Origin of the sequence: Gardnerella sp. DNF00747 (assembly GCF_049262675.1) — a bacterium.
GTDB classification, from domain to species: domain Bacteria; phylum Actinomycetota; class Actinomycetes; order Actinomycetales; family Bifidobacteriaceae; genus Bifidobacterium; species Bifidobacterium swidsinskii.
Window position 1 is genome coordinate 1,153,431 of the sequence record NZ_CP058394.1, and the last position, 57,671, is coordinate 1,211,101.

At 40.7% G+C, this 57,671-nt stretch carries 50 protein-coding genes and 1 tRNA gene (1 of these 51 only partly in view); 18 read left to right on the forward strand and 33 right to left on the reverse strand.

Features of this window, described 5'->3' with window-relative positions; genetic code table 11:
* Both HXT32_RS04465 and HXT32_RS04470 read right to left on the reverse strand, forming a co-directional pair.
* Positions 1-750 carry the 5' portion of a hypothetical protein gene (locus HXT32_RS04465; protein ID WP_004122116.1) on the reverse strand. It extends 147 nt beyond the left edge of the window, so only the first 750 of its 897 coding nucleotides appear in the window; the start codon lies at positions 748-750; its stop codon lies beyond the left edge, outside the window.
* 92 nt (positions 751-842) lie between these two features.
* Positions 843-2,789 carry a type I restriction enzyme endonuclease domain-containing protein gene (locus HXT32_RS04470; RefSeq protein WP_225791482.1) on the reverse strand — a complete coding sequence of 649 codons (1,947 nt, stop codon included), beginning with the start codon at positions 2,787-2,789 and terminating at the stop codon, positions 843-845.
* A gap of 581 nt (positions 2,790-3,370) precedes the next feature.
* On the opposite strand from HXT32_RS04470, the gene HXT32_RS04475 reads away from it, so the two are divergent.
* The 3 genes from HXT32_RS04475 (at position 3,371) to msr(D) (ending at position 6,727) form a co-directional block, all read left to right on the forward strand.
* The gene (locus tag HXT32_RS04475) at positions 3,371-3,541 is read left to right on the forward strand and encodes a hypothetical protein (protein ID WP_000873143.1); all 171 of its coding nucleotides are present in this window, start codon (positions 3,371-3,373) and stop codon (positions 3,539-3,541) included.
* Between the two features lie 385 nt (positions 3,542-3,926).
* A complete protein-coding gene (gene mef(A) / locus HXT32_RS04480; RefSeq protein WP_000417519.1) occupies positions 3,927-5,144 on the forward strand; it encodes a macrolide efflux MFS transporter Mef(A) in 1,218 nt (405 codons plus the stop codon).
* 119 nt (positions 5,145-5,263) lie between these two features.
* Positions 5,264-6,727: an ABC-F type ribosomal protection protein Msr(D) gene (gene msr(D) / locus HXT32_RS04485; protein ID WP_000420313.1), complete on the forward strand. Its 1,464-nt coding sequence runs from the start codon at positions 5,264-5,266 to the stop codon at positions 6,725-6,727.
* 117 nt (positions 6,728-6,844) lie between these two features.
* Here msr(D) and HXT32_RS04490 read toward each other — a convergent pair whose 3' ends face one another.
* Together HXT32_RS04490 and HXT32_RS04495 are read right to left on the reverse strand one after the other, a co-directional pair.
* Entirely contained in the window at positions 6,845-7,135 is a 291-nt protein-coding gene (locus HXT32_RS04490; RefSeq protein ID WP_004121959.1) for a DUF5960 family protein, read from the reverse strand.
* Positions 7,135-7,347: a helix-turn-helix domain-containing protein gene (locus HXT32_RS04495; RefSeq protein ID WP_004121956.1), complete on the reverse strand. Its 213-nt coding sequence runs from the start codon at positions 7,345-7,347 to the stop codon at positions 7,135-7,137. Before HXT32_RS04495 ends, HXT32_RS04490 begins: the two co-directional genes overlap by 1 nt.
* A gap of 311 nt (positions 7,348-7,658) precedes the next feature.
* Here HXT32_RS04495 and HXT32_RS04500 point away from each other — a divergent pair, with 311 nt between their 5' ends.
* The 4 genes from HXT32_RS04500 to HXT32_RS04515 all read left to right on the forward strand — a co-directional run bounded on the left by HXT32_RS04500 (position 7,659) and on the right by HXT32_RS04515 (position 13,259).
* Positions 7,659-9,983 carry a phage/plasmid primase, P4 family gene (locus HXT32_RS04500; RefSeq protein ID WP_004121944.1) on the forward strand — a complete coding sequence of 775 codons (2,325 nt, stop codon included), beginning with the start codon at positions 7,659-7,661 and terminating at the stop codon, positions 9,981-9,983.
* Positions 9,984-10,401: 418 nt separating this feature from the next.
* Positions 10,402-11,349 (forward strand): phage major capsid protein, encoded by a 948-nt coding sequence (locus HXT32_RS04505; protein ID WP_004121942.1) that lies wholly within the window; start codon positions 10,402-10,404, stop codon positions 11,347-11,349.
* An 18-nt stretch (positions 11,350-11,367) separates the two neighbouring features.
* On the forward strand, positions 11,368-11,535 hold the full coding sequence (locus HXT32_RS04510) for a hypothetical protein (RefSeq protein WP_004121940.1): 168 nt from the start codon (positions 11,368-11,370) through the stop codon (positions 11,533-11,535).
* Positions 11,536-11,606: 71 nt separating this feature from the next.
* Entirely contained in the window at positions 11,607-13,259 is a 1,653-nt protein-coding gene (locus tag HXT32_RS04515) for a recombinase family protein (RefSeq protein WP_050567752.1), read from the forward strand.
* 399 nt (positions 13,260-13,658) lie between these two features.
* Here HXT32_RS04515 and abc-f read toward each other — a convergent pair whose 3' ends face one another.
* The 15 genes from abc-f to HXT32_RS04590 all read right to left on the reverse strand — a co-directional run bounded on the left by abc-f (position 13,659) and on the right by HXT32_RS04590 (position 32,129).
* Entirely contained in the window at positions 13,659-15,098 is a 1,440-nt protein-coding gene (abc-f, locus tag HXT32_RS04520; RefSeq protein WP_064622080.1) for a ribosomal protection-like ABC-F family protein, read from the reverse strand.
* A 367-nt stretch (positions 15,099-15,465) separates the two neighbouring features.
* Complete coding sequence (locus HXT32_RS04525; RefSeq protein ID WP_197479840.1) at positions 15,466-15,759, reverse strand: hypothetical protein; 294 nt, start codon at positions 15,757-15,759, stop codon at positions 15,466-15,468.
* A 99-nt stretch (positions 15,760-15,858) separates the two neighbouring features.
* The gene (locus HXT32_RS04530) at positions 15,859-16,917 is read right to left on the reverse strand and encodes a hypothetical protein (RefSeq protein WP_064622082.1); all 1,059 of its coding nucleotides are present in this window, start codon (positions 16,915-16,917) and stop codon (positions 15,859-15,861) included.
* A 41-nt stretch (positions 16,918-16,958) separates the two neighbouring features.
* Positions 16,959-17,225 (reverse strand): hypothetical protein, encoded by a 267-nt coding sequence (locus HXT32_RS04535; RefSeq protein ID WP_064622084.1) that lies wholly within the window; start codon positions 17,223-17,225, stop codon positions 16,959-16,961.
* Positions 17,226-17,371: 146 nt separating this feature from the next.
* On the reverse strand, positions 17,372-18,553 hold the full coding sequence (locus tag HXT32_RS04540) for a restriction endonuclease subunit S (RefSeq protein ID WP_422118919.1): 1,182 nt from the start codon (positions 18,551-18,553) through the stop codon (positions 17,372-17,374).
* Entirely contained in the window at positions 18,546-20,573 is a 2,028-nt protein-coding gene (locus HXT32_RS04545) for an HsdM family class I SAM-dependent methyltransferase (protein ID WP_116994855.1), read from the reverse strand. The genes HXT32_RS04540 and HXT32_RS04545 overlap by 8 nt, the downstream gene beginning before the upstream one ends.
* Positions 20,574-20,618: 45 nt before the next feature.
* Complete coding sequence (locus tag HXT32_RS04550) at positions 20,619-22,034, reverse strand: class I SAM-dependent RNA methyltransferase (RefSeq protein WP_064622105.1); 1,416 nt, start codon at positions 22,032-22,034, stop codon at positions 20,619-20,621.
* Positions 22,035-22,101: 67 nt separating this feature from the next.
* Positions 22,102-22,950, reverse strand: coding sequence for a DUF3159 domain-containing protein (locus HXT32_RS04555; RefSeq protein ID WP_231875306.1), 849 nt, complete (start codon positions 22,948-22,950; stop codon positions 22,102-22,104).
* 24 nt (positions 22,951-22,974) lie between these two features.
* The gene (locus HXT32_RS04560) at positions 22,975-23,739 is read right to left on the reverse strand and encodes a DUF3710 domain-containing protein (RefSeq protein WP_004105066.1); all 765 of its coding nucleotides are present in this window, start codon (positions 23,737-23,739) and stop codon (positions 22,975-22,977) included.
* Positions 23,740-23,918: 179 nt separating this feature from the next.
* Positions 23,919-24,785 carry an exodeoxyribonuclease III gene (locus HXT32_RS04565; protein ID WP_064621767.1) on the reverse strand — a complete coding sequence of 289 codons (867 nt, stop codon included), beginning with the start codon at positions 24,783-24,785 and terminating at the stop codon, positions 23,919-23,921.
* A 179-nt stretch (positions 24,786-24,964) separates the two neighbouring features.
* Complete coding sequence (locus HXT32_RS04570) at positions 24,965-26,989, reverse strand: dipeptide ABC transporter ATP-binding protein (RefSeq protein WP_004105069.1); 2,025 nt, start codon at positions 26,987-26,989, stop codon at positions 24,965-24,967.
* 24 nt (positions 26,990-27,013) lie between these two features.
* Entirely contained in the window at positions 27,014-28,006 is a 993-nt protein-coding gene (locus tag HXT32_RS04575) for an ABC transporter permease (RefSeq protein ID WP_064621766.1), read from the reverse strand.
* A 12-nt stretch (positions 28,007-28,018) separates the two neighbouring features.
* Positions 28,019-28,945 (reverse strand): ABC transporter permease, encoded by a 927-nt coding sequence (locus HXT32_RS04580; RefSeq protein WP_004105077.1) that lies wholly within the window; start codon positions 28,943-28,945, stop codon positions 28,019-28,021.
* Between the two features lie 201 nt (positions 28,946-29,146).
* The gene (locus HXT32_RS04585; protein ID WP_064621765.1) at positions 29,147-30,775 is read right to left on the reverse strand and encodes a peptide ABC transporter substrate-binding protein; all 1,629 of its coding nucleotides are present in this window, start codon (positions 30,773-30,775) and stop codon (positions 29,147-29,149) included.
* A 385-nt stretch (positions 30,776-31,160) separates the two neighbouring features.
* Positions 31,161-32,129, reverse strand: coding sequence for a tyrosine recombinase XerC (locus HXT32_RS04590; protein ID WP_004110385.1), 969 nt, complete (start codon positions 32,127-32,129; stop codon positions 31,161-31,163).
* An 85-nt stretch (positions 32,130-32,214) separates the two neighbouring features.
* On the opposite strand from HXT32_RS04590, the gene HXT32_RS04595 reads away from it, so the two are divergent.
* On the forward strand, positions 32,215-32,508 hold the full coding sequence (locus HXT32_RS04595; protein WP_012913969.1) for a DUF6725 family protein: 294 nt from the start codon (positions 32,215-32,217) through the stop codon (positions 32,506-32,508).
* A 23-nt stretch (positions 32,509-32,531) separates the two neighbouring features.
* On the opposite strand, the gene HXT32_RS04600 is transcribed toward HXT32_RS04595, so the two are convergent.
* The 10 genes from HXT32_RS04600 to asnB form a co-directional block, all read right to left on the reverse strand.
* Positions 32,532-33,617, reverse strand: coding sequence for a prephenate dehydrogenase (locus tag HXT32_RS04600; RefSeq protein ID WP_422118920.1), 1,086 nt, complete (start codon positions 33,615-33,617; stop codon positions 32,532-32,534).
* Positions 33,611-34,609 carry a prephenate dehydratase domain-containing protein gene (locus tag HXT32_RS04605; protein ID WP_422118921.1) on the reverse strand — a complete coding sequence of 333 codons (999 nt, stop codon included), beginning with the start codon at positions 34,607-34,609 and terminating at the stop codon, positions 33,611-33,613. Before HXT32_RS04605 ends, HXT32_RS04600 begins: the two co-directional genes overlap by 7 nt.
* 83 nt (positions 34,610-34,692) lie before the next feature.
* Complete coding sequence (locus HXT32_RS04610) at positions 34,693-35,100, reverse strand: hypothetical protein (RefSeq protein WP_004110392.1); 408 nt, start codon at positions 35,098-35,100, stop codon at positions 34,693-34,695.
* Positions 35,101-35,145: 45 nt separating this feature from the next.
* Positions 35,146-37,068 (reverse strand): translational GTPase TypA, encoded by a 1,923-nt coding sequence (gene typA, locus HXT32_RS04615; RefSeq protein ID WP_004110395.1) that lies wholly within the window; start codon positions 37,066-37,068, stop codon positions 35,146-35,148.
* A 192-nt stretch (positions 37,069-37,260) separates the two neighbouring features.
* Positions 37,261-38,100, reverse strand: a complete 840-nt coding sequence (locus tag HXT32_RS04620; protein ID WP_076002697.1) for a ParA family protein — start codon at positions 38,098-38,100, stop codon at positions 37,261-37,263.
* A 48-nt stretch (positions 38,101-38,148) separates the two neighbouring features.
* Complete coding sequence (xerD, locus tag HXT32_RS04625; protein WP_102703467.1) at positions 38,149-39,108, reverse strand: site-specific tyrosine recombinase XerD; 960 nt, start codon at positions 39,106-39,108, stop codon at positions 38,149-38,151.
* A gap of 94 nt (positions 39,109-39,202) precedes the next feature.
* The gene (rplT, locus tag HXT32_RS04630; protein WP_004105106.1) at positions 39,203-39,586 is read right to left on the reverse strand and encodes a 50S ribosomal protein L20; all 384 of its coding nucleotides are present in this window, start codon (positions 39,584-39,586) and stop codon (positions 39,203-39,205) included.
* Positions 39,587-39,653: 67 nt separating this feature from the next.
* On the reverse strand, positions 39,654-39,848 hold the full coding sequence (gene rpmI, locus HXT32_RS04635; protein WP_004128670.1) for a 50S ribosomal protein L35: 195 nt from the start codon (positions 39,846-39,848) through the stop codon (positions 39,654-39,656).
* Positions 39,829-40,590: a translation initiation factor IF-3 gene (gene infC, locus HXT32_RS04640; RefSeq protein WP_257994343.1), complete on the reverse strand. Its 762-nt coding sequence runs from the start codon at positions 40,588-40,590 to the stop codon at positions 39,829-39,831. The genes rpmI and infC overlap by 20 nt, the downstream gene beginning before the upstream one ends.
* Before the next feature lie 229 nt (positions 40,591-40,819).
* Positions 40,820-42,706, reverse strand: coding sequence for an asparagine synthase (glutamine-hydrolyzing) (gene asnB, locus HXT32_RS04645; RefSeq protein WP_102703416.1), 1,887 nt, complete (start codon positions 42,704-42,706; stop codon positions 40,820-40,822).
* Positions 42,707-43,005: 299 nt separating this feature from the next.
* Between asnB and HXT32_RS04650 the strand changes: the two genes are divergently transcribed.
* The 4 genes from HXT32_RS04650 to HXT32_RS04665 all read left to right on the forward strand — a co-directional run bounded on the left by HXT32_RS04650 (position 43,006) and on the right by HXT32_RS04665 (position 46,110).
* The gene (locus HXT32_RS04650; RefSeq protein WP_033888660.1) at positions 43,006-43,803 is read left to right on the forward strand and encodes a thiamine diphosphokinase; all 798 of its coding nucleotides are present in this window, start codon (positions 43,006-43,008) and stop codon (positions 43,801-43,803) included.
* Positions 43,804-44,173: 370 nt separating this feature from the next.
* Positions 44,174-45,229, forward strand: a complete 1,056-nt coding sequence (gene gap / locus HXT32_RS04655) for a type I glyceraldehyde-3-phosphate dehydrogenase (RefSeq protein ID WP_004573912.1) — start codon at positions 44,174-44,176, stop codon at positions 45,227-45,229.
* Positions 45,230-45,397: 168 nt separating this feature from the next.
* Entirely contained in the window at positions 45,398-45,898 is a 501-nt protein-coding gene (gene ybaK, locus HXT32_RS04660) for a Cys-tRNA(Pro) deacylase (RefSeq protein ID WP_004105119.1), read from the forward strand.
* 137 nt (positions 45,899-46,035) lie between these two features.
* Positions 46,036-46,110 carry a 50S ribosomal protein bL37 gene (locus tag HXT32_RS04665; protein WP_369803150.1) on the forward strand — a complete coding sequence of 25 codons (75 nt, stop codon included), beginning with the start codon at positions 46,036-46,038 and terminating at the stop codon, positions 46,108-46,110.
* Between the two features lie 68 nt (positions 46,111-46,178).
* On the opposite strand, the gene HXT32_RS04670 is transcribed toward HXT32_RS04665, so the two are convergent.
* Entirely contained in the window at positions 46,179-46,727 is a 549-nt protein-coding gene (locus HXT32_RS04670; RefSeq protein ID WP_033888659.1) for a sigma-70 family RNA polymerase sigma factor, read from the reverse strand.
* Positions 46,728-47,005: 278 nt separating this feature from the next.
* Here HXT32_RS04670 and HXT32_RS04675 point away from each other — a divergent pair, with 278 nt between their 5' ends.
* The 4 genes from HXT32_RS04675 (at position 47,006) to HXT32_RS04690 (ending at position 51,747) form a co-directional block, all read left to right on the forward strand.
* Positions 47,006-47,785: an exonuclease domain-containing protein gene (locus HXT32_RS04675; RefSeq protein WP_033888658.1), complete on the forward strand. Its 780-nt coding sequence runs from the start codon at positions 47,006-47,008 to the stop codon at positions 47,783-47,785.
* 25 nt (positions 47,786-47,810) lie between these two features.
* Positions 47,811-49,607, forward strand: coding sequence for a UDP-N-acetylmuramoyl-L-alanyl-D-glutamate--2,6-diaminopimelate ligase (locus tag HXT32_RS04680; protein ID WP_033888613.1), 1,797 nt, complete (start codon positions 47,811-47,813; stop codon positions 49,605-49,607).
* A gap of 134 nt (positions 49,608-49,741) precedes the next feature.
* Positions 49,742-50,983 (forward strand): carboxylate--amine ligase, encoded by a 1,242-nt coding sequence (locus HXT32_RS04685; protein WP_080551026.1) that lies wholly within the window; start codon positions 49,742-49,744, stop codon positions 50,981-50,983.
* A 35-nt stretch (positions 50,984-51,018) separates the two neighbouring features.
* A complete protein-coding gene (locus HXT32_RS04690; RefSeq protein ID WP_004110435.1) occupies positions 51,019-51,747 on the forward strand; it encodes an aspartate/glutamate racemase family protein in 729 nt (242 codons plus the stop codon).
* Positions 51,748-51,764: 17 nt separating this feature from the next.
* On the opposite strand, the gene HXT32_RS04695 is transcribed toward HXT32_RS04690, so the two are convergent.
* Entirely contained in the window at positions 51,765-53,222 is a 1,458-nt protein-coding gene (locus tag HXT32_RS04695) for a bifunctional folylpolyglutamate synthase/dihydrofolate synthase (RefSeq protein ID WP_004110438.1), read from the reverse strand.
* 281 nt (positions 53,223-53,503) lie between these two features.
* Between HXT32_RS04695 and HXT32_RS04700 the strand changes: the two genes are divergently transcribed.
* Positions 53,504-55,099: an aminopeptidase P family protein gene (locus tag HXT32_RS04700; RefSeq protein WP_004110442.1), complete on the forward strand. Its 1,596-nt coding sequence runs from the start codon at positions 53,504-53,506 to the stop codon at positions 55,097-55,099.
* Between the two features lie 285 nt (positions 55,100-55,384).
* On the forward strand, positions 55,385-56,287 hold the full coding sequence (locus tag HXT32_RS04705) for a carbohydrate kinase family protein (protein ID WP_004110445.1): 903 nt from the start codon (positions 55,385-55,387) through the stop codon (positions 56,285-56,287).
* An 80-nt stretch (positions 56,288-56,367) separates the two neighbouring features.
* On the opposite strand, the gene HXT32_RS04710 is transcribed toward HXT32_RS04705, so the two are convergent.
* Positions 56,368-56,441 (reverse strand) — tRNA-Ile (locus HXT32_RS04710).
* A 287-nt stretch (positions 56,442-56,728) separates the two neighbouring features.
* A complete protein-coding gene (locus HXT32_RS04715) occupies positions 56,729-57,409 on the reverse strand; it encodes an ECF transporter S component (RefSeq protein ID WP_064621671.1) in 681 nt (226 codons plus the stop codon).
* Positions 57,410-57,671: the final 262 nt, after the last annotated feature.

The window sequence follows — 57,671 nt, forward strand, 5'->3', positions numbered from 1 at the left end:
TAATTCTGTTGCGGTTTCTATATCCTCTTTTGATAAATCAGATTCACTAATACTTTTTTCAACGGCATCAACTACATCCTTAACTTTATCATAGGAAAATGTAACTGTATTCTCACTTCCAGACACTATCTGTACATTATCGGATGGCGAATTGATCACACTTGTATTCCCGTAATAATTATTCACGGTTTGCGGCATGTTCACTGCGGATTCTTTTTCAGTCTCAGAGAAAACCATATTTTCCCCTACAATACCTTCCGATTCTAATTTCAATGTCCATTCTAAAATAGTATTTTTGACTTTTTCTTCAATGTCTTTAACTGCAGTTGTAGGTACATGTAATGCATAATCCATTGGAAGTAGCGAATCAGCCATTTTATCAAACAATGCAAGTTGTTCGCCTGAAAAATCTAAAGTTAATACATTTCCTGAGGACTGACATAAAGAAATGATTTCAGAAATTGAATTTACTAACTTTCTTTCACAAATCTTTTTTTCGTATTCATTATCCTGTATTGAGGTTGGAATCCAACCGCGATAAGGATTGAAAGTTTTTAAACTTCCACGAACCTTTCTATACTCAGGGCAAGATTCTGGGTCAGGATAACCATTTAATTCGTGTTGAATCCATTGATCAAAATCAGCAAGCTTTAATTTTGATGCAATCAAATGTGCTTTGCGTAATATATTAACAACATCGCAATTTGATGACACAATTTCATTCTGTAATTCTAAAACAATACTTCCCATGTTATTCACCATCCTTCTTTCTACCATATAGGGCACTATTCTCAGCAAACATCATAGTTCTTCACATAGAAGCAATAAGGAAAAGGAATAATCTAACTTTCTGAAGTTGTTTCAGAATGCTCCTCAAAATTTTCTACCTGCTCCATCACCTTTGTGAACACTTCAGGACTATACTGTGGCGGATAGCCGTTCTTAACCAAACAAATCTTTATCTTCAATTTTAACTGATTACGCACATTCTGATTGTTGAGCCAGTCCACAAATGAAGACTCGGTATCTATTATTTCCTTAACTTTTTTAGCAAGTGTCTTGCATTTATCGTTTATCACAACACCGTTAACTTCTTTGTCAATGCCATATTCAAACTTATACTGGTCACGAAGAGCAATCAAAATATCATAGAATGCCTTTTCTTCAAAGGTTAATCCTATTTTACGGAAACTCTCACGATTTTCGTTCATCTGACGAAGTATCACTAAAGCTTGTTCAGTTGCAGCCTTAATAATATCTTCTGAGGCAGCTTCCTGTGTTGCCCCGGCTTCTTCAGCAGTAAGGTGCTTACGTCTTTCATGGTACTCATCAATAGTCTTTTCAATCATTTCTTGGAAAGATTTCGCTGCTAATTGGTTAACCCTGCCATATTCCTTTATTTGCTTACGGAGCATTTTGATAAGTAATTCTAACTTTGTAGCAGGCATTTCTACATCTGATAATTTTTCAAAGTATTCAGGAGAGAAGATATCTTCTTCCTCGCCACTTTCAAGAACACTTTCTACCTTATTGTATTTTAATGCCTCTTCAACCATCTTTGATACCACAAGATTCATAGTTTCAGCATCAACATCGCTGGTTCCACTCATTTTACGAACGAAGCCTGCTATAGCCATAAAGCACTGTGCAAGCGCAGATTCTTCTTCGCCCAGATTTCCAGAAGGTTGGCAAATATCAAAAGCACTTCTCATTCTCTTAACAGACTTTAAGAAATATGTCTTAAATGAGACCTGATTAGTTTTTCCGTTTCCTTCTGTCTGCAAGACCTGTGCTGATGTAAAGACATACTCAGCCGCTTTGGAAAGTAATTTATATCTTTCAACAGGGTCACATTTCGTATTAAGGAATGGAGCTAAGTCATAATCTGTAAACAGTGCTTTAAGTATTTCAATCTCCTCCCTGAATGCAGAGGTAGCCTGCTCAACGTCATCCGATGTGGGAGCAACTGATGTATCACCACCGTAAACCTTCATGGCCTCACGCATATTATCGCGAATGCCAATATAGTCGATAACCATACCATATTCTTTGCCGGGATATTTTCTGTTTACACGACTGATAGTTTGAATCAGCAAGTGCTTCTTCAAAGGCTTATCGTTATATAAATATGTAAGTGACGGAACATCAAATCCCGTAATCCACATATCAACTACGATAACAATATGGAAATTAGACTTTTCCTGTTTAAAGGCTGCATCCAGTTCTTCGCAACGTTTATCATTTTTAACTCCACCAAGATAGTTATACATCTCAGCTTCATCATTACTTCCAACACTCGATACCATAGCCATAAATGGCATAGGCTTTAATTCTTTAAGTTCTTCATCTGTTGCAGTAACTCCGTCAGGAGTTTTCTTTTCTTCAAACCATTCCGGATATTTATCCTTGAATTTCAAAAGAAGTGAATATGCAATTTTTCTGCTAGAGCAGACAATCATTGCTTTCTGAATTCTATCTGGGTCACTATCACAAGATGAAATATAATGGTCATGAATATCTATAGCAAGCCTCTCCAAGCGAGAAGGCTCGCCAAGGATAACTTCCATAGAACTCATTGCACGTTTACTGGCTTCAATATCATCATACGTTGCACCATCATCGGCACACTTTTTATAGTAATTTTCAATTTCTTTAGCTTTGGTCTTATCAAGTAACACCTTGGCAATACGAGGATGATACTTAATAGAAACAGTTAGTCCATCTGCGACCGCCTGATCCATAGTGTATCTATCAATTTCCTGACCAAAGGTCTGATATGTTTCGGCAATAGGAGTTCCTGTGAAACCTACAAACGTAGCATGTTGAGGCGGTAAGTTTGCTAGTCAAGGAGTAAAACGACGAAGATTAGCATTTACTTCCGCCCATGCGATAGCTGTCCGTGATTGACAAGTGCTAGCACGCAGACAGAACGGAGATAGCGAACCGCTGAGTGTGTCGCTCTGCTCGTAAAAGCTTAGAAACCTTTGAACGAAAGGGATAATGAAAGCCTTGATTGCAAGGCTTTTTGCTTTATGGTGGGTAAGTATCAGAGTGAGAAAATTTTTGGAATGAGTAGAAGTGATAGCTAGAAATTATCAGTTTCTATTTCCATTTACCCTGTGGGTACGTGTTTGTTTCCATTGACAAGGAGTTTGTGGGAATAGAAATGTACCCACCTTGTTTGAATCAAGTGAAGTGTAGTTGAAGGAAATCTGTTGAAAGCAATACTTCATTTTACCGAATAAGTAATAATTTAGGCAACTTCAAATCGATTAAAAAAAAAACTATTTTAAAGGTTAAGAGTAGACAAAAATTGTCCACTCTTTTTTGCAAACTCAATTTATCAATAAATGAAATGAGGGAATGTAAAATGAAATATTTTGAGGTTGAGTTAGAAAATCCTGATGAATTTTTAAAACTACAAACAGAAGATTTTGTGAAAGCTAATCGCTTGCTACTAAGGAAGATAATCCAGAGCGTTACAGTCTATGAAGAAAACTTCGTCATATCCTTTAAATCTGGCATCGAATTGGAAGTATGAGTCTCATTCCATAACTTTTATATTGAACATATCATCTTGTTGTGTTATACTATAAATTGATATAAACAAAGATGTAGGAGGAACCGAAACTATGACAGCCTCAATGCGTTTAAGATAAGCTGGCAATAAAAAAAGCAGAATCTATACCCGATGATAGGCTTTTTTGTTGTGCTTATTTATACGATATTGAGCATTCATTAGTTACGGTGAGGATATTGGTTATTTAACTATACCTTTATTTAACTATGTCTTTAATATGAATGTTTCCAAATTGTATGTATGCAGACCAAAAGCCACATTGTGGGGTTTGGCCTGCATTTTTTATTGCCTAGAATGCTATTCAAAATAGAAATTCAAGCAAAATAATATGCAGGAGATAATATAAATGGAAAAATACAACAATTGGAAACGAAAATTTTATGCAATATGGGCAGGGCAAGCAGTATCATTAATCACTAGTGCCATCCTGCAAATGGCGATTATTTTTTACCTTACAGAAAAAACAGGATCTGCGATGGTCTTGTCTATGGCTTCATTAGTAGGTTTTTTACCCTATGCGATTTTGGGACCTGCCATTGGTGTGCTAGTGGATCGTCATGATAGGAAGAAGATAATGATTGGTGCCGATTTAATTATCGCAGCAGCTGGTGCAGTGCTTGCTATTGTTGCATTCTGTATGGAGCTACCTGTCTGGATGATTATGATAGTATTGTTTATCCGTAGCATTGGAACAGCTTTTCATACCCCAGCACTCAATGCGGTTACACCACTTTTAGTACCAGAAGAACAGCTAACGAAATGCGCAGGCTATAGTCAGTCTTTGCAGTCTATAAGCTATATTGTTAGTCCGGCAGTTGCAGCACTCTTATACTCCGTTTGGGATTTAAATGCTATTATTGCCATCGACGTATTGGGTGCTGTGATTGCATCTATTACGGTAGCAATTGTACGTATACCTAAGCTGGGTAATCAAGTGCAAAGTTTAGAACCAAATTTCATAAGGGAGATGAAAGAAGGAGTTGTGGTTCTGAGACAAAACAAAGGATTGTTTGCCTTATTACTCTTAGGAACACTATATACTTTTGTTTATATGCCAATCAATGCACTATTTCCTTTAATAAGCATGGAACACTTTAATGGAACGCCTGTGCATATTTCTATTACGGAAATTTCCTTTGCATTTGGGATGCTAGCAGGAGGCTTATTATTAGGAAGATTAGGGGGCTTCGAAAAGCATGTATTACTAATAACAAGTTCATTTTTTATAATGGGGACCAGTTTAGCCGTTTCGGGAATACTTCCTCCAAATGGATTTGTAATATTCGTAGTTTGCTGTGCAATAATGGGGCTTTCGGTGCCATTTTATAGCGGTGTGCAAACAGCTCTTTTTCAGGAGAAAATTAAGCCTGAATATTTAGGACGTGTATTTTCTTTGATCGGAAGTATCATGTCACTTGCTATGCCAATTGGGTTAATTCTTTCTGGATTCTTTGCTGATAAAATCGGTGTAAATCATTGGTTTTTACTATCAGGTATTTTAATTATTGGCATTGCTATAGTTTGCCAAATGATAACTGAGGTTAGAAAATTAGATTTAAAATAAACAATATTGGAGGAATATTTATGTATCTTATTTTCATGTAACTCTTCCTGCTAAAATCGCAGGGTTTTCCCTGCATACAAGCAAATGAAAGCATGCGATTATAGACAGGAGGAAATGTTATGGAATTAATATTAAAAGCAAAAGACATTCGTGTGGAATTCAAAGGACGCGATGTTTTAGATATAAATGAATTAGAAGTATATGATTATGACCGTATTGGTTTAGTAGGAGCAAATGGTGCTGGAAAAAGCACTTTACTCAGGGTACTTTTAGGAGAATTAACTCCCCCAGGATGTAAAATGAATCGTCTGGGTGAACTTGCCTATATTCCCCAGTTGGACGAAGTAACTCTGCAGGAGGAAAAAGATTTTGCACTTGTAGGCAAGCTAGGTGTTGAGCAATTAAATATACAGACTATGAGCGGTGGTGAAGAAACAAGGCTTAAAATAGCACAGGCCTTATCGGCACAGGTTCATGGTATTTTAGCGGATGAACCTACGAGCCATTTAGACCGTGAAGGAATTGATTTTCTAATAGGACAGCTAAAATATTTTACAGGTGCACTGTTAGTTATTAGCCATGACCGCTATTTTCTTGATGAAATAGTAGATAAAATATGGGAACTGAAAGATGGCAAAATCACTGAGTATTGGGGAAACTATTCTGATTATCTTCGTCAGAAAGAGGAAGAACGTAAGAGCCAAGCTGCAGAATACGAACAATTTATTGCGGAACGTGCCCGATTGGAAAGGGCTGCGGAGGAAAAGCGAAAACAGGCTCGTAAAATAGAACAGAAGGCAAAAGGTTCTTCAAAGAAAAAAAGTACTGAAGACGGAGGGCGTTTAGCTCATCAAAAATCAATAGGAAGTAAGGAAAAAAAGATGTATAATGCTGCTAAAACCCTAGAGCACAGGATTGCGGCCTTAGGAAAAGTAGAAGCTCCGGAAGGCATTCGCAGAATTCGTTTCAGGCAAAGTAAAGCATTGGAGCTCCATAATCCATACCCTATAGTCGGTGCAGAAATTAATAAAGTATTTGGGGATAAGGCTCTGTTTGAAAATGCATCTTTTCAAATTCCGTTAGGAGCAAAAGTGGCGTTAACTGGTGGTAATGGAATCGGAAAAACAACTTTAATCCAAATGATCTTAAACCATGAAGAAGGAATTTCTATTTCGCCTAAGGCAAAAATAGGTTACTTTGCACAGAATGGTTACAAGTACAACAGTAATCAGAATGTTATGGAGTTTATGCAGAAGGATTGTGACTACAATATATCAGAAATTCGTTCAGTGCTAGCATCTATGGGGTTCAAACAGAACGATATTGGAAAAAGTTTATCTGTTTTAAGCGGTGGAGAAATTATAAAATTGTTGCTTGCTAAAATGCTCATGGGTAGATATAACATCCTAATAATGGATGAACCCAGTAACTTCCTTGACATACCAAGTTTAGAGGCTTTGGAAATACTAATGAAGGAGTACACCGGAACTATCGTGTTTATCACCCACGATAAACGATTACTCGAAAATGTAGCAGATGTAGTTTATGAAATTAGAGATAAGAAAATAAATCTGAAACATTAAATTTAAGGTAGTCGCTGGTCAGTATAGTCTGTTCTGGTTGGCGACTCCATTGTTAAAGAGTATAAAGACTTTAGATTTTATGAATATTAAAAATAGGAACAGTCAATTGAACTGCTCCTATTTTTCTGCTAAATATATTGTAGTTTTCTTATATGTATAATGATAGATTAGCGGATTCTCATCTACGGTACTTACTTCAAATATGAAGAAGTGATCGCGGTTACCTGCATATTTGTTTTCTAACGCTTTTAGTGCGAGTAGGTTATCTCCATGTATGAGCATGTTTTCTGTATTAGGATCATTTTTGCAGTTTGATTTTTCTTTATCCTCAACTAGAATCCTAGGCTCTATTTTGATTTCTTTATCCTTACCAAGCCACGTAAGTTCCAGTTTTTGATTATTAGCCATTACTTTTCATCCTCCGCTATAAATTCCAAAATATCGTTGGGCGTGCAGTGTAAAGCTGTGCAGATACCTTCCACTTTTTCCAGTGATATATATTGCCCAGTGCGTAGTTTCGTAATAATGTTGGCGGAAATATTGCTCATTCTCATTAAGTCCTGATTGGAAATATCTTCTTCAATCATGCGATGTAATAGTTTTTTATAACTAACAGCCATAATTCCCTCCTTATTTTAATAGTTAAATATTATCACGATTCTGTGAGTATATCAACGATATAAAGAGCTAGCCACTCCGGAATATAGCAGATTAAAAAAGTCTCCTTTGCTATTCATTCAAGGCAAATGCCTAATGAATGCTTAGGAGATTTTTATTGTCAAAAATTTTTTCTAAAACCGTCAGATTACACCCTCTTTCATGGCTACCAAGTAGAAGACCAAAAAAACTTTTTAAGACAGGTTAAAAAGTCGGCTTTTTCTTTTGCCTGTGATGTAGAAGGGATAAGCCTTCTAGAAAAGGAGGATCAAATATGGATCTAGAGAAACTGCCAAAAGCACTAAAGAACAAGAATATCTTTTGTTCATGGAAGTACGAGCAGCAAGAAAACGGTAGGCTCACTAAGCCGCCTTATAACCCCATAACGGGAAAGAAAGCAGCTACAGACAACTTAAGCGATTTCACCTCGCTTGATGATGCCATGAAAGTAAAAGACCAATACGACGGAATTGGTATAAAGCTTGTTGATAACCTCTTAGGCATCGATTTAGACCACTGCATCGATAATGGCATCATTAAAGACTGGGCAAAAGAGATTATTGCCCATTTCAAGCACGCTTATATCGAATACAGCCCAAGTAAGCATGGCTTTCATATCTTGCTTCTGTTTAACGGCGCATACGATAAAAAGTCTTATTACATCAAGCATGGGGATATTGAGGTTTACAGCGCTCTAGCTACGAATCGCTATCTAACAGTTACGGGCGACGTGTATCAGGAAGGCGAGCTTTTAGAAGACGATGAAGCCATCATGTGGCTTTTAGACACGTACATGAAGCGAAACATAAACACTCATGAAAAAGAAAATAACGCGTGTACAAGGTCATATTTAAGCGATACATCTGTTATTGAAAAAGCTGGCAACGCCATAAATGGAGCTAAATTTACAGCACTTTGGCATGGTGACATTTCGGCTTACCCTTCTCATAGCGAAGCAGATGCCGCGCTTGTGTCTATTCTTGCCTTTTACTGTGGCGGTAACAAGGAGCAAATAGACCGACTTTTTCGTAAGTCTGCTTTATTCCGTCCTAAGTGGGATGAACACCGTGGCGCGGATACTTATGGCAACACAACCATTCAGAAAGCTGTTTCTAAATGTCATACCTTCTATGAGCCTTTCCATAATGCAAGTGCTGAGGAAGACTTTGATGATCTCTTATCTAAATTACAGGAACTAAAGCCTGATGAAAATATACGATATCGCAACGGTGATTTAGGTAATGGCAGATTGTTTGCTGATATTTTCCAAAACATTCTGCACTATGTACCGGAGCGCAAAATGTGGTTCATCTTCGATGGTGTACGTTGGACTTGCGATATTGGAACGCTTAAAACGATGGAACTATGCAAGGATTTAGCTCTTTCTCTTATACGTTATGCTGGTGTCATTAAAGACGAGAGAACCCGTTCCATGCTTGTTGAGTATTGGAACAAATGGAGCAGCCGTCGTAACCGTGAGATTTATATCAAGGAAGCTCAAAGCGTTTACCCCATTTCGATGGAAGCGTTCGATAAGAACATTTATCTATTTAACTGCCAAAACGGAACTTTAGACCTTCAGCACGGTGTATTTCGCAAGCACTTAGCAACAGATCTTATTACCAAAGTATCACCTGTGTTTTATGACCCGAAGGCAAGAAGTGAACGTTTTCGCCAGTTTGTCGATGAAATTATGAGCGGAGATTGTGAGAAAGCCTTGTATCTTCAAAAGTCATTAGGCTATGCGTTAAGCGGTGATACACGCTATGAGTGCATGTTCTTTCTTTTTGGAGAAAGCACAAGAAACGGTAAAGGCACACTCATGGAAAGCGTTCTGTCTGTGATGGGCGATTACGGAAAAGCGGTACGCGCGGAAACCATTGCTCTAAAGAAGAACCCTAATAGCTCACAGCCGACCGAGGATGTAGCACGCCTTGCCGGTGTTCGCTTTGCCAATATATCTGAGCCGAGCCGAGGACTATTCCTTAATTCAGCCCAAGTTAAATACATGACGGGAAGTGATACCTTAAACGCTCGATTCCTGCATGAGAACAGTTTTGACTTTAAACCACAGTTCAAACTGTACGTGAACACCAATTATCTGCCCGTCATCAGCGATATGACAGTGTTTAGTAGCGACCGCATGCAGATTATTCCCTTTAACAGGCATTTTGAAGCGTGGGAACAGGATAAAACCTTAAAGGCGGAGTTTTCTAAAAAAGAGGTGCAAAGTGCCATTTTAAACTGGCTTCTTGAAGGCTTTACCCACCTCCGAGATGAAGGCTTTAAGCCGCCTAATAGCGTTCTTGATGCCATTTTTAGTTATGCCCACGACAGTGACAAGATGGCACAGTTTGCTGAAGATGTACTCGTTAAAGACCAGAGCTCTGAGATTCGAACGGCAGTTGTATACGACCACTACAAGAAGTGGTGCATTGATAACGGCTGTTTTTCTGAGAACAGCAGAAACTTCAATCAGGAATTAAGAAAATTTGCCGAGGTTGTAAGAAAGCGTCCCAAGACAGGCGGAGAAAAAACCACGCTTCTTAAAGGCTACAGGCTTAAAAGTGAGTTTAGCGATTTTTTAAGTGGCAACTAGTGGCAGTTAATAACCTATATCCCCATATAACCCTATAAGGCAATAACGAAATTTAACTGCCACATCATGCCACGTTTAAGGAGGTGGTGCCTATGATTGCGTAATTCGTATCGCAAACCTGTGTTGAACATGAAGAAGAAATACTATCATGCACAAATCAAAATACTGAAATGATTTCAGCTTTTTGACAACATTGAAGAAAGAAAACCTGCCTAGGTACTGTGCTGTTAGAAATTTATTCGCATACTACTTTCTGAACCTAACCCCCTAGGGGGGGTCAAATCTCTAAAGAGTACCCCTTCGGGAACGGGCGCAGGGTCTTGCGTGCAAAAACAGCGAATTCAAAAGGGTAAATGGGCAAAATCAAGCAAATTACTGCAGTAATTGCAGAAAACAGTAATGAAAGGAACTAACAATTATGATTAACAGAGATATTGAAAAAGAAATGAAACTAGCAAGTCAGGACTACCACAACACGTTTTGGAACGTACTGCGCGACGCAAATGGTAATGCGAACAATATTGCAGGAAAACTGCGCCACATTCATACAGGTGCCTATGATTTGCCGACTTCTTCTCTAGCAAAACTCGAAGCAAAACTTGCAAACAAAAGTAATCTTAGAAAACTGTGTACAGTGGTAAAAGCACACTCGCAATCAAGCAAATTGTTCATCTATGAAGGTACACCGTTCACTAAATGGATGAAAGATTATGATGCGAATATCATTACGCATATGCCTATTAAAGATGGCTTTAAGCGTATTGATGTAACGGATTATACCCTAGTTAACCTTATTCGTTTGGGTACGGATTTTACAGCTGATCTTGACTTTGATATCGAAGAGTTCATCACAAGCGAACTGACAAAGCAATTTACATTGAGTGAGTCGGAAGCTTTTATAAATGGCGATGGGATAACTAAGCCGACAGGAATTTTATCAGATACATCAGGTGCTGAGGTTGCTGTGCAAGCAAAAGAGATTTCCGCAGATACCATCAAACATTTATTCTTCTCGCTAGATAGTAAGTATCGAGAAAATGCCACGTGGCTTATGAATGATGAAACTGCTCTTTATCTTCAAACCTTAAAGGACACTACCGGAGCATACATCCTACCTGATTTTGATGGCAACTTAATGGGCAGACCTGTGGTCATTGACAATGCCATGCCTTCTTCGCAAAAGGGAGCAAAAGTTATCGCCTTTGGTGATTTTTCCAACTATTGGATTATCGAACGCCATAACCCAACCATCAAGGTTCTAAACGAAATATTTTCTCTTATAGACCAGATAGGTTACCTCTCTTTTGAGTATTTGGATGGGAAACTGGTACATCCTGAAGCAATTAAAGTATTGCAACTTTCTTAAACAAGGAGGTCAAAATGCATGGATGAACAAATTAAGGATACACCGGTAAAAACCGAAGTGTTAAGAATCGGAAATACTGAATTTACGGTTAACTCTCTTGAAAGCAAGAGTGCTCAGAAAGGTGTCAAAGACCTAATCAAACACCTTATTTTAAGCAATTTAAACCATGTAATAGAAGCTAAATAACTTGATAAATTCTGAGTTATACGGGAATATATACTGACCGCTTGAAGGCTGTCGGAAAGGAGGAAAAACAGATGAATAAACTAAATAGACAGCCTTCTTATACTCTAGATAATGTAGGCAAGATAACGGCACTTTACTGCCGTTTATCCAAAGACGATGAATTACAAGGTGACAGCAATTCCATTATCAATCAAAAGAGCATGCTGAAAAAGTATGCCGAGGATAATCATTTCAACAATCTTATGTTCTTTGTAGACGATGGCTACTCGGGTACTAATTTCCAGCGACCTGATTGGCTTAAATTAACTGCTCTCATTGACGAAGGAAAGATTGGAACCATTATCGTCAAGGACATGTCACGCTTGGGTAGAGATTATCTGCAAGTTGGTATGTATACAGAGATGGTATTCCCTAACGCTGATATTCGCTTTATTGCAATAAATAACGGCGTAGATAGCAATAATCAGTCAGACAACGACATGACACCTTTCATCAACATCTTCAATGAGTTTTATGCTAAAGACACAAGCAGAAAAATAAAAGCTGTGTTTAAAGCAAAAGGACAAAGTGGGAAGCCGCTCTGCATCAATCCTCCTTACGGATATCTTAAGGATCCTGAAGATAAAAATCATTGGATTGTAGATGAAGAAGCTGCCAGTGTAGTGCGTGAAATCTTTAGACTCTGCGTTAATGGGTATGGGCCTAGCCAGATTGCCAATGAGCTAATCAAAAGGAATATTCCAACACCTTCTGAGCATTTTTTCTCTCTTGGTATTAAAATTCCTTCCGCGAAATCGGAGATTAAGGGAGTCTGGAATCAAAAAACTATCTCTAATATGCTTGAAAAGCAAGAATATCTTGGGCATACGGTCAATTTCAAAACAAGAAAGAAATCGTACAAGTGCAAGAAAACATTATTGAATCCCAAAGAAGACTGGCTAATTTTCAAAAACACACACGAAGCAATTATTGACCAGGAAACTTTTGATATTGTTCAACGTATAAGAGATGGTAGACGAGTGCGTACCAATCTTGGAGAGATGCCGGTGTTATCGGGAATGCTATTTTGTGCGGATTGTGGTAACAAGCTTTATCAGGTTCGAGGAAAAGGTTGGAGCCATGATAAAGAATACTTTGTCTGTGCTACATATCGTAAGCAAAAAGGCAAATGCTCATCACATCAAATTAGAAATATTCAGATCGAAGCAATACTGCTTCACGAGCTACGAATGATTACTTCATTTGCCAAACAGCACGAAGAAGAGTTCGTGGGACTTGTGATGAAGAAAAGCGAGAAAGAACTAACCCAAAAGTTAAAGTCCTCTAATAGGGAACTCGAGCAAGCAAAAGCAAGAATTAGCAAACTTGACACAATTGTTCAGCATCTCTATGAAGACAACTTAGACGGTAAAATTTCTGATGAACGATTTAAGAGCATGTCTGAGTCCTACGACAAGGAACAAGCTGAACTGAAAAGCAAGATTGAATCCCTTGAAGCCTTTATTTCTAAAGCGCAAGAGGAATGTCTCAACGTGGATTCTTTCTTGAAATTAGTACGACAATACACAGATATACAAGAACTTAATGCAGAGATCATTCGAACCTTTGTAGATAAGATTTATGTTGAAAAATCTGAAAAGGTAGCAGGTACAAGAACCAAGAAACAAACCATATGGATACAGTGGAATTACATAGGTGCAGTTGATATTCCACTCCATAAGTAAAATCGGCGTAGCCGGTAGTAATACCGATTACGCCGATAATTTTTTAGGAATTAAATCCCTAAGTGAATGCCCCTAAGTGGGTGCACCTTTTAACGTTAACATCCTGTGCACTCGACCCTAGAGCTTTGACATCTTTCCCCATACAGCCAAAACACGCTCAAAAACCGCGAGAACCCAGCTTAAAGCCGCTTCGCATTAAACCTTTTAACGATAACGCTCGCAAACCCCTGGTATACAAGGGCAAAAATGCGCCCACCTAATCAGCCTCCTGCATCTTATGGCACGGTCAAGCGCCATGATGGTGGGGAAGCCCCGCCTATTTTTTTGTTTGAGTTTGAACATAAAAATAGCAGATAAAGGGAAGGAAATGAATTTACACCAAAGTTAAGACTTGACCGTCTAAACCTCATTTTCCTCATTATATTGCTGCAAATTACCTTCAAAACCAGTAATCTTTTCATTCTCGATAAGTAACAAAGAATCCGCTACATTGTTGATAAAGGACACATCATGCGTCACGAAAAGCAAGGGTCTGTCGTAGCCTTGAAGCAGCTCTTCTAAGGCTTCTATGGCACGAATATCTAAAAAGTTAGTTGGCTCATCCATCACCAAATAATTAAAGTTACCTGTTAGAAGCATCGCCAATTTCACCTTGGCTTTTTCGCCATCACTAAGCACATTCACCTGCTTGAACACATCATTTGTTTTGAAACCTAGACGAGCCAAGATGATTCTCGTCATTGACTGGTCATAGATTGAATAAGGTAATACGTTGTCCAGAATCGTTTTTGTATAGTCGAGTGTTTCTCCTAGCTGACTATAGTAACCAATTCGTAAATTCGGATGTGTCCACGTTTCACCGTTAAGAATCATGTTGAGCAAAGTGGTTTTCCCTGAACCGTTGTCACCTAATAAGGCAACTTTATTTGTATTGTCTATCGCAAAATTGACATTCTTAAAAATCACCTTGCTATCAAAGCTCTTATTGAGATTTTCTGCCCTGATGAGTACCTTGGAATGAATTTTTTCTCGCTCGTCCATATTGAGCTTGATGGCTGCATTTTGATATGGCTTACTCTTCACCTCTAGTTGATTTACTCTTTCTAAAGTGGCTTTTACCTGTTTGTCGAGCTTCTTCTTATTTTGTTGCCCACCCATTTTATGCAGCCTAGCTTCTGAGTTACCCATCCTTTTGGGTGTGGTTTTTACTTTTGCTGACTGCTGTTTTATTGCATTTGCAACCTGTAAAAGACGCTTCTTTTCTTTTACATAACTCTCATATTCCCTCTCAGCAAACTTATACCTCTTTTCTCTTTCGCATAGGTAAAACGAATAATCACCGCTATAAACCTCAATTTTCCCATTGACCAATTCGAAAATTTTCGTACAGGTTTGATTAATAAAATCTCGATCATGGGAGACAAGCATAAAACCCTTATTGCGAGAATAGAGCCGTTTAGCTAATAGCTTTCTTTGCTTAATGTCTAAATGTGATGTAGGCTCGTCAATAAGCAAAAATGCTTTATTATCAACTAAAAGGTGCTCCAGTTTCAATCTTTGCTGCTCGCCTGGACTACTACAATTCTGCTGAAAACGACGCTGATATATAAAACCGAGTTCATCTTCTAAATTGTTGAGCAAATAACTAATCTCGTCGTTCGTTTGAACTCGCCCTGCGTAGTCAGTATCAAGACTTGAAAGTATGCGTAAAAAGGTGGTTTTGCCTGTGCCGTTGTCACCAATTAAACCAACCTTGTCACAAGCACCAATAGATAGATGATCAATCGCAAATAAAGTTCTTGCACCTACAACTTTTGTTAAATCATCAATACGTATCATAAATCCTCCTTGAAAATACCGAGAGGATTTAACCTCTCTACATTAGTTAGAACAGGATTTATTAATTACCATCTTTTGATACCTCCGAAAATAATTGTCACTATCATACCATGTCCTCATATATAACTTAGTACCTCAAGCAACTTAACTATCGTCTTACTTATTTCACAAAGCTGGGTGCAAAGTGGGTGCACCTTTTAACGTTAACATCCTGTGCACTCAACCCTAGAGCGTAGACATGCTCTCTCAAACAACCAAGCTGTGCTCAAAAACCGCGAGAAACCAGCCTAAAGTAGTCACATACTAAACCTTTTAACGATAGACCCTGCAAACCCCTGCTACATAAGGGCAAAAATGCACCCGGCTATTAAGCCCTTGACATCAATACGACACTCTCGTCGGTATTTTCCTTAACCCGGAAGTCTTCCGCCTCGACGACTTTCTGGGTTGGCTTACCTTTTTCATCTTCAAGATGCGTTAACTCGAAAGTTCGCTGTCCTCCGTATAACAGCGGAATTTTGAAGTGGATTTTCTTGACGATGTCCTCGCCGTTCTTCCAATCGGCGTTTTCGTAAATTTCTATGTGGTCGATAAACGTGGCGTAGAAGCGCTTTTCGGCGTCGTTCTGGATGCCTTTCAGTGCCTGCCCAAAATAAGCCAATACTCCAAGACATCATCTACCGATACCTGCCCCAACTGAACACTTCTGAGCTTAGACATCGTCTCCTTGATGGACTGTTCCAGCTTAGGTTCAAAGAACTTACTTCTTGCCCGTCTGTTCCTGCCTGAGTCTCTCGCGAGCACGCATTATCTTCTGATAATCGGAATTCGTAAATCCGTCAGCGCGGACAGAGTTTGGGTCATCTGGGTTCCACATCTTCGTCAGTTCGATTGTCGCACCAGTCTTGTTAAAAAACCCTGCGCCAGCTTCCGTGTAGTATACGTTCAGCCCCGTCCCCGTTGTGCCTAGCGTCTTGGTGGAATTGCTGTTCGGCCACGGGTCGCTCTTTGCAACCGAAACGGTCGCCCCTCCGCCGTAGTCGTTGGCAGGCTGGTGGTTAAATATCCACGTATGGTCGTCCTCCTGCCTCACGCTCCACTCGCTGGACTTCCAGCTGGATGGTACGTCAACATAGAAGTAGTCCGTCATGAACGAGTACCCACTGTTGCTCGCTTTGGTCTCAGCAGCTTTTTGTTCTTCAGCGGCTTTCTCCTCGGCTGCCTTCTTCTCTTCCTCCACCTTCTTGGCCGCTACGGCATCATTCCTGCGCTTCTGTGCCTTTTCCTTCAAATCGTCAAGCTTGGATGCATCGATTCCGCTGTCCTTCGCTGCGTTATAAGCAGCTTCAATTTGCTCGTCTGTCACCTCTTCCGCAGGGATTGGCTCGATGGTGATTTCCTTCTCAACGTCGGTCTTGCCGTCCTTGGCTATACTTACCTTTGTAACCGCGTCCTTGGTGTCGTAAATGGTGCCGTCCTCTGCGATGGGCGATGCCTCAATCGCAAGGCTGTAGTCGCCCGGCTTGAGCGCTATGTTGGAAGAACTTGAACCTATGTAGAACACGCTGTCCACACCATTGTCCTTGGAATCTTTTCCAGTAGCGTGGACAGAGATTTTTGTGCCCCTATCTGTGTCAAGCCCCTTGGCATTTACGACTAGCGGAACGCCATAGGCCTTCGCCGCTTGCGCGTTGAAGTACAGATATGCACCTCCGTAGCCGACTGCTATTGCTGCTGTGACGCCAATCACTATTGCCACTATGACGCCAATCACCGCCCATAGTTTCGTTCGCTTCTTTTTACCTGATTCATCAGTCATTTCTTTTCCTCCATTTCCTTTCTCATGCTGTGTTCTGTCATTTATGGAATCAACTTGAAGTGCTTAAAAGCCTTGATGATTACATCGTGCTTTTCCTTCGGGCATTGAGGTCGATTTTTAGCAGCCATGCCTTCCTTTTCGTAAGAAAACTGCTTCTCAAGCCCTAATTCGTCTTTCACGGTCGCGATGTTCAGCGTCGATACCTTCAGCCCGTACTTGTCAAGCACATACGCCTGAATCTGCTTGTACGTCGCCTTCGGCGGCAGCTTGTCTCGCTTCAGTTCCTTCACGTCAATATCAACGTTCACGTACCCTGCGACATTTTTTCGGGTTAGTAAACATACCGTCTCGACGTGGATTGAGAGAACTCCAAGTATAGCTACACTTTTTTGAGTGCACACTATGGATAGTGGGTGCACTTTTTAACGATAGGAAAAGGCTATCGTTAAAAGGTTTAAGATTGGCAATTTACCAGCTTTTTGGCTGTATCAATAACCTTGTCTTTATACTTCACAACGTCTGCAATAGTTAACTTTTCAATGGCTCGAATGTAGCGTTCCATATAGTCAAAATCAGGTTCACCATCAGGAGTTACTGGAAGCGTAAATGTATCTTTTTGAATTTTCCTATTAGATATTGAATCCCCCCAATAATATTTAGACTTCAACGATTTTTGCAAAGAATCAATCATATACATATAAACATATTTTGAAAATATTTTTAAATACTTAGGATATAAAACGAGATTATGGCTATCATTTGAAACAAAATCTTGATCCTGATAGCTAAATGTCAGCGTTTTTCCGCCAATAAAGATACAGTGCCCTTTATCAAGTTGTTCTTCACTGCATGCAATATATGACATAACAGAATTATTTCTATCACTTGCAGTAATATATGGTGTATTACCACTATTAAGTATCAAATCATTTTTCATAAAACATTTCGTGTTTTTTACTTCAAAAATGTCAACTACTTTAAATTTCTTAAACCTTAGTGTCCCATTTTCGCAATCAGTTTCCAAAGAGCCGTTTTCGTTAGATGCGGATTTTCTAGAGAGAGAGAGTATTTTCTTATCTTCATCTGTCAGCTCATAGTCATCAAGGTTAGTTACCTTTAGATAAGCATCCAGCTCCTTGATGCGATCTTCCTCCAGCTCCTTGATGCGATCTTCCATATACTGCCAGTCAATGTCATCTACAGTATATTCGTGGTTAAGGTCGGAGTGTTCGATGACGGGAAGCTCAACAACTGTTTCGCTTATTTTTTCTTTGAAATGTCTAACGAGATAACTCTGATAATATTCACTATGTTTATTTAAGATGGCTATAAAATACATAGCGAGATTTTCATTAAATCCCCTAAACTTTGGAATAAGAGTTTTTGTGAATTGACCTGCGTAAAAATCATGTTGCATATAATGAAATTGCATACTAATCATTCCAACCGCAAGAGAATTTCCAGGTATAAGATGAGCATCATCAAAATATTTTACATACCCATATATCCCATTATTATTTTCCGTTCTTGTAAAATAAGGATATTTTTCCCTTTCACTAAATATAAAATTTTCCTTATCTAACTGAGGGTTATTTATAATGTCAAACAAATCACCAATTCTAAACTCCTTATTCATCCCACTGCACCTCGCCTTTCAAGATTGCACTCACTTTCCACGCCAAATAATCGGCTACCGTTTTCTTAAAGTCTTCTTCCGTAGGCGTAGTATCAATCTTTTTATGCTGGTTGTATGTCCAATCATCACCGTTAATAGTAATAGTGTCTTTTATCACCAACCCATTTACCTCGGTGTAGTAATCAGTTTTTGGCTTTTTACCAAGGCAAATTGCTACAATTTCGTCGTACCTCTCTAGAGCATGGTCAACGTTTCGCAAATTCACTTTTTGTGTTGACTTTTTACGATTTTGCCTTGCATAACCATCATTACTAAAATCAATAAACGTCACCATATCATCCACTTCATGCGCGCGATTTACCTTAAACAAATAGATAGCTGTTTGTACAGAAGACTTACCATTAAATAAATCAGCTGGCATATGGATACTTGCAAGCAACGTATTTTCCTTTAATATATGTTGTGCATACGCTTCACCTTGACCACTACCCGCATTTTCCTGAATTAAAACAGCACCATAACCTGTTTCCATTTTCGATAATGCTTCGTCTACAAAGTTAAGCCCTTTACCCGGTGCAGAATAAGGCGGATTCAGCAAGAATACGTTAGCTGGAAAATTATGCGACTTCATGAAATCAGGAGCTTCCTTATGTGAGTCACCACAAATAATTTGCGACGAACCATCCCCCATAAGAATCATATTCAAAACCGCTAAAATATAAATATTACCAAGAATCTCAATACCCAAAAGTTGATTTTGCTTAATGTTTTTAATTTTGTTATCTAAAACTGTATTATCTTTGATAGTGCTCTTTGCATCATCAATCATTAGCTCCATAGCAGATACAAGAAATCCAGAAGAGCCCATGCAGGTATCCCACACAAAAGAGTCTTTGTTAGTTCTTGCAATTCGTGCCATTAAGTTTGTTACAAAGCGCGGCGTTAAAACGACATCGTTCTTTTTATCATTATCAATCAAAACCCAATCATTAAGGCTGTTTAAGATTTTACCCGTAAAGTCTAAATGAATGTTACTTTCAAGTAATGGTAATATCTCCTCTTTTACCTGCTTATAAACCGCTTTAATTACGCTTTCACCATTCACTGGCTTCCAAAGATCACGCTTTTCAAACACAGGCTTTAAGTAATTATTAACCATCTCAATCTTGTCGCTTGGACATTTCTTCTTTTGCAGGAATGAATTGGTACGATTAAGGATTTTCTTTCCGTCATTATCAATCTCATCATCATTACTATAAAAGTCAGTTACTTCAAGTGGTTTTACGCCTTCTGTGGTAAGACCTGCCATAATCAAGCCACAGAAGAAATAGAGTTTATCATTTGTAGAAAGCAAATTTTTAATAGCAGAATCATCATAAATTCTTTGATGAATGCTTTTAATACTTTGCTCCAGCAACTCCTCTTTATCACGCTTAAGACTTTCAAGTTCTTTATCAGTAAGCAAAAGCCTATCTATCATGTTATAAAGAGAATCTATATTTTCACTTTTCATTTGTGAAAAATCAAAATCAGGAATTTCTTTAGGAACTTTTCCGTTCTTTTTAGAAATATAATAAGCTTTAAGCTCTGGGTTTGATACCCACCCATCCTTTAGTTCCCATCCGTTAATACCAATAACGATGACTTCACTATAAGTACCTTCATCAAGAATAGCCAGTCCATAATGTAAAGCTCCATTTACGGCATATTGCTGTACAACACTATGAGGATTTTTCCCTTTACTTATAAGCTCAATATCGCCATCTTTGGAAAGCTTTTCAAGCTTGTTTTTAGTTCCTTTGGCTTCAATCATCACAGGAATATCGCGGCGAGTACTATTTTGTAATAAGAGCTGAATATCAGGATAATTATTCCCGGATCCACCGGATTTACTGTCTGCCTCTTTTAATGCTTTGGTAATAGAAGAGTTTATTTCTTCGGTCTTACCATAATGTCTGATATTCAATTCATCAAGCTGTGCTTTGTAAAATTCCTCAACTTTTTCTTCCGCACTTGCCATCTTTACCTCCTTATATCCATCCTGTACATTCAATACGTACCGAAACTACACCTTAGACATTAGGCAAACACTCTCCACATGGTGAGTGTTGGGATATATATCGAACGCACGCAAAGACTGAACGCTGTAGCCAAGCTCCTTAAACGTGCCAACATCGCGAGCAAGACTGGTCGGATCGCAAGCAACATACACAACGCTTCTTGCTCCAGACTTCGCAATCTGCTTACAAACTTGAGCTTTAGCACCAGCGCGCGGAGGATCTAACACAACAACATCTGGATGCGCAAATCGGCGCACAATCTTAGATGACTTACTCGCCTTAAACACCTGCGATTCAAGAGTTTGCGCAACATCCCCTTCAAGCGCTTCAACAACATCCCTGCTAAGACCAGCGCGTCCAATATTTCGCCTTGCGTTCTTTACAGCAATCGGCGCACCCTCAATGCTAAGCACGCGAGCTGGCTCTGCAGAACCAACGGAACCTGCATCACCAGCAGAATCTCCGCCAACATTAGCCAAAGTCGCAAGAGGAATCGTAAACAAACCCGAACCAGAATACAAATCCCACAAAACAGTATTCTTAGTGCGCCCACCAAGTGCAGAACGAACTAATCCCAAAACGTAGTTCACCAAATGCTCTGGAGCTGCGCGATGAATCTGCCAAAAACCGCGCCCATCAACATCGTAATCAAAAGTACGCGCACGAGATAAATCTTCATTAACAGCAACTCGCACGCGCTCGCGCAACAATGCCGATCCTGCAACCAACTCATCATTTACTATAAGCGCATAATTTTCGCCAATCGCACTAAGAAGCGCAGCCTTATCGCCAGAAACACCAAAATCCAAACCATCAACCCTAGGCTCTGGAACAGCAAGACGAATTTGCGCATTTGGCGAAAAAGAACGATTCCACAAGTCCAAAGAATCCGCAACAGCTAAAACTGCGCGCGACGCAAGCGGCATAGTATCAATCGCAATGCGATCATGCGACTCGCGCTTACGCATAGACAATCGCCCTTCATCATCCGCAACCAACTCCATGCGCGTACGCCAATTAAACCCGTTAAGCTCCTCGTCCCCTGGCATGCGCTCAACACTAACATCGCTTTCCGCAACATCCATATGCGCTAAACGCTGGAATTGATTGGCAATTACGGAAGCCTTCCAACGAATCTGACCAGGCAAAGAAACGTGAATTAAATCCGCGCCGCCAACTCCGCCGCCCTGAGCCAAAGGACCAGCGAGCTTCCATTGCGGCTCCACACGATCCGCACTAGGCTCCAAAACTTCTACAACTTCGCCAGTAAAAAAGTGCGCTTTTGCACGCATCGGCTCATCCATGCGCACAACAACCAGCTCACCAGGCAACGCAAATCGCACGAATACAACGCGTCCGTCAAGATGACCTACGCATCTTCCTTGATCCGCATATCGCTCGATTCGCATCGTCACTTGCATAAACTACCCCCTAGTTTTGCGTTTTGTTAAGCTGATTTTCTAATGCCAATTTTAAAGTTGCTTTTAATTAAGCTGATTTTTCTTCGCTAGAATTTACTTCGCTCTGCTTTTCTCCGTTCTGCTTCTCTTCGTGATTTTTATGATGAAGCCGCATAAACGGCGTTGCAATAATCAAGTAAGAAACCCAAATCGCGAGCGCCCAGAACGGCAATCCCATAAGCAATCGAACAGTGCCAAGCCACACAACGTGATTTGTCAAATATAATGGCACTTGCAAAACGAGTCGCAGCGCAAAAACGCCAATCCATAATCCAGTAACATACATGTACGCGCGCTTAAGTGGCTTATAATCAAGCCATTCGTGCAGCCACGCGCCAAAATTTTCCGTAGGCATTTTGCGAATTGACTCAATCACAAGCCCTAAAGCAGGCACGCGCACAATCAGCGAAATAGCAAGAAGCGCACCATAAACAGCGTTCGTAATAAAACCCATCATGTAGTAGTCGCGTGCTTGATGACTCGTCCACACCCAAATAAGGCAAATTGCAATGGAAACAAGTCCACTAATTGCTCCCATAAGCGATTGCCTCTGAATAAGACGAACCACAACTTGCAAAACAGCAATCACAGCTGCCACAATAACCGTTGTTTGTACGTTACGCGTTACAACAAAGCAAATAACAAACAGCAAGCCTGGAAGCATGGATTCAATTACGCCTCGAATGCCACCCAATGAATCAATTACAGAAAATGTAGACCCTTCTGCTCCGATTGAAGCCAATGTCGCTAATCCTGAGCGTTTTTTAGTCTGCACAAAATTGTTGGTTTGCGCATAATCGTCGAGTTTTACTTCATTTGAAAACTCTTGCGAAGAAAACTCTTCTTCGACCTTCTGTAAAGATTCCTGTGAATCCATTCAATTAACTTTCTACTACTTGCATTATCTAATTTCAGCAAACATTGGACCGCGTGTAAGCGTAGTTTTTACTTCTACTTGTTGGTCGTAACCTAATGGTTTATCGTCTTTTTTTAGTGCATTATTAGCATCTTCATCAGACGTATTATTTTCCCCATCTTTACCGCTATTTTCTGCATTTAAAGCAGCTTCTTTTTCTTCTCTAGTTATTGGATCATGCATAGGAATAAAATCGCGAGGCGCAAGCGGCTCTTCACCACGATTTACAACAATCCCCTTAAACCATTCGTCTAATTGTTTTGTTTCGTTATTATTATCTGCAAGCTCTGTTGCTGCAGGTCCAGAGAATACTCCGCGAAGCATCCACCTAGGACCATCAACGCCAACAATACGCGTTGTAATGGTTTTTTCTCCAACTTTTACAGGCAACAGTAGCTCAGTACCGAATTCGCCTTGTACTGTACACGCTTGACTATTACCATCAAGCAAATCTTTGCATACTTCTAGCCAAATACCAGATGTTTTAGGCGCAGCAAAAGCTTCAACTTCTACGCTTGAAGAACCATAAGTTACTGTCATACCAAGAACTTGCGATGTTTCATGCTGCTTTTTTACTCGCAACTCAATGCCTTGAAAATATGGAATATAGATTGAACCAAAATCTAGATAATCGCTAAAATCAGGAGCATCTTCATCATTGAAATCCCATGGACCAGTTTTTACCTCTACGATTTTGTCTTCAACTTTTGAAGATTTTTCTTCTTCATGTCGGCCAAATAACCAACCCATTATTCCTCATTTCTTAAAACAACAAATCTACAAAAATATATTTATTACTTATTATTGTAAATTGCCTAACTTCACCAGAATAGCACAAGCAAAGCACTGAAAAATTTGCGTATATAGTACATTCATATACACGTGCGATTATTTAGTTATTTCACATTATGCAAATTAATACTTACGCATCACACGTCATACTTTATACTTAACGGCGCGTGATCAGACCATCGCGCATCATAACTTTCAGCACGATCGATCACAAATCCGCGAGCGCTTTCCGCAATTTCAGGAGTTGCGAACTGGTAGTCTAATCTCCAGCCAACGTTATTGTCGAAAGCTTTACCGCGCTGACTCCACCAAGTGTATGGTCCTTGAATATCTCCTGCAAGCATGCGCATAACGTCCACAAATTCATATTCGTTAATCCAGCGATCAATATAAGCGCGTTCCTCTGGCAAGAATCCTGCACTTTTTTCATTAGCCTTAGCGTTTTTAATATCAAGTGAAGTATGCGCAATATTAAAGTCACCGCACAAAATCGCTTGATTTCCACCATTTGCCGCAATATTTCGAAGCTCCCCCAAACGTATAAGCATTGTGTCTAAAAAGCGGAATTTTTGTTGCATTTTTTGCGGATCGTCCACATTTCCAGCATGAACATACACAGAAGCAATAGTAATTTCATACCCTTCAGGGGTACGCACGTCAGTTTCAACCCATCGCCCAGAATCAACGTCTTCACTTAAACCTGGCAAACCGTAGCGTTTTTCAACTACAGGAAGAGACGTAACTAGAGCTACTCCAGCTCGACCTTTTACACGGCAAACTTCATTCGTATAAGTAAAATTATCGTTTTTTATAGAATTTACGATATTTTCAGACGTACGATATCCCATTTCAATTTTTGTCATAATTGGGTCGATTGCATCCTGCGGAGCGCGCACTTCCTGCATACACCACACGTCTGGAGTATGCGCGTCAGACCAGTTAAGCATACCTTTGCGCTCAGCTGCACGAATACCGTTTAAATTCGAAGTCGTAATTGTAATCATGTAATCAACTCTAATATGTACACAACACAAACAGCTCCACCACTAAGCAACAGACATAAATCACGCAACCAACACAGATTACAAGTTATGGATTACTCAACCAATAAACACGGAATTAATAGAAAAATAAAAAGGTGCAGATTCTATAAAACCTGCACCTTTTTATCAGCTTGTACTATTTAGTCTAAACCAAGTTCCAAATTTCCTCCTGGAATTGCATCAAGCAAATCGCGAGTGTATTCCATCTGTGGATGATCGAATACCTCATCTGTAGTTGCATGCTCAACAAGCTTTCCATGCTGCATAACAACAACTTCGTCTGCAATCTGACGAACGACAGCCAAATCGTGTGTGATGAACAAATAGCTCAAACCACGCTCTGCCTGCAAATCGTTAAGCAAGTGCAAAACCTGATCTTGCACAAGCACATCCAAAGCAGATACAGCTTCATCGCAAACTATAACATCTGGGTCCAAAGCCATAGCACGAGCAATTGCAATTCGTTGACGCTGTCCTCCAGAAAGTTCGTTCGGGAATCGAGTCATAACTGAAGCAGGCATACGAACCATGTCTAGAAGCTCTACCACACGGTTTTTACGACTCTTTTTATCACCAATCTTATGAATACGTAGAGGTTCTTCAATTGAACGATAAATTGAGTACATAGGATCCAAAGAACCATACGGATTCTGGAAAACTGGCTGCACATGGCGACGGAAGTCAAGCAAATCCGCACCCTTTAAATCGGAAATATTCTTACCTTCGTAAGTAACAGTTCCACTTGTTGGCTTAAGAAGTCGCAAAACCATATTCGCAACGGTAGATTTACCTGAACCAGATTCACCAACGATAGCTAACGTCGTACCACGCTTAATAGAGAATGAAACGTCGTCAACAGCCTTAAAAAGCTCTTTCTTGCGAGGAAGCTTAAACTCACGAGTTAAGTGATCCACAGTAATAATATGCTCACTTTTTTCGAGAGTTTGCTCACCTACTACGTGATGCTCAAGCAAGTTATCAGCGTTACCACCGTGTTCTTTAACAGAAATAATGCGCTGAGAAGCTAAGCTTGGAGCGGCAGCAACAAGTCTCTTTGTATACGGATGCTGAGGATGCTGCAAAACTTCCAACGATGGGCCAGACTCAACAACACGACCCTTATACATAACAACAACATGCTGCGCGCGAGAGGCAGCCAAACCTAAATCGTGTGTAATGAAGAGAACAGAAGTTCCGAGCGAATCAGTTAGTGTATGCAAATGGTCAAGAATACGCTTTTGCACAGTAACATCCAAAGCGGAAGTTGGCTCATCTGCAATAAGCAAGTCCGGTCGGCAAGCCAAACCAATAGCAATCAAAGCGCGCTGACGCATACCACCGGAAAACTCATGTGGGAACTGACGTGCACGAGTTGCAGCATCTGGCAAACCAGCTTCATCGAGCAAACCAGCAATACGATCTTCAACGCTTGCACCTACAACATACTTTTTGGCGATTTCCCAAGCTTTGTCGTCATTCACACCATATTTGATTAAATCGTCTGCTACGCGCCAACGAGTTTCAGAGCCTGGAACCCACTCTTTCTTGTAGTAATCAATAGCTTCATTGAACTTTTCAGCATCGTTATGCTCATCAAGTCCAACTTCTTTCAAAGCTTTCTTAGCGACTTCAATCAAATCTGGTAATTCTTTAGAGCCAAGGAATGTTTCATCCTCATTGCTTTTGACTTGAACAGAATCGCCTGCAAGAGCCTCAGCTAATGAAGAACGCTTCTCGTGATCAACGTCAACACCATTTGCGATTAATGCTTCTTTAACTTGTTCGCCAATACGCCACACAGGGTTCAAGTTGCTCATAGGATCCTGCGGAACTAGACCCATTGCAGTACCACGCAAAGCAGCAATCTCTTTTGGCTTCAAACTGCTAATTTCTTTACCCTTGAGCTTAATAGATCCACCTGTAACATGACCAGTTCCAGGAAGAAGACCAAGAACAGCCATTGCAGAAGTGGACTTTCCTGAACCAGATTCACCTACAATTGCAACCCACTGACCAGGATAAACACAGAAGCTAGCATCTCTAACAGCATGAACAGCTTTTTTTGAGTCTGTTGTGAAATCAACCTGGAGATTTTTTACTTCCAACAATGGCCCTTGCTCTAGCTGCATGGCGCGAATGTCTATATCTTTACGTGTTGTATTCATAAGTTTTATTCCTCCACGCTAAATTCACGCCTTACGGCTCTTCGGATCTAATGCATCCTTTACAGCATCACCCATCATAATAAAGGCGAGCACAGTAATTGCGAGTGCAATAGACGGATAGAACAAGACTTCTGGGTTCGTAGTAAGAACATTTCTAGCGGTAGAAATATCTCCACCCCAGCTGACAGTAGTACTTGGTAAACCAATTCCAAGGAAGCTTAATGTTGCTTCCAACACAATATAAGTTCCAAGCGAAGTTGTTCCAACAACAATTATTGGAGCCAAAGAGTTCGGGATAATGTGTTTGAAAAGATTACGTATTGGAGTAGATCCTAAAGCAGTAGATGCGGTATTGAATTCAAGATTTTTTGATTCCATAACAGCGCTTCGTGCAATACGAGCAACGCTAACCCATCCAAAAAGCACCATAACAAGCACAATTTTCCAAATTGATTTAGATGTACGGAACATTTGTAAAACTACGATTGCACCAAGAAGCATTGGTAAAGCCAAGAAGATATCAGTTATTCGGCTGAGAATAGTATCAACCCAGCCTCCGAAGAATCCTGCTAATGCACCAATTAAAGAACCAACAAGTACAACCAAAATGGTTGCAAGCAAACCAACACTTAGCGATGTACGAGTACCATAAACAACTCGAGCATAAATATCGCAACCTTGCATATCAAAACCAAATGGATGCGCGGCTGAAGCTGGCTCAAGAGAGTGTTCCAAAACGCAATAATTAGGATTGTGCTTTGTAAGAATGCTTGGGAAGAACGCAACAAAAATAATTGCAATAATCAAAATTGCAGAAACAATAAACAATGGATTCCTGCGCAAAGTTCTCCAAGTATCTGCCCACATACTCGTTGCAGCAGCGGATTCGTCTACGGAATCCACTTCTTGAATAGGCGTATCGTCTAATGGTGCAACGTAGCGTTCTTGCCCCGGTAATATATCGCAATTTGAAGCATTATTTGCAATCAAATCATTTTTCATCAAATTATCTTCCATAGTGTACTCCCCTCACGCGTAACGAATGCGCGGATCAAGAGCCGCGTACAACATATCAACAAGAAAATTGCTAAATACAAATATCAATGTCAAAAGCGTGACAATGGAAACAACAAGGTTTCCTTCTCCTTTTAGAATCCCTTGATATGTGAGGAATCCAACGCCATGAATGTTGAAGATCGTTTCCGAAATCATTGCACCGCCCATAAGAGCACCCAAATCCTGACCTAAGAAGGTGACGACAGGTATAAGCGAGTTGCGCAAAACGTGACGAACAATAACAGAGCCTTCTTTTAAGCCCTTTGCACGAGCTGTACGCACGTAATCGAGCGAAATATTTGAAGAAATTTCAGATCTTGTAAGTCGAATGATATACGCCATAGACACAGAACCAAGAACCATTGCAGGAAGAAGCAAATCGAAGAATCCAGGATCGTTACTAGCTGTAACTGGTAATATGCGCCATTTAACACCAAATAAGTATTGTCCTACGAAACCTGTCACAAATGTTGGAACAGAAATAAGAAGAAGAGATACAACCAGAATCACACTGTCATACCACTTGCCTTTCTTCAAACCTGAAATTATGCCAAATATGACACCAAATATTGCTTCGAAAGCGAATGCCATAATTGCTAGTTGAACAGTAACCGGGAATGCACGACCAATTTCATCGATAACTGGTTGACCTGCAAAAGTATGACCAAAATCGAGGGTAAGAGCATTCTTTAAGAAAAGTAAATATTGAATAATAAATGGTTTATCTAAGTTATACTCGGCTCGTATTTGTGCAGCCACTGCAGGATTAACAGGTTTTTCTCCAAACATTGCTTTTACTGGGTCTCCAGGCAAAGCAAATACTAAAGCATAAACTAATAATGTTGTGCCGAGAACAACAGGAATCATCTGCAAAATACGACGCAGAATGTACTTACCCATCGAATTCTCCTTGAATTGTTAAAACTTACTCAAAAAACAACAAAGTGCCGCTCCAGCTCAATAGTTTTATTTAACTAGTTTAGCTGGAGCAGCAATTTCGCAATAAGCGATATTAAATTATTAAGAGGAACCAACTAGTGTTACCTACTAACTTTCTAAAAAGTATGTAACACTATGCTGTTTTCTTAATTAGCTACCAGCTTATTTGTGAAGCTGATAGTACAGCGGCATATTCTGCCAATCCATTGTGAAGCCCTTCAAAGTTGGAACCATCACAGCCTTAGCGTTCGAGTAGAACAATGGGACAGATGGAAGATCCTCAAGAAGGATTTCGTTTGCTTGCTGATAGAGCTTAATAGCCTCTTCTGGCTTAGCAGATGCAGCTTTCTTAAGTAAATCGTCGAACTTTGGATTCTTATAATCACCTTCGTTGGAGCCATTGCCATCAGCTGCAACGGAAGCAAATTCCTGAGTCAAGTAATTTTCTGCACTTGGATAATCTGGCATCCAACCTGCACGCCATGCACCCTTAATCTGACGCTTAGCGCAAGCATTACGGAATTCCTGGAATGTAGGAATTGGAGTGGTTTCAGCCTTGATCCCGAGATTATTCTTGAGGGAATTCACAACAGCATCAAACACAGACTTTGCATTTCCATCGGCATTGTAGGAGAAAGTAAGAGATCCGTCATACTTAGAAATCTTATCTGCCTTAGCCCAAAGTTCCTTAGCTTTCTTTGCATTAAATTCTACGTTCTCATGACCCTTAAGATCAGCCTTATAGCCTGGAGTCAATGGAGAAGTAAATTCGTTTGCAGGAGAAGCAGTGCCATTGAGAATCTTGTTGATAATCACCTTACGGTCTATAGCCATAGAAATAGCTTGACGACGAAGCTTACCTTCTTCAGTCTTTACATCGAAGTGTGGGAGGCTTGAAGGAATAGTGAACTGTTGGATTACAGAACCTGGACGGTTGTAAGCCCTAACAGTTGTATCCTTCTGGAAAGTCTTAGTTTGGGTATCTGGAATATTATCAGTCATATCGAGATTTCCAGCCTGCACATCGCGGTATGCAGCGTTACCATCTGTATAAACCTTGAAAGTTACGCCATCATTCTGAGCTTTGCGCGGACCATTGTAATCAGGATTCTTTACAACTTCGATCTGCTTGTTGTGATCCCAAGACTTGAACAAGTATGGACCAGAAGAAACAGGCTTTTCGCCATAAGCCTTTGGATCCTTGTAGAAGGATTCCGGAAGTGGAGCAAATGCCAAGTAGCCAACCTTAATTGGGAATACAGAATCTGGCTGTTCCAAATCAACGGTAAAAGTATTTTCATCAACAACCTTCAAACCAGAAAGCTGTTCGTCACCCTTAGTACCATCCTTCTGCAAATCAGCATAACCCTTAATGGTTTGGAAGAAGGAAGCACACTTCTGAGCATTCTTAGCGTTAGCGACGAAGCTCCAAGCTTTCACAAAGCTTTCGGCTGTAATAGGAGTGCCATCGCTGAACTTCTTTCCTTTCTTAACCTTCACGGTGTACTGGGTAGCATCAGCATTTGGAGTGATGCTTTCAGCATCCTCATTCACAGGATTACCTTTTTCATCGAAAGTTACCAACGTGGAATTAACCAACATGGCAGGACGAGCGCCAGCATTTTCGTTAATGTTTCCAGGGACTAATTCGTTTTGTGGCTCAGAGTTTGAAACGGTAATAATAACCTTGCCACCGTTTGTTTGTGCATTCTTAGCGGAAGAGCCACAGCCACCAAGTAACATTGCCAGCGAGCAGGCAGCAGCAGCAAAAGCCAAAGCCTTATTCTTCATATATTTTCTCCTAACGTCTGGTAGGCAGGATTGTCATATCACAAAAAAGCCAAACATCAGCTAAAACATAAAAATCCATCCGGTTTTTATTGCCAGATGGATTCTCGCAAGCCAATGACGAGGCCTCTTCGTTGATTAAAATTCAATGATACGTATTTTTACAAGCAATGCAATAGTAAAAGAAAATTGAAAAAAATATTATATATTAGTAATAATTAATTATTTAAGTCTAGATTTAATTATAAATACCGAAAATTTTATTATTTATATAGTAAAATTTATTGTTTTTTACAGGTATATGTATATTACAAAAATGTAAATTAACATATTTATTATGTAAAAAACATGTTAAATATGAATAATTGAATACTTAAAACATTTACTATCATGCACGCGGAAAAGCTTGAGAATACTTACGTTTTAAAGATTCAATAGAAACATGAGTGTAACGCTGAGTAGTATTAAGCGATGAATGACCCAATAATTCCTGCACTTCGCGTAGATCTGCTCCACCATTCAACATATGCGTAGCAGCACTATGCCGCAAAGCATGAGGAGAAATATCCGGAACATGCGCACTTTTAGCCTCGTCATGCACAATCTGCCTTACCAAACGCTGATCAATACGCTTTCCGCGAGTACCAAGAAATACTGCCTCTTCAACAGAATTTCGCAATAAAATTTCTCGTCCATCTTTAGAAATCCAAGCAGATAAAGCTTTATAAGCAGGAACCCCAAAAGGCACAACACGCTGCTTATTTCCCTTACCAGTAACTTTTATAGTGTGCGAGGAAAAATTAATATCCTGAATATTTAAACTAGTAAGCTCACCAACACGAATACCAGTCGCATATAAAAGCTCCAGAATTGCAGCATTGCGAAGTCCTACAGCTTTCTGATTTTTGGGACACGAAGTTGAAACATTAGCTTTAGAATCAACATTATTCATTAATGATTCTGCTTGATATTCATCCAAAACAGATGGTAGCATATTTTTAATTTTTGGCGTCATTAAAATTTCTGCAGGATTACCGCTTATGTATTCAACATGCTGACACCACGCAAAAAAACCACGCACCGCAACTACTTTGCGAGCCAAACTTGAACGCGCATGACTTCGCGACTCATCAGCCATCCACGAACGCAAATCATCCGTAGTAAGCTCCGAAATATTATTAAATCCGTGCCGATTACACCATGCTAAACATTGCAAAATATCACTGGCATAAGCTTTCTGCGTGCGTTCACCCAAGCCTTTATTAGCACGAACATAATCAATATAATCATCTATTAAACTCATATATTTAGAAGGTAAGCCTAAGAAATTTTCAGAAACAAATTTATTGTTGCTCATACTTAACTCACCCTTCCATAAAAGTTTAAAACAAAACGTTTGCCATATACTTCAGTCACATGCATAATACAACAAGGAGCATGTTATGAACACACAAACACGGAATTTAACTACACTACCACAGCAAATACCTGCAGGCTCGCGCATAGTAGTAAGAACTTACAAAATTATAGAAGACAATAACAATGGAACACAAAAAATCGAGTATCATGATGCAATTGGGCACGTACTCGAGTGGGACGGGGTAATGCTTCATTTACTTCGAGATCCTGCAGCAAACGGCACTAGAGCTGCCGAAGAAATGTTCATTGATGCCAAAACTATTTACCGTTTAAAGCCAATCCCAGAACGCAAATTCCAAAAGCCGCTTAGTCTGTAGAATTGTCTGATAAGGAGCAAGTTTTACACATTTCTCAAGGAAGCATCTGAGCGCAATAGCAGTTGCGAAGATTCGTTGATGTTAAATCCGGAAAGTTCAACAATGGATTCTCCTAAGCGCGCGGATTCTAATAATTCCTGCTGCCAATTGATTTGAGAATCATACTTCCACAATCTGCTATTTGCAGCATCGCTTTGTTGCATACTAGTTTTAGACGAGTTGCGCTGCAAGTATTTATATTCTCTCCAAGATTGAGCTTTAGCAAAAAACTCTTGCTCTAAAGCATCCGCGGTTTCAACATCATTATCTAACATATTTGCAGCAAAAGTTAGCTCAGAAATTACGGAACGCAATAATTTCGCAGTATTATGCCGATTTTCACTTACCATAGCACGAGTGCGTTGAGGATCAGTAAGAGCAACTCGTGTCATATCTCGCCAGGAACCTGCAGATAGTTGTAAAGCAATAGCACGATTAGATTGTTCACATAATACGTTTGCAAGAGCTGTTGCAACAACATGAGGCATATGAGAAATAAGAGCTGCAGAATTATCGTGCGTTTCGTCGTCTAAAACTATTGCACGATTCTTGCATAGCGAAACAATCATTCGTAAAACACTGCTAACTCGCCAAAACTCTGTGTTGTTATCAACAGTTAAAGCCCACAAAGCACCATTTAAAAGCTCAGCGCTAGAAGCTTTCCAACCAGTAAACTCACTTCCAGCCATCGGATGCGCACCAACGTAGCAATCCTGCAAACCTGCTGCAGCAACCTGATTTCTAACTAAAGTTTTTACGCTACCAACATCGCTAATAGTTGTGCGAGATTTGTCAATATAAGGTGCGATTTCCTGCAAAATACTTGGCATAGCAAACAAAGCATTGCACAAAATCAGAACGTTTGGACGAAGTTTAGCTAGATCTTGCACATTGTCTACGCAGTCAATTCCTAAATTTTCAGCTTCTTCGTATGGGTCATGATGACGATTCCAAGCGTATACTCTACATTCCGACAATTTTGCAAGTCTTTTTGCAAGAGATCCACCAATAAGACCAAGACCTACAATACCAACAGAAAAATTTTGAGAAAATTCAGCATCGTCTACCATAATAATTCTCTTTCTGCCTGCATTACGTTCAAATTGCGCAAAGCATCAACCGAAGGCTCCACGCACACTCCCCCATTAGGCAACATCCAATCGTTCATCACCGGATTATTGCGCTTATTAGAAGGATACACTGCTAAAACTCGAACCCAATCTCCGTGCTCAACAACCTCTTGAATCATATCTTTACACATAGAATCCCAAGGAGCAGAATCAACAGTTGCAATAAAACTGTATAAACCATCCTGCCCTTTAATCGGCCTAGACATAAAAGAAGTCATATTAAGCCCATGATCTCGCACAACGTCAAGCAAATTTGCTAACACTCCAGCACCTGTGCAACGCGGAATAAACGCAATAATTGAGGAAAATGATGAAAAGTTTTCTCGCTGCACATTAACAAAATCTAAAGCCTGATCTCGAGGAGCTAGCACTAAAAACTCAGTTCGCGCGCCAGAAAAATCTTCAACTGCTTCACTCACAATCTGCCTATTGTATAAATCGGCACAAATTCTAGGACATAAAGCAACTTCGCCAGGAACTAAATCCCTGCAAGCAGCAGCGTTTGAAGACGCAGTTTTTTCTTTCAATCCGCGCTCTTGAGCAAACTTACGGCATTGTGCCAACGCATGCGGATGAGCAACAATTGTAGAACAGTTGTCAATTGAATCTGACTTGCAAACAACAGCATCAAAACTAATATCGACTCCTACGCGAGCAATACCAACCATATTCTTTGCATCAATGAGTAAATCTAAATTAGGTATTACAACGCCCTCAATATTGTTTTCCCACGCAATAACACCCCAATTGTTATGCTCTTCAATTTCACTAGCAATACTAAGAACATTCTCGCAAGCAGTTGGAATAAGTTGCAAATTATCAAATGATTGTAACTGCTGTTGAACTTTTAAAGATGCTTGATGAGTAAAAGAACCTTCCGGCCCTAAATAGCATAATTTGTGGGCACTCTGACTGTTCTTATTACCATCCATGACTATTTTCCTTAAAAAACTATTGTAAAAACTATTATAAAAACTACTGTAAAGACTACTGTAAATTCTTTACTTATTTAACACTATTCAACAACAAACCAACGCTGAGGCATACAAAGCAAAATTGCGTGGGCAATAAGAATGCCATAAAGCCAAAAATATCCAACGTATTTCACACACCAAGGCATAGGAATAGTAAAGCCTACAGGAACAAGAATTGCGCTACCAATAAAACCAAGCGCTAGAATCCATACAACAGCAGAAAAAACTACTGCGTGAACAAATAATCCCCACCATCCACTACGAGCTCTGGAACACCAAGCAGAAAGTGCGAGCAATATCATGGCAACAACAAAACCATATGGCAAATTATTCATTGCTCCCGCGCGATGCACAAAAGTTCCAATTAGTGCGCATATTGCAGAAGAAACACACGTGGTCGCATACCTACCCCATAAAGGTAAGCGATGCGACCACGGTTTTGCTGTCATAGTAAATCAGCGCCTCAATTTACAAATAGTATTTTAGAGAATGCATCACGCAGCATTGTTCTGACGACGCTGCTTAGCACGCCACTTATACCATTCGTCACGGCTCAAAATAATCTTGCGAACGCGAATTGCTTCAGGCGTAACTTCCACGCATTCGTCTTCGTTAGCAAAGTCAAGAGACTCTTCCAAGCTCATCTTGATTGGCGGAGTCAAGGTCTCGAGAACATCAGCGGTTGAAGAACGCATGTTAGTCATGTGCTTAGCAAGCGTAATGTTTACATCCAACTCGTCTGGCTTGTTGTTAATACCAACGATTTGTCCTTCGTAAACTGGGCTTTGTGGATCAACGAAGAATACGCCACGAGCTTGCAAACGCTGCATAGCATAAGGAGTTGCAACACCCTTGCGGTCACAAACCATGGAACCATTCTGACGAGTCACAATCTGACCAGCCCATGGAGCATAACCGGCGGAAATAGAGCTTGCAATACCAGTTCCGCGAGTAGCAGAAAGCAAAGCAGTGCGGAAACCGATAAGACCACGCGAAGGAACAGTAAATTGCAAACGAACCCAACCAGAACCGTGGTTGCTCATAGAATCCATGCGACCCTTGCGATCAGCCATAAGCTGAGTGACGGTACCCATGTACTCTTCTGGGACGTCAATTGTAGTGCTTTCCATAGGCTCATTAATTTGACCATCAATAGTCTTGGTAACAACCTGAGGACGACCAACTGTAAGCTCGTAGCCTTCGCGACGCATCTGCTCAGCTAGCACAGCCAAAGCAAGCTCGCCACGACCTTGAACTTCCCAAGCATCTGGACGCTCAGTTGGAATAACCTTAATAGAAACGTTACCAATAAGCTCGCGATCCAAACGATCCTTAATCATACGAGCAGTAAGCTTATGATCTTTGCCTTCAGTACCGGCAAGAGGAGAATCGTTTACTCCGAAAGTCATAGAAATTGCAGGATCGTCGACATGAATTAATGGAAGCGGCTTTGGATCGTTTTGGTCAACGATAGTTTCGCCAATCATAATGTCGTTTACGCCAGCAACAGCAACAATGTCGCCAGGACCTGCAGAAGCTACAGGAGTGCGCTCCAAACCTTGAGTGCGAAGAAGCTCAGAAACACGGAAGTTTTCAATGGAACCGTCGACGCGAGAAAGACCGTAAGTCTTGCCCTTTTCCAAAGTTCCGTTGTAAATTCGCACTAAACCGAGACGACCCAAGAAGTCAGAGGAATCAATGTTTGCAACATGAGCTTGAAGAGGAGCGCCTTCTTCGTATTCAGGAGCTGGAATGTTCGAAATAATAGAATCAAACAATGGCTCCAAATTATCGTTATCTGGCAAACCACCATTTTCAGGCTGATTAACAGAAGCATAACCAGCTTTAGCAGCGCAATAAATTACTGGCAAATCAAGCAAAGCGTCGAGATCGAGGTCAATACCTTCCTCGACAACATCCTGAGCCAAGCCAAGAAGCAAATCTGTAGATTCGCCAACAACTTCTTCAATACGAGCATCTGGACGATCTACCTTATTTACGCACAAAATAACAGGAAGCTTAGCTTCCAAAGCTTTACGAAGCACAAAGCGAGTCTGTGGAAGAGGACCTTCAGAAGCGTCAACCAACAAAACAACGCCGTCAACCATAGAGATACCACGCTCGACCTCACCACCGAAATCAGCGTGACCTGGAGTATCAATAACGTTAATAGTGATACCTTCTGGATGACCATACTTTTCAGCTAATGGACCTGTGTACTGCACAGCAGTGTTCTTAGCAAGAATAGTAATGCCCTTTTCGCGTTCCAAATCATTGGAATCCATAACGCGATCTGGAACTTCTTCACGCTCAGAAAATACGTGCGACTGCTGAAGCATGGCGTTTACCAGAGTGGTCTTACCGTGGTCTACGTGCGCCACAATTGCCACATTTCGAATATCACCGCGAACAGTCATCACAAACCTCTTCCATTCTTCGCGTTTTAAGTAATTATTAACATGCAACCGCTTAAGCTATAAACATCAGCTAAAAACAGTAGCTATATACATTATTGACAAGCACCCAAATAGGTAAACTGCCAAACCGCACCGATTTTACTAGTGAGCGCAGACAGCTTTTAATCCACACTAACGCAGAACAACAAGAACTTACGCAACAACACCTTTAGCAATAAGCTCACGCGCAACTTCGCGGTACTCTTTTGCAGTCTTGTGTTCAGGAGCAAAAATAGTGATAGGAACTGCAGCAACTGTAGAATCTGGCAGCTTAATAGAACGCGAAATCACAGAGTGCAAAACGCGATCTTGGAAAGCTTCATAAATGCGCTGCAACACTTCCTCACTATGAAGCGTGCGAGTATACATAGTGACAAGAACTCCAAATACTTTAAGATTTGGATTAATACGAGACTGTACCTTCTCAATTGATTGCATAAGAAGAGCAACGCCTCGAAGAGCAAAGAATTCTGCAGCAAGTGGAATAATCACGCCATCAGCTGCTGTTAACGCATTTACAGTAAGCAAGCCGAGAGAAGGCTGGCAATCGACTATAATAACATCGTATTCGTCACGTACTTTGCGCAATACGCCTGCTAATATTTGCTCTCGTCCTACTTCGGTTACTAACTGAACTTCAGCTGCAGATAAATCAATATTTGCAGGAATAATATCAATATTTTCTGTTTCAGTATGACGAATTACGTCGTGAACGTCTACAGACGAATCAAATAATGCCGTATAAACTGTATTATCAAGCGCATTTGCGTTAATTCCAAGTCCAACTGTTGCTGCACCTTGCGGATCGAAATCAACAATCAAAACGCGACGACCATACTGACTTAGTGCGCCAGCAATATTAATGGAGCTTGTAGTTTTACCAACTCCACCTTTCTGGTTGCACATTGCAATAATGCGAGCAGGACCGTGTGAAGCTAACGGCTCTGGTGCATGAAAAGTTTCGTATTCGCGTCCAAGTAAATCAGTAGGCATGTTCCCCACTTTATCAACAGGTATACTCACGAAACTCTGAGCATAAAATTATTTAGCTCGAGGATGGCTCATTACGTAAGCTTCAACTAATGCGTCGGGACTAATATGCGTATAAATTTGAGTTGTTGTAACTGAAGCATGTCCAAGCAACTCTTGAACTGTGCGCACATCAGCACCACCTGCAATAAGATGCGTGGCAAGAGAATGACGCAGCGTATGCGGATGCAATGGTTTGTCAAGTTTTGCACGCTCGCCAGCTTGCGTTACTATTGCCCATGCTGATTGGCGAGAAAGTGCATTACCTCTCTTATTTAAGAAAATTGTGTGCAATTCACGTTTGCCCTTTAACGTTAATTCTGGGCGAGATTTCTCCATATAGTTACGAAGAGCACGAACAGCACAACCACCAATCGGGACTAAACGCTGCTTAGAGCCTTTACCTGTAAGTTTTACAACAGATTCGTTTAAATCAATATCTTCGAATTTTACGCCAACTGCTTCCGAAATTCGCGCTCCAGTAGCGTACAAAAATTCTAGCAAAGCTGCATCTCTAATCGAAATAGCGTCCTCGCTACCAAAATTTCCAGCAGCTTCAATAACTCTATTTACCTCTTCAATACTTAAAACATCCGGCAAATACTCGGCTTGTTTTGGAGCTTTTACTTGCGCTGAAACGTCAGCTTGTATATCGCCATGAGCAAGCATAAAGCGGTGCCATTCGTGAATACTTGCAAGTCGACGCGCAACTGTTCTAGTTCCCAACCCTAATTCATTCAAAGTTCGAATGTATGATTCAATATCTAATTGAGAAATAGTAGTAATATCTTTTATTTTTCGTTCGTCGTAAAGCCAGCATGTGTAATCTTGCAAATCTGAAGCGTACGCAGATACTGTTTTTTTAGAAAGACCACGCTCAATATCAATATGCGCAATAAAGCGTTGAATATGAAGTGCAAACTCTTCAGGAATATTATTTTTCCTATTGTCAGAATCAAGATTTGAGCGCATAAAAATAATTATAGCTAATAAATAAATTTGTTGATTTAAAAGAAAAAGCCCACCTAAATTGGTGGGCTTAAAATAGAACTCTATTAAAGCAAAATCAGGCTTCAACTGGAGCGTTTACATCAGCTGGCAATGCAGCCTTAGCAGCTTCGACAACAGCCTTGAAAGCTTCAATATCGGAAACTGCGAGCTCAGCAAGAGCGCGACGATCCAATTCGATGCCTGCCAAGTGCAAGCCCTGAATGAAGCGATTGTAAGTGATGCCTTCAGCGCGAACTGCTGCGTTAATGCGCTGAATCCACAACTTGCGGAAATCACCCTTGCGAGCCTTGCGGTCGCGGAAGTTATAAGTAAATGAGTGGAGCAGCTGTTCCTTTGCCTTGCGATAAAGACGGGAGCGCTGACCGCGGTAGCCAGAAGCCCTCTCAAGAACAACGCGACGCTTCTTGTGAGCGTTTACTGCGCGCTTTACTCGTGCCATAAGTATTCCTCAGCTTTCTTAAAATTTTCGATTGCGTATTCGTTTACAAGCAATTCTTACTTGTTACTTACTTAACGAGCAAGCCCTTAAGCTTCTTGCTCTGCGCAGTAGCCAATACTTTATCTTCAGAAAGAGCACGACGCTTACGAGCCGACTTGTGCTCCAAGTTGTGGCGCATGGCGCTACCATCGTGCATCACCTTACCGGTACCGGTAAGACGAACGCGCTTGGACGCTGCGGAATTAGTTTTCATCTTCGGCATTGCTGCCCTCCTTGTGATGTTGATCGGATTGCATAGCATTTACTGCAGCTGCAGCTTGTGACTGAACTTCTTGCTTAGCTGCAAGACGAGCAGCCTGACGAGCTTGACGCTCAGCGCGAGATTCAGCGCCACGACGACGCTGCTCAGACTGTGTATGAATTTTCTTGCCTTTTGGAGCAAGAGTCATAATAATATTTCGACCTTCTTGCTTTGGCGCAAACTCTACTGTGCCACTTTCAGAGACCTCATCTGCAAGTCGGCGCAACAATTCAACGCCACCAACCGGACGAGATTGCTCACGGCCACGCAACATAATAGTTACTTTTACCTTGTCTCCGCCGTTCAAGAAACGAAGCACATGACCTTTCTTCACATCGAAATCGTGATCGTCGATCTTAAGGCGGAAACGAATTTCCTTAACCTCTGCGACGGTTTGATTACGACGTGCTTCACGAGCCTTAATCTTTTCGTTGTACTTGTACTTACCGTAGTCAATAAGCTTGGCTACTGGAGGCTTAGCAGTAGGTGCAACTTCGACAAGATCGAGGTTAGCTTCCCTTGCAAGGTTTAACGCGACAGAGGTTGCGATAACTCCCACTTGCTCGCCCTTTGGACCAATAAGGCGCACCTGAGGGACTCGAATTTCCTCGTTAATGCGTGGTTCGTCGCTAATGATGACTCCAATCCTTCTAAATACTTGTAAGATGCAATACACCAAGAAGTCCAAGAGCTTAAGATTCACTACTTCATATCAATAAAACGCTACAAACAGCGCAGCAAGCAGCACAAGAAGCTAACTTGCGTGACCGAAGTCATGAACCCGAAACCACAGCAGGCTTCCAGGTGGGGACATCCCACTTTCTTGATTACTCAAGCCGAATGTCTATTCTACTAGAAGCCTTGACAAAAAAGCAGTCAACACACGAAACGTGTTTTGACTGCCACAAATCAAAGCTAGAACTATGCGATTTCTACGCTAACTGCATTGGCTCAGGCTTCAATCCATCATGATTAAAGTACACATCATACCAAGTCAGGAATGTGTAAACTGTCCAAATCTTACGACGATCGTCATTTTTCTTTGCATAATTATCGTCAATCATACGAAGTAAAGCATCTCTATCGAAGAATTTAGCAGCATCGTCACTTTCAAACGTCTTACGCACAATCTTATAAAAACGTTCCTCACGCAACCAATCCTTAACTGGCACAGGGAAACCAAGCTTTTCTCTGTCATACCAAGCTTTTGGCAAATGACGGGACGCAGCTTGTCGGAAAGCAAACTTCGTATTTTCGTCAGTAATTAAATATTTAGTAGGAACTTTTTCTGCAACATCCATAAGAACGCGATCAAGCAAAGGCACGCGAAGCTCCAAAGAATGTGCCATAGTCATTTTATCTGCCTTAAGCAAAATATCTCCTGGCATCCATTGATGCATATCAAGATATTGCTTTTTCTTCACTTCAGAAAGTCCCTTACCAGCAATTCTATTGTAAATAGCATCAACAATGCTGCGAACGCTAGGACCCTTGCGATACTCAGGCTTCAAAAGTTTTACAGCATCTTCCTCATTGAAGACCTTTGATTGGCCGATAAAATGCTCCTCAGCTGGAGCTAAATTAGCGTACAAGTGCCACGCTCCATGGAAATGCTTACCCTTTGCAGCTCGACCAATCGCGTAACGTAACTTTTTTGGCAACTTTGCAAGCATGCGAGTCACAACTTTAATAAGTTTAGAACGCGTATGAACACCATAATCAATGTATCCTGCAAATAATTCATCTGCTCCCTCACCGCTTAGCACAACGCGTAAATCTTGCGAAGCTAATTTTGCAAGGAAGAATAATGGGACGCAAGAGAAGTTAGAATCAGGTTCGTCCAAATACCACTGAATTTGTGGGAAATAACGGAATGCGTCAGCGGCGTCAATAATTTCAGATTTATTGTTTAAGCCAATAATTTTTGCCAATTCGCTTGCTTGTTTGGATTCATTGTATCTTCCACCAGCAAAACCAATAGAATATGTGTGTTCAGGGCGCGCAACAGCGGCAACATAACTTGAATCAACTCCAGAAGAAAGGAACGAACCAACTTCAACATCCGCAATTTGGTGAGCTTGAACAGAATCACAAACTGTTTTATCGATAGAATCAACTAATTCATTCAAGCGTTGCTTTGTTTCTTTGAAATTAGGATCGTAATATTGCTCAATCTTCATTTCGCCATTCTTATACGTAAAGCAATTACCTTCACGCAGCTTAAAAACGCCTTTGAAGAAAGTTTCGTTAATTGCAGGATATTGGAATGTCATAAACGGCTTAAGCGCATTTTCGTTAAGTTCCTTCTTAAAATCTGGATGGCGCAGTAAAGATTTAATTTCGGATCCGTACATAAAAGTACCGTTCATTTGCGCATAATAAAAAGGCTTAATACCGAAATGGTCGCGAGCGCCAAACAATTCTTGAGTACTCTTGTTCCAAATAACAAATGCAAACATTCCGCGTAAACGATTAAGTAAGCCTTTACCCCACTCTTCGTATCCGTGCACTAATACTTCTGTATCGCAATCAGTGTGGAAAGTGTGACCAGCTTTAATAAGTTCTTCGCGAAGTGGCTTGTAGTTATAAATCTCGCCATTAAAAGTAACTGCAAGATTCCCATCCTCGTTGTACATAGGTTGGGATCCACCGTGAAGATCTATAATGCTAAGTCGACGAAAACCAAGTGCTGCGTGTTCGTCAATCATAGTTCCATACTCGTCAGGACCACGATGCACAATCACATCTGTCATATCTTTTACAATTTGGCTTTTGACGTTAATTGGGGTGTCATTAATGAACCCTGCAATTCCGCACATTTATTTCTCCTCGTAGAATATACAACACAGCATTACGTTAGTCTACTAGCAAATAATTAACGAAAATCCATAATAACTTGGAAAATCTAACTTGCCATGCAATATTACACCAAGCACTTTATGTTAAGCGAGTATTAGTCTAAAAATTCCTGTATTTGCCGGAATAAAAACAATAAAATACGCTAAAACCAAATCCAAAAAATGGCATAAAACATAGTCAAATGTTGGTTGACACTACGCTTATAAACTCTTGTTATAAATGTATGTCATCAGTACAAATGCAGCGTTATTATGTTGCTATGGAACCTTTGCAACGCTGCGTAGTATTAGCAGCAGGAGATTATTACGATCATACGCGTGAGCATGTGCCAGATCGCGCTTTAACAATTGCAGCTGATGGAGGCTGGGATCATGCATGTAAATTAGGTTTGCATGTGGATGCGCTCATCGGCGATTTTGACTCTGTTAGATTAAAGCTCCCTACTGATGCAGTTATTACTAGATTGCCTGCAGAAAAAGATGATCCGGACTTACTTTCTGCGTTGAAAGTCGGTTGGGCTAAAGGCTCTCGAGAATTTCATATTTTCGGAGGATTAGGTGGTCGAGTTGACCATACTATTTCTAATATTCAACTTATGGTTCGTTTAGCGCGTCGCGGTGGAATTGGATTCTTGTACGGCGACGGTCAAATTGTTACAGCAATACATGATGGATCTCTTGATTTTCCAGCATCATCTGGAAATGATTTGCGCATAGTTTCCGTTTTTTCTCATACTCCAGTTTCTAATGATGTAAATGAAGTTGGATTAAAGTATCAGCTTAAACACGCAACCATGCATGGAGATGCAGTACAAGGTTTAAGTAACGAATTATTAAATGATACGCCGGCTCATATTGACGTTCATGAAGGAACACTTATTGTAACCTTCCCTATTAACGCTCCATTGCCACAGGTGAGCTGGTTTAAAAGACCAATTGGAGATTTAGGCGAAGTTGATGCTTCTATATCGGAAGCATTAGCAGTTCCTCTTGAAAGCGAGACTACTCCAACATATTCGACTACTGCAGCTGCTGAAGCAATGACGTATAACGAATAGCGCAAACTTTAGTTTGCACAAATGGCTGACGAGGATCTTTTACTTGAAAACTCGTCAGCCTTTTTCTTTTTAAAATTACATGCGTTGTTCAATTGAACAATATTGATTCGTAAAATGTTATGCAAAAACGCAACTAGAAACTATCAAAAAATTCACAAAAACACTCATAAAACACAGCATGTTAACGCTCACTGTTCTCACAATGCATTATTGCAATAAAAGTGAGCTATATTACAACTCTTCGTACATACCGCACACTAAAATGAACACCGTTAATTCAAATAACGATGACCTAAATGCGTGAGTTTTCATCGCGAAAATAGCGCGGCTTAAAACGTTGCGCACGAGGTCTCACTCAAGGGAGAACCACATGACAGTCAAGATTGGTATTAATGGTTTCGGTCGCATCGGTCGTCTCGCATTCCGTCGTATTTTTGAGCTTCAAGCTCGCGGCGGTCAAGCAGGTGACATCGAAGTCGCAGCCATCAACGATCTGACCACCCCTTCGATGCTCGCCTACTTGCTCAAGTATGACAGCACCCACGGCACATTCCGCCACGATGACGGCACCCCAGTTGAGGTAACCTCCACCGAAGACGCAATCGTTGTAGATGGCAAGACTTATAAGGTTTACGCCGAAAAAGACGCAAATAACATTCCATGGGTTAAGAACGATGGCGTTGAATTCGTTCTCGAATGCACCGGTTTCTACACTTCTGCAGAAAAGTCCCAGGCTCACTTGAACGCAGGTGCTAAGAAGGTTCTTATTTCTGCTCCTGCTAAGGATGAAACCACTCCAACAGTTGTGTTCGGCGTTAATCACGAAATCTTGAAGGCTTCTGACAACATTGTTTCCGCTGGTTCTTGCACCACCAACTCCATGGCTGCAATGGTGAAGTTGCTTCAAGACAACTGGGGAATCAAGTCCGGCTTCATGACCACAATTCACGCCTACACCGGCACTCAGATGATTCTCGACGGTCCACGCGGCTCTAAGCCACGCAATAACCGTTCCGCAGCTTGCAACACCATTGAGCACTCCACCGGCGCTGCTAAGGCAATCGGCAAGGTTGTGCCAGAAGTTAACGGCAAGCTCCAGGGTCACGCACAGCGCATTCAGGTTCCAGACGGCTCTGTTACCGAGTTGACCACTGTTCTTGAGAAGCCAGCAACCACTGAAGAAATTAACGACGCTTTCAAGAAGGCTTTCGAAAACTGCGAGTACTTCGGTTACAATGCAGACAGCATCGTGTCTTCTGACATCATCGGCGACACCCACGGTGGCGTTTTCGATCCAACTCAGACCGACGTGAACACTGTTGACGGTGTAACTTTGGCTCGTACCGTTACCTTCTACGACAACGAGTACGGCTTCACTTCCAACATGATTCGCACTCTTCTTTACTTCGCTGAAATCTCCGAGTGATTTCGCTAAGCATCAATCAGCAATAGCTGGTTGTGCGAATATTTAATATATCAAAAACCCCTTGTGCTGCTTTCTAAGCTACACAAGGGGTTTATATGTTAAGTCAACAGTCGGTATAGCATATCATGTAACAGAATTTGATGGCTGAGTATAAGGCACGGTAACAAAATGAGTAAAAAACATGCAGAAACCGGAAAAGCAACTCCTGCTATTGCGCAACTCGAAAACGCAGGCATCACCTTCCGCATAGCGCAATACGAGCATGACGCTGATCACATGGACGACGGCTACGGAATTGAGGCTGCTGAGAAGCTAGGCGTAAGCGCAGCTCAAGTTTGCAAAACTCTTATGGTTGACACTGGTGAAAAGCGAGTGGTTGGAATTGTTCCAGTAAACGGACGTCTCAATATGAAAGCAATTGCAGGAGCCGTACACGCAAAGAAAGCAAGTATGACAAGCCCAGAAGTTGCGCAACGAGAAAGCGGCTACGTAGTTGGCGGAATTTCACCATTCGGACAAAAAACGCACCATGAAACAGTACTAGATAGTAGCGTAATGCAATTTGATGAGATTCTTGTTTCTGGAGGAAAACGAGGATTGGACGTAGTTCTTAATCCTCAAGATATCGTAACATTATTAAACGCAACTGTAGCTGATATAGCAGCATAAGCAACATAAGCTTTATTACTGCAAATATTGCTACCAACAAGTGATTACTCGCACGGGATTAGTACGTTGGCAAATATAACGTCTTGGCAACGTGCGATAATCCCTAAGGTTGTTCATTAATCGTTAAGGAGTGCATTATGGGTATGCGTGGCCGCAAGCGCAAGGCGCGTCGTAAAAAAGCAGCGAATCATGGTAAAAGACCAAATGCTTAAACTATAAATTCGCTTATACATACTGTAAAGCCCACGTCAATCGTGGGCTTTTTCGTTTTAACATACTTTTATTCACTAGAATAATCAGAAAGCTCACGTTTGAGTTGCATGCGAGCGCGGTTAAGTCTGCTCATAACAGTTCCTATTTTTACGCCTTCTTCTTGGGCAATTTGTTTATAAGATTTACCTCGAATAGCGACTTCAATAAAAACTTTTCTACGCTCAGGCGGCAACTTACTAAGCGCAGCAATAATCTCTTGTGGAGCAAACCCTTCTAAATATTCTTGTTCAGCAGAAAGCATTCCTTTTGCGCAATGATTAGAAGCCTCATAAATATCCCAATCATTGTAGTCACCAGTTTCATCATTAGCACGTTTAGGGCTTCGTTTCGCTTTCGTGTACTGATTAAAATACAAATTTCGTTCAATCCTGTTAATCCAGGCAGCAAAATTTGTGCCAGGCTGAAAAGTTTCAAAAGATTTAAGAGCGCGCTCAAAAGTATCTTGCACTAAATCTTGCGCATCCTGCGCATTTTGCGTAAGACGCATAGCTTGGGTGTATAAAGGATCAACGCAAGTAGATACAAGTTGTTCAAATCTTTTGCGTCGACTTTCCATTGCAGAACTTTGCTTAGTATTTACTAAACGATCACTAAATAAGCGAGCATTACAATTTTTTGCACTTTGTTTTTTAGCTCTTACGCTTTTAGAGCACATAACATTTGTCTTCTCGATTTGCTCACTCATATAGTCAATAATACTTTCATTTTGCACATATAGCTACTGATTTATCGTGCTACATAGTGCAACGCAGCGCAAGATGATAACACATCGCAGCACAATAACGCAGCGCGGCATAGTGTGACATTGCGTGACATTGCGGTAGTATTGTGACTATGCCAACTCATATTCAAGAATTGTTAAATGCTTTAGATTTAGCACCTAAGCAAGATGAGAATACATTACTTGCTGAATCATGGTTACTTGGTTTCGACACTGAAACTACAGGTGCAAATATTGGTAAAGATGCCATTGTTTCTGCAACTCTAGTATTACGCAATCCTGAACTAGCTCACACTGGAGATGTGGTATCAACTTGGTTAATTAACCCTCATCAGCCTATGAATCCTAAAGCAAGCGAAGTAAATGGTTTCACAGATGAATACCTCAAAGAACACGGCGGAGAGCCTGAAGAAGAACTTGAATTCCTTGCACGTGCAGTAAGCATGGCTCAAGCTAAGAATATTCCACTACTTGCTTATAACGCTCCATTTGATATTGCAATGTTACGTCACGACTTGAAGCATTGGCATCTTACTGCGCTAGAAGAACGCGCAACTTGTTCAATACATGCACTAAACGCTAATGACATTCTTACTGTTGACCCTCTTGTTATCGATAGGGCTGTTTCTAGAAGATCCGGCAAGCGTACTCTCACTATTACATCTCAGTTTTACGGGGTTGAACCAATCGGAGATTTCCACGATGCTACAGCAGACACAGTTGCAGCTCTTGATTTGATTGCTCCAATGAGCAAACTATATGAGTCAGTAAGTTGCATGAGGCTGAATACTATGATGGATTGGCAGCGCGAAGCTTATATTAATTGGCGAGATAGCTTCAATCAATGGCTGCAATCTCACGGACGTGAGCCTATTACTGGAACATGGCTATAAAACATTTGGCGAAAAGAAGTAAATTATGATCATGCATAACACGTTGTCACTAGCAAACGCAAGTGAAATTTTGCAACACTATGGTTTGTTACGCGAAATGATTCAATATTGTAAAGCAGAAGATACTAATAGTGCTAATACTAAAGAAAAAACTGTAGACTCTACTCATTCTCGCAATGAAATATGGTCTTTAAATCCGTATTATTTCCCAAATATTGATGCAGACGAGTGCTTCACTAACGCAACTTACGATACTCGCGATATTACACTTGGAACACTTCTGTTTATTAAAGGCAATTTTAAGTCGGAATATCTTTTAGATGCAGACAACAAAGGACTTGCTGCATATGTTGCTGAACAAAGCTACGCACAATACACAAAAGCTGTTGGTTTAATTGTTACGGATGCTAAAAAAGCAATGAGCGTGCTTGCAGCAGCATTCTTTGGAAATCCACAAGAAAAACTCACTATTATTGGAATTACTGGAACTAAAGGCAAAACAACTACAGCCTACTTTACTCACGCTATTCTAAACTCCCATTCGCACGGTAAAGCAGCACTGTTTTCTTCAGTAGATAATTGCGTAGACGGAAAAAATTACGTTGAATCTAATTTAACTACTCCTGAAAGTTTTGATGCTTTCAAAATGATGCGCGAAGCTGTAGATAACGGCATGAAGTATCTTGTTATGGAAGTTTCTTCACAAGCTTATAAGGTGAATCGCGTATACGGTCTTAAATTCGATGTTGCAGCATTCTTAAACATTAGCCCAGACCACATTAGCCCTATTGAGCACCCAACTTTTGAAGATTACTTGTATTGCAAACGACAAATTATTGCAAATACTAAGCGTTTAGTGCTAAATTCTGATACAGATCACGCAGATCTTCTTTTACAAGATGCAGAACGCAACAATGTGCTCGTAACAACTTTTGCTCGCATTAAAAAAGATGAAATAGAAGGCGCTGCTTGCGAAAATAACAATTTCGATGATCTTGACGACGATTGCATAAATTATTGCGCGCCTGCTAACGATGACGATTACACGGAATTACTTACTCCTGACTACATTGCAATGCCAGTAGAAAATAGTGAATCACATTGCATCGCTATGCGAGACTCAAGCGAAGACGACGACTATGAAGATAACGACTACGAAGAAGACGTGCACTACTGCCCTATTGACGAATTCGCATTGTCTATTGCAGGAGATTTTAACTACGAAAATGCTTTAGCTGCAATCGCTATTGCAGGAGAATTGGGAATTAATCAGGATACTGATTTACACGCACTACACGCTATTGAGAACGTGAAAATTTCTGGACGCATGGAAGTTTTCAAAGACACGCACTCAAACATGATTGCAGTTGTCGACTATGCGCATAACTACATTTCTACAAAATCAGTTCTTGACTTTGTAGAAGAACGCTACGGCAAATTTAATCCTCGAATTACGCTAATAACTGGTTCCACAGGAGATAAAGCTGTCGATCGCCGTAAAGAGATTGTTGAAGCAGCGCAAAACCGCATAGAACAGTTTATTTTCACTACTGAAGATACTGATACTGAAGACGTAATGCATATTTGCGAGGATATGCAAAGTTATGTTACGAACACGAATGTTTCTTCACGCATTATTATCGACAGAGCTGAAGCAATAGAATATGCTTACAACGATGCTGCAAACAGCGAACAAAAAAATGGAAGATTAAACATTCTTCTTGCTATTGGCAAGGGCGATGAACGTTGGATTAAAAACAAACGAAAGCATGTGCCGTATGAGGGTGATTCATTCGTAATAAAGCGTCTTTTTGGCCTGTAATATGCTTATACGAAAGTATGAAAATATACGAATAAAATAAACGCAATTACTACATAAACTAAATAACAAGCTAACTAACAAACTAAATAACAAACAAGTTAAATAACAAATTAAAACAAATGAAGAAGATACAAATGAAGAATCAACGATTTCAACCTGTGTTACTCGGTAGCGATATAAACGCATATGGCATGGCTCGAGCATTCCATGAAGAATATGGCATTACTTCAATTGCTTTTGCGCACTTCCAACTTTCACCTACGAAATTTAGCAAAATTGTCGATGTGAGAATTGTTCCAGGCTTTGGAGAACTTCCTACATTCCGCAATACAATGCTTGATTTTGCTAAATCATGGCATGAGGAACATCCTAATACCAAACTTCTGCTTATTCCTTGCGGCGACGTATACGCGAACCTTTTAAGCCAATGCGGTGATGAATTGCACGAATATTTTGCTTTCCACACATTGCCAAATTCGCTCAATCGCCAGCTTAGCCTTAAAAGCTCATTCTATAAAACTTGTGAAAAATACAATCTTCCTCATCCAAAAACTAAAGTTGTAAATGCTCAAGAAGTAGCAGCGCACGCTTATGAAGATTTGCCATTCAGGTTCCCTATTGCTATGAAACCAGCGAATAGCACTAAATGGCTTGATATTGATTTTGAGGGACGTAAAAAAGCTTTTATTATCAATACTCCGCAAGAACTTGATACTCTTATTCAACGCTCGTACAAAGCTGGCTACGATGACGAAATGATTTTGCAAGACTTTATTCCTGGAGACGACAGCCGCATGCGTGTGCTAAATGCCTACGTTGATAGCAATCATCATGTGCGCATGATGTTTCTAGGACACCCTCTGCTGGAGGATCCAACTCCAGAAGCGATTGGCAATTATGCAGCTATTATTCCAGACTACAATGAAGAAGTTTTCCAAAATATTAAAGCATTTTTGGAAGATATACATTACGTTGGCGTAGCTAATTTTGATATGAAATACGATGAGAGAGACGGAAAGTATAAGCTTTTTGAAATCAATTTACGTCAAGGACGTTCAAGCTATTTCGTCACTTTAAACGGATTTAATATTGCTAAATATTTTGTTGAAGATTTAATTGACCATAAGCCTTTTGACGGAAATACTGTGTTCGGTCGTGGAGAAAAGTTGTGGATGGAGATTCCGCGATCGATATTTTGCAATTATGTAGCAGAAGGCGATGAAAAGAAGCGCGGTCTTAATATGATTCGTCGCGGCGATTGGGGCACTACGCTAGAATATAAAAAAGATATGAATCTGCTACGCTGGTTGATGATTCGTCATATGTTTTCAATTTACACAAGGCGTTACGCAGAATTTTTCCGCAATAAAGCGTGAAAATTATTGCGTAACTTTGAAGGGAATATGAGACAATGAAACGTCCGTTTTTTGCTGTACTTGGCGGCATGGGCACACTTGCAACAGAAAGCTATATTCGTTTACTTAATAAAGAAACGCATGCACATAACGATCAAGAGTTTTTAGATTATGTGGTATTCAATGATGCTTCTGTGCCAGATAGAACAGCATATATTGTTGGCGAATCATCCGAAAGCCCATTCCCTACTCTTGCAGACGACATAGCTAAAGCAACTGCGATAGGTGCTTCATTTATTGTGCTCACGTGCAATACTGCGCATTACTTTTACGATAAGTTCCAAGCACTCACCGACGTGCCAATTATACATATGCCGCGTGGTGCTGTAGCTGAAGTTTCTAAACGTTACCCAAAGTCTAAATGTAACCGTATTGGATTCTTAGGTACTGCAGGATCGCGTAAAGCTGGAGTGTATCAGCGCGCTATAGAAGAAGCAGGATACACGTTTGTAGCTCCAGACGACGACTTGCAGAAACGTATTACTTCGCTTATTTACGATGACGTAAAAGGTACAGGAGACCTTGATTTTCACCGTTACGAATCTGTTTTAAGCGATATGCTAGACCCTGCAGGAGCATGCCGTTGCGACGCACTTATTTTGGGTTGCACAGAATTAAGCGTACTTAATGAAGCTTTTCCTCTTCCGCAAATACCGTTAGTTGACGCTCAAGCAGTACTTGTAAAAAATACTGTAGAAAAAGCTAAATCTTTGCGAATTAAGTAGCACAAATAGCTTAATTTTTAAGACTCGTCAATATTTGGGTGGATTGCTACGCGCTGATTCTTTGGCTTTTTTAGATCCGGATTCACGTGCTCAACAAGCATTGTGCGCGCGTCTCCTGCAGTGACGAAACTACCGCAAATAAGCACTCCGTGACCATAGCCCACACCAAGCTCATCGTCTTCATCAACTAAATCAACAGCAGTTTGAATAGCATCCGGCAACTCGTCAACACGAATTACGCGATCCTCACCAAATACGCCTACAGCAATCTTTTCGAGCTCTTCTGGATCCATTACACGGTCACGCCAAGAATTACGCGTAACAATAATCTTCGTCAAAATAGGTTCAAGAACACCCAAGTATTCTTCAACTTGCTTATCTGCCATCATTGCCACAACGCCAATAAGCTGCTCAAAATGATAGTTTTCTTCAATAGTTTCACGAAGAGACTCGGCAGCATTCACGTTATGTCCACCGTCAATAATGATTGTCGGCGAAGTACGAACCTGCTCAATACGCCCAGGAACCTTAACCTGACTTAAAGCCTCTGCAACTAAATCGCCATCCAAAGCACCACTTACAGGCAGCACAACCTCCGCAGCAGCAAGAGCTGCCAAAGCATTATGAGCCTGATGCTTGCCAAACTTGTCAACCGGAACATCCTCATAAGTGCCAAGAGGCGTACGCAAAGTAACAACCTGTCCGCCAACTGCAGGAGTACGAGACACAACTTCAAGCTCGCCGTCACCATAAGAAGAATCGCGCAATAATGTAGCATGGTTGCGCTCCGCAACTTCCTTAATAATTGGCAAAACCTTAGCTTCATGCGGCTGAGGACCCAAAATAACAGTGCAATTTGGCTTAATAATACCAGCCTTCGTACGCGCAATCTCTTCAACAGTGTTTCCAAGCCATTGCATGTGATCCATATCAACCGGCCCAATAATTGCAGCATCAGCATTCATAACATTAGTGGCATCCCATTCGCCCCCCATGCCAACTTCCATAACAGCAACATCAACAGGAGCGTCCGCAAAAGCCCAAATTGCCATGGCTGTAAGCACTTCAAAAAAGCTCATTTTTGGCTTACCGTCAGCTTCCATGCGAGCATCAACCATGTCGATAATGTCTTTCATTTGATCCCACACATCGACGAACTGATCGTCACTAATTTCCTGTCCATCAATCATAATGCGCTCATTTACGCGCTCCAAATGTGGAGAAGTATATAATCCGGTTCGCAAACCGTATGCTCGACAAATCGACTCAGCCATTCGAGCAGTAGAACCTTTGCCGTTCGTACCAGTTATGTGAATAACACGCATAGACTGCTCTGGATGACCTAAAATATCGAGAATAAGACGCATGCGATCCAAGTCGAGATTAGTTTTATTGTGTTCTGGAGCTCGACTCATAATATTGCGTTCGATATCAACAATTCGCTCATTATTGCGATTTGGATTTTCAATAGACATAACTACTCCCCCTAATTTTTACGCTCGCTTACTCATTTTCCAACTATCTAGATTAGTTGATACCAACAACACACGCATATAAATATGTTGTGACAATATTCACATAGCAAAAGCGTTTTAAACGCACTTTGTAAATTGCGTATAAAATCTTGCTATTTTGCACTAAAAAAAAACTCGCATAAAACACTAAATAAGACTATGTTAGTTTATTGACTGTTTATTTACTATTTGTATAATTTGCGCAAGCAAAAATTAACAAGCAAAAATTAAGGAGTCTCATAATGGCAGAATATACGCCAACTGAGCACGGCGAAGAGCTAAAAGCTGACGGCACACAAAAGGCAGAAGATCGCGTAAATAACCGTTCACTTCGTCCAAACAGTGATTCTTTTAAAGATTTTATGACGAATAACTGGGATAACCAGGAGCCAGAAGTTAAGGCTCTTGAATCTAGCAAGTACATTCCAGCTCGTTTAGAGGCTCTTTCAAAGCGTTTCCCAGGCGAACGTTTAGTTATCCCTGCAGGACAACCAAAGGTGCGTAATAACGACTGCGATTATGCTTTCCGTCCAGACACTACATTTGCTTACTACACTGGCTTAGGTCAAGACTATGAGGCTGGTGCTGTGCTTGTTATGGAACCGGTTGAAAAAGATAGCGAAGAAGCAAAAGCCGGTAAAAATCATACGCCAGAACTTTTTGTAGCTCCACGCGCAGATAACAGCACTTCAGCATTTTACAAGGATCCTCACTACGGAGAATATTGGGTTGGTCCTCGCGCAGGCTTAAAAGAACTTAAAGCAATGACCGGCATTGAAACGCGCGATATTGCAGAACTTGACGACGCTATTGCAAAGAACGTAAGCGACGACGCTAATGGCGAAGGCATTCGCGTGCGAATTGTTCGAGAAACCGATCCTGAGCTTACTGCAAAAGTTGAAACAATGCGAGAAGCAAGTGGATTTACTGATGAAGATGCAAACACTTGCGCAGACGATAAATTGCACGAATTCGCTGCAGAAGCACGAATGCTTAAGGACGACTACGAAATTCGCGAAATGCGCAAAGCTATTGCCGCCACAAAACTTGGTTTTGACCGCATGCTTACGCGTTTGCCTAATGCTTTGGGTCATGAGCATTCCGAGCGCATGATTGAGGGTGCTTTTAATTCTGTTGCTCGCGAAGAAGGCAACGAAGTAGGCTACGACACTATTGTTGCTTCAGGCAAGCACGCGCCAATTTTGCACTGGATGCGCAACACTGGCGTTGTTTCCAGCGGAGAATTGCTACTTATTGATGCCGGCGTTGAAGTTAACAGCCTCTACACTGCTGACATTACACGAACTTTCCCAACGAACGGCAAATTCACTGACTTACAAAAGAAGCTTTACCAGTGCGTTCTTGACGCTCAGCAAGCCGGTTTTGAGGCTGCTAAACCAGGTGCAACCTACTCCGATATTCACCATGCTTGCATGCGCGTTCTAGCCGAACACTTGCACGAATGGGGAATTTTGAAAGTTAGCGTTGAAGAATCACTTTCGCCAGAAGGTCAACAGCATCGTCGTTGGCACGCTTGCGGCGTTGCTCATCATCTTGGTTTGGATGTGCACGATTGCGCACAAGCACGCTACGAGTTTTATCAGGGCGCAAAAATTACTCCAGGAATGATATTCACTATTGAGCCAGGATTATACTTTGCAGCTAACGATTTGATGCTTCCTGAAGAAATGCGCGGAATTGGAATTCGTATTGAAGATGATGTGCTAATGACTGAAAGCGGTCCAGAGTGGCTTTCTATTGACATTCCAAAGCAAATCGATGATGTAGAAGCATGGATGGCTGAACAAGCTCACAAAAGTGATATTTTTCAGCATTAAGCAATAAATCAAAATAATAGAAAAATATAATAAAAAAGAATAATAATAATATAGTACGCCAGCATAAGCTAAGTTAAACGTACGCAATATAGCACTTATGGTGCGCTCTATAGAAACGTAACACGCATTGCGCATATTACTTATCGAAAGGGCGCACCATAATTGTTTATGTAGCATTTTTACAAGCAAAATTTGCATCAAAATGCTTTTGAAGAAGCGAGAAGATATTTAGTAAAAAGTATAGCTCTACAAACTTGCTGCACTGACGCGTGCGAAAGGAATATTATGACTAAGCCAATTGTTCTTTCACTCGGCGAACTTTTATGGGATTTGCTCCCACATGGAAAACGTGTTGGAGGAGCACCAGCAAATTTTGCATATCATGCACAGTGTCACGGAGCGCAAAGTTGCATGATTAGCGCTGTTGGTCAAGACCAACTCGGCGATGAGCTGATTGACAAAGTGAACAAAGCTGGCATCGCTTCAATTATTCAACGCAACGCTTGGCCAACAAGCACTGTAGAAGTAACACTAAAAAATGGAATACCAGAGTACACTATTCTGCGAAATATAGCATGGGATCATATTCTTTACACTCGAGAACTCATTGATTTAGTAGAACGAGCAGATGCAGTATGCTTTGGCACTCTAAGCTTACGTTCTCAAGAAACTCACGACACAATTTTGCAATTGTTAAAGCATACTAAGCCTGGAGCAATGAAGTTCTTCGATATTAACATTAGAAGCGATCACTACTCTAAGGATCTTATCGACACATTACTTCAAGAAGCAACAGTATTTAAGCTTAACGATTCGGAACTATTCTTATTACGCGATATGTTCAATATTCGCGACACTTCAGACGAGGAAGCTTGCAAGTGGTTCCAAGCTCGTTACGGACTAGATTATGTGATTCTTACAGGCGGCTCTACTTTTAGTACGATTACTACTAGCACTGGAGAAAGCTCAACTATCCCAACTCCACACGTTGAAGTTCTTGACACAGTTGGTGCTGGAGACTCGTTCTCAGGAACATTTGCAGCGCATATTCTTAAGGGAGAAAGCTTGCAAGAGGCGCATCGCGCAGCTGTTAATACTGCAGCATTTGTGTGCACTCAAGAAGGAGCATGGCCTAAGTATCCAAAACAAATACCAGATTATTTGTCAATGGCAGAAAATAACAAATAAAACAAAAAATAAAATTTAAATTATAAGATGCAAAAATGCCACTTCATAAATCATAATGAAGTGGCATTATTAATATCTTGTGGGGCCTCAGGGGCTTGAACCCTGGACCGACGGATTATGAGTCCGCTGCTCTAACCGACTGAGCTAAAGCCCCACGCTAACAAAGTCAGCAACGACTAGATTAGCACATACCCATAAACGTCGCCAACTCAGTGAGTCGAATTTTTGACCTTGCTTAGGATTACTGAGCTTGAAATCCCGATGGTTTCAAGCTCGGTCAAAACCCAAACAAACAAAAACAAAACCCAACACAAAACCACACCAACCAAAATCTACCTCCGTCAATAACGACGAAGGCAGACCTCGCTTGCGTTGAAAGCATACCGTGCTTTCAACCTGAGCAAGCTCGACGCTCTGAAGGAGCTTGAAATCCCGATGATTTCAAGCTCGGTCAGAACGTCCAGATGCGAAGTTATCAAGAGCACCAGTTTTGCGCAAAGCCAAATACACAAACCACACAAGCACTCCAGAAAGCAACAATCCACTAATAAGCTCTGTAATCATATGAATCGTAATATAAGTAGGAGCTTTAGCCTGATACTTAGTGAAGCTTAAGAACACACCATACTCAAAAGCCACAAGCAAACCAGAAAGAGCACTCAAAGTCAAATTAAACTTTCGCAAACGGAAAATTAAGAACGGAATCTCCGCAAACACACCCTGTAAAAGTGCGGAAATAAGCGTATCTCGCATATTAAACGGAGTTCCAAGTAGCACCTGTACAAATGCTGCAACAACATTTACATACACTGCAGAACCTGGCTTACGAATAAGCAAAACTGCAAGAGTTCCAGACAAATACCAAACACCATGCGTGATGCTTGCAAAACCAGGAAGAACAGCTGCATTCAAAGTACGAATCAAAGGAATAAACACCAAGCCATAGCCATACAAGATAACGCCAAAAACAGCAGCAAGAGCAGCACCTAATGCGATATCTGCAACACGCCAACGCATGCTCACAACCCTATTAATACTAGAAGCAGCATTACTATCCACTTGATCCGTTACACAATTAGATGATTCTAACCCATTATTATTTGTATTGAAAATATCGCTCATAGGAAATCCTTTTTTAAGCTGCTGCGCATTGTAAATTACTGAATTGAATACTTCCTGACCTACGCAGCCCGGGCAGAAGTACCAATGAGAAAGTGTATCACCTCTAAAAAGCACAACATACCTTTTGTGATATTTAATACATTGTCAGATCTTATATCGATTTATAGAAAAAATATATGAAAAACTAATTGCTGCGCAAAATACGAAAAATAGGGTAAGCAGCAAAAATAGAAATACGAACATCAGAAATACAAAAAACGAA

Excerpts from the sequence above, each read along its gene's own strand:
- HXT32_RS04475 (WP_000873143.1), top strand. The coding sequence starts at position 3,371 with ATGAAATATTTTGAGGTTGAGTTAGAAAATCCTGATGAATTTTTAAAA.
- HXT32_RS04490 (WP_004121959.1), bottom strand. The coding sequence starts at position 7,135 with ATGGCTAATAATCAAAAACTGGAACTTACGTGGCTTGGTAAGGATAAA.
- HXT32_RS04495 (WP_004121956.1), bottom strand. The coding sequence starts at position 7,347 with ATGGCTGTTAGTTATAAAAAACTATTACATCGCATGATTGAAGAAGAT.
- HXT32_RS04500 (WP_004121944.1), top strand. The coding sequence starts at position 7,659 with ATGGATCTAGAGAAACTGCCAAAAGCACTAAAGAACAAGAATATCTTT.
- HXT32_RS04505 (WP_004121942.1), top strand. The coding sequence starts at position 10,402 with ATGATTAACAGAGATATTGAAAAAGAAATGAAACTAGCAAGTCAGGAC.
- HXT32_RS04510 (WP_004121940.1), top strand. The coding sequence starts at position 11,368 with ATGGATGAACAAATTAAGGATACACCGGTAAAAACCGAAGTGTTAAGA.
- HXT32_RS04515 (WP_050567752.1), top strand. The coding sequence starts at position 11,607 with ATGAATAAACTAAATAGACAGCCTTCTTATACTCTAGATAATGTAGGC.
- abc-f (WP_064622080.1), bottom strand. The coding sequence starts at position 15,098 with ATGATACGTATTGATGATTTAACAAAAGTTGTAGGTGCAAGAACTTTA.
- HXT32_RS04530 (WP_064622082.1), bottom strand. The coding sequence starts at position 16,917 with ATGACTGATGAATCAGGTAAAAAGAAGCGAACGAAACTATGGGCGGTG.
- HXT32_RS04540 (WP_422118919.1), bottom strand. The coding sequence starts at position 18,553 with ATGAATAAGGAGTTTAGAATTGGTGATTTGTTTGACATTATAAATAAC.
- HXT32_RS04545 (WP_116994855.1), bottom strand. The coding sequence starts at position 20,573 with ATGGCAAGTGCGGAAGAAAAAGTTGAGGAATTTTACAAAGCACAGCTT.
- HXT32_RS04550 (WP_064622105.1), bottom strand. The coding sequence starts at position 22,034 with ATGCAAGTGACGATGCGAATCGAGCGATATGCGGATCAAGGAAGATGC.
- HXT32_RS04555 (WP_231875306.1), bottom strand. The coding sequence starts at position 22,950 with ATGGATTCACAGGAATCTTTACAGAAGGTCGAAGAAGAGTTTTCTTCG.
- HXT32_RS04560 (WP_004105066.1), bottom strand. The coding sequence starts at position 23,739 with ATGGGTTGGTTATTTGGCCGACATGAAGAAGAAAAATCTTCAAAAGTT.
- HXT32_RS04565 (WP_064621767.1), bottom strand. The coding sequence starts at position 24,785 with ATGATTACAATTACGACTTCGAATTTAAACGGTATTCGTGCAGCTGAG.
- HXT32_RS04570 (WP_004105069.1), bottom strand. The coding sequence starts at position 26,989 with ATGAATACAACACGTAAAGATATAGACATTCGCGCCATGCAGCTAGAG.
- HXT32_RS04575 (WP_064621766.1), bottom strand. The coding sequence starts at position 28,006 with ATGGAAGATAATTTGATGAAAAATGATTTGATTGCAAATAATGCTTCA.
- HXT32_RS04580 (WP_004105077.1), bottom strand. The coding sequence starts at position 28,945 with ATGGGTAAGTACATTCTGCGTCGTATTTTGCAGATGATTCCTGTTGTT.
- HXT32_RS04585 (WP_064621765.1), bottom strand. The coding sequence starts at position 30,775 with ATGAAGAATAAGGCTTTGGCTTTTGCTGCTGCTGCCTGCTCGCTGGCA.
- HXT32_RS04590 (WP_004110385.1), bottom strand. The coding sequence starts at position 32,129 with ATGAGCAACAATAAATTTGTTTCTGAAAATTTCTTAGGCTTACCTTCT.
- HXT32_RS04595 (WP_012913969.1), top strand. The coding sequence starts at position 32,215 with ATGAACACACAAACACGGAATTTAACTACACTACCACAGCAAATACCT.
- HXT32_RS04600 (WP_422118920.1), bottom strand. The coding sequence starts at position 33,617 with ATGGTAGACGATGCTGAATTTTCTCAAAATTTTTCTGTTGGTATTGTA.
- HXT32_RS04605 (WP_422118921.1), bottom strand. The coding sequence starts at position 34,609 with ATGGATGGTAATAAGAACAGTCAGAGTGCCCACAAATTATGCTATTTA.
- HXT32_RS04610 (WP_004110392.1), bottom strand. The coding sequence starts at position 35,100 with ATGACAGCAAAACCGTGGTCGCATCGCTTACCTTTATGGGGTAGGTAT.
- typA (WP_004110395.1), bottom strand. The coding sequence starts at position 37,068 with ATGACTGTTCGCGGTGATATTCGAAATGTGGCAATTGTGGCGCACGTA.
- HXT32_RS04620 (WP_076002697.1), bottom strand. The coding sequence starts at position 38,100 with ATGCCTACTGATTTACTTGGACGCGAATACGAAACTTTTCATGCACCA.
- xerD (WP_102703467.1), bottom strand. The coding sequence starts at position 39,108 with ATGCGCTCAAATCTTGATTCTGACAATAGGAAAAATAATATTCCTGAA.
- rplT (WP_004105106.1), bottom strand. The coding sequence starts at position 39,586 with ATGGCACGAGTAAAGCGCGCAGTAAACGCTCACAAGAAGCGTCGCGTT.
- rpmI (WP_004128670.1), bottom strand. The coding sequence starts at position 39,848 with ATGCCGAAGATGAAAACTAATTCCGCAGCGTCCAAGCGCGTTCGTCTT.
- asnB (WP_102703416.1), bottom strand. The coding sequence starts at position 42,706 with ATGTGCGGAATTGCAGGGTTCATTAATGACACCCCAATTAACGTCAAA.
- HXT32_RS04650 (WP_033888660.1), top strand. The coding sequence starts at position 43,006 with ATGGAACCTTTGCAACGCTGCGTAGTATTAGCAGCAGGAGATTATTAC.
- gap (WP_004573912.1), top strand. The coding sequence starts at position 44,174 with ATGACAGTCAAGATTGGTATTAATGGTTTCGGTCGCATCGGTCGTCTC.
- ybaK (WP_004105119.1), top strand. The coding sequence starts at position 45,398 with ATGAGTAAAAAACATGCAGAAACCGGAAAAGCAACTCCTGCTATTGCG.
- HXT32_RS04670 (WP_033888659.1), bottom strand. The coding sequence starts at position 46,727 with ATGGAAAGTCGACGCAAAAGATTTGAACAACTTGTATCTACTTGCGTT.
- HXT32_RS04675 (WP_033888658.1), top strand. The coding sequence starts at position 47,006 with ATGCCAACTCATATTCAAGAATTGTTAAATGCTTTAGATTTAGCACCT.
- HXT32_RS04680 (WP_033888613.1), top strand. The coding sequence starts at position 47,811 with ATGATCATGCATAACACGTTGTCACTAGCAAACGCAAGTGAAATTTTG.
- HXT32_RS04685 (WP_080551026.1), top strand. The coding sequence starts at position 49,742 with ATGAAGAATCAACGATTTCAACCTGTGTTACTCGGTAGCGATATAAAC.
- HXT32_RS04690 (WP_004110435.1), top strand. The coding sequence starts at position 51,019 with ATGAAACGTCCGTTTTTTGCTGTACTTGGCGGCATGGGCACACTTGCA.
- HXT32_RS04695 (WP_004110438.1), bottom strand. The coding sequence starts at position 53,222 with ATGTCTATTGAAAATCCAAATCGCAATAATGAGCGAATTGTTGATATC.
- HXT32_RS04700 (WP_004110442.1), top strand. The coding sequence starts at position 53,504 with ATGGCAGAATATACGCCAACTGAGCACGGCGAAGAGCTAAAAGCTGAC.
- HXT32_RS04705 (WP_004110445.1), top strand. The coding sequence starts at position 55,385 with ATGACTAAGCCAATTGTTCTTTCACTCGGCGAACTTTTATGGGATTTG.
- HXT32_RS04715 (WP_064621671.1), bottom strand. The coding sequence starts at position 57,409 with ATGAGCGATATTTTCAATACAAATAATAATGGGTTAGAATCATCTAAT.